Annotated in this window: 53 protein-coding genes and 1 tRNA gene; 37 read left to right on the top strand and 17 right to left on the bottom strand. The window is 44.6% G+C overall.

Annotated features, from left to right (window positions below):
- The coding region (gene rpoD / locus OM95_RS14705; RefSeq protein WP_041875377.1) for an RNA polymerase sigma factor RpoD at positions 1 to 1,384 on the top strand (1,384 nt) is incomplete at its 5' end.
- A 270-nt stretch (positions 1,385 to 1,654) separates the two neighbouring features.
- Positions 1,655 to 2,392 (top strand): complement resistance protein TraT, encoded by a 738-nt coding sequence (locus tag OM95_RS14700; RefSeq protein WP_041875375.1) that lies wholly within the window; start codon positions 1,655 to 1,657, stop codon positions 2,390 to 2,392.
- A gap of 55 nt (positions 2,393 to 2,447) precedes the next feature.
- On the opposite strand, the gene OM95_RS14695 is transcribed toward OM95_RS14700, so the two are convergent.
- Positions 2,448 to 3,254: an SDR family NAD(P)-dependent oxidoreductase gene (locus tag OM95_RS14695; RefSeq protein ID WP_041875373.1), complete on the bottom strand. Its 807-nt coding sequence runs from the start codon at positions 3,252 to 3,254 to the stop codon at positions 2,448 to 2,450.
- A gap of 198 nt (positions 3,255 to 3,452) precedes the next feature.
- On the opposite strand from OM95_RS14695, the gene OM95_RS14690 reads away from it, so the two are divergent.
- The 6 genes from OM95_RS14690 (at position 3,453) to OM95_RS14665 (ending at position 9,163) form a co-directional block, all read left to right on the top strand.
- Positions 3,453 to 3,529, top strand: a tRNA-Met gene (locus OM95_RS14690).
- 615 nt (positions 3,530 to 4,144) lie between these two features.
- Positions 4,145 to 5,176, top strand: coding sequence for a DNA cytosine methyltransferase (locus tag OM95_RS14685; RefSeq protein WP_041875371.1), 1,032 nt, complete (start codon positions 4,145 to 4,147; stop codon positions 5,174 to 5,176).
- A gap of 1 nt (position 5,177) precedes the next feature.
- On the top strand, positions 5,178 to 7,130 hold the full coding sequence (locus OM95_RS14680; protein WP_041875369.1) for an ATP-binding protein: 1,953 nt from the start codon (positions 5,178 to 5,180) through the stop codon (positions 7,128 to 7,130).
- Between the two features lie 342 nt (positions 7,131 to 7,472).
- Positions 7,473 to 7,829: a helix-turn-helix transcriptional regulator gene (locus OM95_RS14675; protein ID WP_041875367.1), complete on the top strand. Its 357-nt coding sequence runs from the start codon at positions 7,473 to 7,475 to the stop codon at positions 7,827 to 7,829.
- On the top strand, positions 7,826 to 8,494 hold the full coding sequence (locus OM95_RS14670; protein ID WP_041875365.1) for a hypothetical protein: 669 nt from the start codon (positions 7,826 to 7,828) through the stop codon (positions 8,492 to 8,494). The genes OM95_RS14675 and OM95_RS14670 overlap by 4 nt, the downstream gene beginning before the upstream one ends.
- 198 nt (positions 8,495 to 8,692) lie before the next feature.
- Positions 8,693 to 9,163 carry a hypothetical protein gene (locus tag OM95_RS14665; RefSeq protein WP_041875363.1) on the top strand — a complete coding sequence of 157 codons (471 nt, stop codon included), beginning with the start codon at positions 8,693 to 8,695 and terminating at the stop codon, positions 9,161 to 9,163.
- Positions 9,164 to 9,424: 261 nt separating this feature from the next.
- Here OM95_RS14665 and OM95_RS14660 read toward each other — a convergent pair whose 3' ends face one another.
- On the bottom strand, positions 9,425 to 10,180 hold the full coding sequence (locus OM95_RS14660) for a hypothetical protein (protein ID WP_041875361.1): 756 nt from the start codon (positions 10,178 to 10,180) through the stop codon (positions 9,425 to 9,427).
- 115 nt (positions 10,181 to 10,295) lie between these two features.
- On the opposite strand from OM95_RS14660, the gene OM95_RS14655 reads away from it, so the two are divergent.
- The 10 genes from OM95_RS14655 (at position 10,296) to OM95_RS14605 (ending at position 17,818) form a co-directional block, all read left to right on the top strand.
- Positions 10,296 to 11,021 carry a hypothetical protein gene (locus OM95_RS14655; RefSeq protein ID WP_041875357.1) on the top strand — a complete coding sequence of 242 codons (726 nt, stop codon included), beginning with the start codon at positions 10,296 to 10,298 and terminating at the stop codon, positions 11,019 to 11,021.
- Positions 11,012 to 11,275 carry a helix-turn-helix domain-containing protein gene (locus tag OM95_RS17540; RefSeq protein ID WP_041875356.1) on the top strand — a complete coding sequence of 88 codons (264 nt, stop codon included), beginning with the start codon at positions 11,012 to 11,014 and terminating at the stop codon, positions 11,273 to 11,275. Before OM95_RS14655 ends, OM95_RS17540 begins: the two co-directional genes overlap by 10 nt.
- A complete protein-coding gene (locus OM95_RS14645; protein WP_041875353.1) occupies positions 11,265 to 12,365 on the top strand; it encodes a tyrosine-type recombinase/integrase in 1,101 nt (366 codons plus the stop codon). Before OM95_RS17540 ends, OM95_RS14645 begins: the two co-directional genes overlap by 11 nt.
- A gap of 402 nt (positions 12,366 to 12,767) precedes the next feature.
- Positions 12,768 to 13,073, top strand: a complete 306-nt coding sequence (locus OM95_RS14640) for a helix-turn-helix transcriptional regulator (RefSeq protein ID WP_041875350.1) — start codon at positions 12,768 to 12,770, stop codon at positions 13,071 to 13,073.
- A gap of 130 nt (positions 13,074 to 13,203) precedes the next feature.
- Positions 13,204 to 14,106: a hypothetical protein gene (locus OM95_RS14635; RefSeq protein ID WP_041875347.1), complete on the top strand. Its 903-nt coding sequence runs from the start codon at positions 13,204 to 13,206 to the stop codon at positions 14,104 to 14,106.
- A 27-nt stretch (positions 14,107 to 14,133) separates the two neighbouring features.
- Positions 14,134 to 14,556, top strand: a complete 423-nt coding sequence (locus OM95_RS14630) for a hypothetical protein (protein WP_041875345.1) — start codon at positions 14,134 to 14,136, stop codon at positions 14,554 to 14,556.
- An 804-nt stretch (positions 14,557 to 15,360) separates the two neighbouring features.
- The gene (locus tag OM95_RS14620) at positions 15,361 to 16,059 is read left to right on the top strand and encodes a TetR/AcrR family transcriptional regulator (RefSeq protein ID WP_041875342.1); all 699 of its coding nucleotides are present in this window, start codon (positions 15,361 to 15,363) and stop codon (positions 16,057 to 16,059) included.
- The gene (locus tag OM95_RS14615) at positions 16,046 to 16,540 is read left to right on the top strand and encodes a hypothetical protein (protein WP_041875339.1); all 495 of its coding nucleotides are present in this window, start codon (positions 16,046 to 16,048) and stop codon (positions 16,538 to 16,540) included. Before OM95_RS14620 ends, OM95_RS14615 begins: the two co-directional genes overlap by 14 nt.
- 184 nt (positions 16,541 to 16,724) lie before the next feature.
- Entirely contained in the window at positions 16,725 to 17,264 is a 540-nt protein-coding gene (locus tag OM95_RS14610) for a DUF1697 domain-containing protein (RefSeq protein ID WP_041875337.1), read from the top strand.
- A gap of 38 nt (positions 17,265 to 17,302) precedes the next feature.
- Entirely contained in the window at positions 17,303 to 17,818 is a 516-nt protein-coding gene (locus OM95_RS14605; RefSeq protein ID WP_291516527.1) for a GNAT family N-acetyltransferase, read from the top strand.
- Between the two features lie 51 nt (positions 17,819 to 17,869).
- Here OM95_RS14605 and OM95_RS14600 read toward each other — a convergent pair whose 3' ends face one another.
- Positions 17,870 to 18,109, bottom strand: a complete 240-nt coding sequence (locus OM95_RS14600; protein WP_041875335.1) for a hypothetical protein — start codon at positions 18,107 to 18,109, stop codon at positions 17,870 to 17,872.
- Positions 18,110 to 18,214: 105 nt separating this feature from the next.
- The gene (locus OM95_RS14595; protein WP_291516525.1) at positions 18,215 to 19,321 is read right to left on the bottom strand and encodes an ATP-binding protein; all 1,107 of its coding nucleotides are present in this window, start codon (positions 19,319 to 19,321) and stop codon (positions 18,215 to 18,217) included.
- A 288-nt stretch (positions 19,322 to 19,609) separates the two neighbouring features.
- On the opposite strand from OM95_RS14595, the gene OM95_RS14590 reads away from it, so the two are divergent.
- Together OM95_RS14590 and infA are read left to right on the top strand one after the other, a co-directional pair.
- A complete protein-coding gene (locus tag OM95_RS14590; RefSeq protein WP_041875332.1) occupies positions 19,610 to 19,915 on the top strand; it encodes an RNA-binding protein in 306 nt (101 codons plus the stop codon).
- A 70-nt stretch (positions 19,916 to 19,985) separates the two neighbouring features.
- On the top strand, positions 19,986 to 20,207 hold the full coding sequence (gene infA, locus OM95_RS14585) for a translation initiation factor IF-1 (RefSeq protein ID WP_041875330.1): 222 nt from the start codon (positions 19,986 to 19,988) through the stop codon (positions 20,205 to 20,207).
- A gap of 9 nt (positions 20,208 to 20,216) precedes the next feature.
- Here the strand turns inward: infA and OM95_RS17405 are convergent, their stop codons facing one another.
- Entirely contained in the window at positions 20,217 to 20,348 is a 132-nt protein-coding gene (locus OM95_RS17405; RefSeq protein WP_291516523.1) for a hypothetical protein, read from the bottom strand.
- 371 nt (positions 20,349 to 20,719) lie between these two features.
- Here OM95_RS17405 and OM95_RS14580 point away from each other — a divergent pair, with 371 nt between their 5' ends.
- Positions 20,720 to 22,390 carry a PQQ-dependent sugar dehydrogenase gene (locus OM95_RS14580; RefSeq protein ID WP_041875329.1) on the top strand — a complete coding sequence of 557 codons (1,671 nt, stop codon included), beginning with the start codon at positions 20,720 to 20,722 and terminating at the stop codon, positions 22,388 to 22,390.
- Positions 22,391 to 22,397: 7 nt separating this feature from the next.
- Here the strand turns inward: OM95_RS14580 and OM95_RS14575 are convergent, their stop codons facing one another.
- Positions 22,398 to 23,246 (bottom strand): PilZ domain-containing protein, encoded by an 849-nt coding sequence (locus tag OM95_RS14575; RefSeq protein WP_041875327.1) that lies wholly within the window; start codon positions 23,244 to 23,246, stop codon positions 22,398 to 22,400.
- A gap of 156 nt (positions 23,247 to 23,402) precedes the next feature.
- On the bottom strand, positions 23,403 to 24,017 hold the full coding sequence (locus tag OM95_RS14570; protein ID WP_041875324.1) for an ATP-dependent Clp protease proteolytic subunit: 615 nt from the start codon (positions 24,015 to 24,017) through the stop codon (positions 23,403 to 23,405).
- A gap of 208 nt (positions 24,018 to 24,225) precedes the next feature.
- On the opposite strand from OM95_RS14570, the gene OM95_RS14565 reads away from it, so the two are divergent.
- Positions 24,226 to 24,498, top strand: a complete 273-nt coding sequence (locus OM95_RS14565; protein ID WP_041875322.1) for a peptidylprolyl isomerase — start codon at positions 24,226 to 24,228, stop codon at positions 24,496 to 24,498.
- 102 nt (positions 24,499 to 24,600) lie between these two features.
- A complete protein-coding gene (locus OM95_RS14560) occupies positions 24,601 to 25,404 on the top strand; it encodes a transporter (RefSeq protein ID WP_041875319.1) in 804 nt (267 codons plus the stop codon).
- Here the strand turns inward: OM95_RS14560 and OM95_RS14555 are convergent.
- Positions 25,378 to 26,292 (bottom strand): EamA family transporter, encoded by a 915-nt coding sequence (locus tag OM95_RS14555; RefSeq protein WP_041875316.1) that lies wholly within the window; start codon positions 26,290 to 26,292, stop codon positions 25,378 to 25,380. The two genes, OM95_RS14560 and OM95_RS14555, sit on opposite strands and share 27 nt — an antisense overlap.
- A gap of 137 nt (positions 26,293 to 26,429) precedes the next feature.
- Here OM95_RS14555 and OM95_RS14550 point away from each other — a divergent pair, with 137 nt between their 5' ends.
- Positions 26,430 to 26,606 carry a DUF1328 family protein gene (locus OM95_RS14550; RefSeq protein WP_041875314.1) on the top strand — a complete coding sequence of 59 codons (177 nt, stop codon included), beginning with the start codon at positions 26,430 to 26,432 and terminating at the stop codon, positions 26,604 to 26,606.
- A gap of 59 nt (positions 26,607 to 26,665) precedes the next feature.
- On the opposite strand, the gene OM95_RS14545 is transcribed toward OM95_RS14550, so the two are convergent.
- The 3 genes from OM95_RS14545 to OM95_RS14535 form a co-directional block, all read right to left on the bottom strand.
- Complete coding sequence (locus OM95_RS14545) at positions 26,666 to 27,070, bottom strand: glycine cleavage system protein H (RefSeq protein ID WP_041875311.1); 405 nt, start codon at positions 27,068 to 27,070, stop codon at positions 26,666 to 26,668.
- Between the two features lie 96 nt (positions 27,071 to 27,166).
- Positions 27,167 to 28,582 (bottom strand): type I glutamate--ammonia ligase, encoded by a 1,416-nt coding sequence (gene glnA, locus OM95_RS14540; protein WP_041875395.1) that lies wholly within the window; start codon positions 28,580 to 28,582, stop codon positions 27,167 to 27,169.
- Between the two features lie 39 nt (positions 28,583 to 28,621).
- Entirely contained in the window at positions 28,622 to 28,960 is a 339-nt protein-coding gene (locus OM95_RS14535; RefSeq protein WP_041875308.1) for a P-II family nitrogen regulator, read from the bottom strand.
- A 233-nt stretch (positions 28,961 to 29,193) separates the two neighbouring features.
- Here OM95_RS14535 and OM95_RS14530 point away from each other — a divergent pair, with 233 nt between their 5' ends.
- From OM95_RS14530 to bamE, 8 genes are all read left to right on the top strand, one after another.
- Positions 29,194 to 29,796, top strand: coding sequence for a gamma-glutamylcyclotransferase family protein (locus OM95_RS14530; RefSeq protein WP_291516519.1), 603 nt, complete (start codon positions 29,194 to 29,196; stop codon positions 29,794 to 29,796).
- Complete coding sequence (locus OM95_RS14525) at positions 29,789 to 30,274, top strand: tRNA (cytidine(34)-2'-O)-methyltransferase (protein WP_291516517.1); 486 nt, start codon at positions 29,789 to 29,791, stop codon at positions 30,272 to 30,274. The genes OM95_RS14530 and OM95_RS14525 overlap by 8 nt, the downstream gene beginning before the upstream one ends.
- A gap of 149 nt (positions 30,275 to 30,423) precedes the next feature.
- The gene (gene secA, locus OM95_RS14520) at positions 30,424 to 33,099 is read left to right on the top strand and encodes a preprotein translocase subunit SecA (protein ID WP_041875305.1); all 2,676 of its coding nucleotides are present in this window, start codon (positions 30,424 to 30,426) and stop codon (positions 33,097 to 33,099) included.
- Positions 33,100 to 33,960, top strand: a complete 861-nt coding sequence (locus OM95_RS14515; RefSeq protein ID WP_041875302.1) for a zf-TFIIB domain-containing protein — start codon at positions 33,100 to 33,102, stop codon at positions 33,958 to 33,960.
- Positions 33,941 to 34,522 (top strand): hypothetical protein, encoded by a 582-nt coding sequence (locus tag OM95_RS14510; RefSeq protein WP_041875299.1) that lies wholly within the window; start codon positions 33,941 to 33,943, stop codon positions 34,520 to 34,522. Before OM95_RS14515 ends, OM95_RS14510 begins: the two co-directional genes overlap by 20 nt.
- A 68-nt stretch (positions 34,523 to 34,590) precedes the next feature.
- Entirely contained in the window at positions 34,591 to 35,556 is a 966-nt protein-coding gene (locus tag OM95_RS14505) for a hypothetical protein (protein WP_041875297.1), read from the top strand.
- Between the two features lie 212 nt (positions 35,557 to 35,768).
- Positions 35,769 to 36,857 (top strand): ribosome small subunit-dependent GTPase A, encoded by a 1,089-nt coding sequence (gene rsgA, locus OM95_RS14500; RefSeq protein WP_041875294.1) that lies wholly within the window; start codon positions 35,769 to 35,771, stop codon positions 36,855 to 36,857.
- A gap of 106 nt (positions 36,858 to 36,963) precedes the next feature.
- Positions 36,964 to 37,407, top strand: a complete 444-nt coding sequence (bamE, locus tag OM95_RS14495; protein ID WP_291516515.1) for an outer membrane protein assembly factor BamE — start codon at positions 36,964 to 36,966, stop codon at positions 37,405 to 37,407.
- Here bamE and OM95_RS14490 read toward each other — a convergent pair.
- The 6 genes from OM95_RS14490 to OM95_RS14465 form a co-directional block, all read right to left on the bottom strand.
- A complete protein-coding gene (locus OM95_RS14490) occupies positions 37,397 to 38,089 on the bottom strand; it encodes a hypothetical protein (RefSeq protein ID WP_041875291.1) in 693 nt (230 codons plus the stop codon). The genes bamE and OM95_RS14490 overlap by 11 nt on opposite strands.
- A gap of 1 nt (position 38,090) precedes the next feature.
- A complete protein-coding gene (locus OM95_RS14485; RefSeq protein WP_041875289.1) occupies positions 38,091 to 38,729 on the bottom strand; it encodes a matrixin family metalloprotease in 639 nt (212 codons plus the stop codon).
- A gap of 92 nt (positions 38,730 to 38,821) precedes the next feature.
- Positions 38,822 to 41,032 carry a phosphatidylserine/phosphatidylglycerophosphate/cardiolipin synthase family protein gene (locus OM95_RS14480; RefSeq protein ID WP_291516513.1) on the bottom strand — a complete coding sequence of 737 codons (2,211 nt, stop codon included), beginning with the start codon at positions 41,030 to 41,032 and terminating at the stop codon, positions 38,822 to 38,824.
- Between the two features lie 140 nt (positions 41,033 to 41,172).
- Positions 41,173 to 41,694, bottom strand: coding sequence for a hypothetical protein (locus OM95_RS14475; RefSeq protein ID WP_291516511.1), 522 nt, complete (start codon positions 41,692 to 41,694; stop codon positions 41,173 to 41,175).
- A gap of 83 nt (positions 41,695 to 41,777) precedes the next feature.
- Positions 41,778 to 43,277: a long-chain fatty acid--CoA ligase gene (locus OM95_RS14470; protein ID WP_291516509.1), complete on the bottom strand. Its 1,500-nt coding sequence runs from the start codon at positions 43,275 to 43,277 to the stop codon at positions 41,778 to 41,780.
- On the bottom strand, positions 43,277 to 44,281 hold the full coding sequence (locus OM95_RS14465; protein WP_041875285.1) for a ketoacyl-ACP synthase III: 1,005 nt from the start codon (positions 44,279 to 44,281) through the stop codon (positions 43,277 to 43,279). Before OM95_RS14465 ends, OM95_RS14470 begins: the two co-directional genes overlap by 1 nt.
- A gap of 146 nt (positions 44,282 to 44,427) precedes the next feature.
- Here OM95_RS14465 and fabG point away from each other — a divergent pair, with 146 nt between their 5' ends.
- The 5 genes from fabG to OM95_RS14440 all read left to right on the top strand — a co-directional run bounded on the left by fabG (position 44,428) and on the right by OM95_RS14440 (position 48,571).
- Positions 44,428 to 45,177: a 3-oxoacyl-ACP reductase FabG gene (gene fabG / locus OM95_RS14460; RefSeq protein WP_041875282.1), complete on the top strand. Its 750-nt coding sequence runs from the start codon at positions 44,428 to 44,430 to the stop codon at positions 45,175 to 45,177.
- A 46-nt stretch (positions 45,178 to 45,223) separates the two neighbouring features.
- The gene (locus OM95_RS14455; protein ID WP_041875280.1) at positions 45,224 to 46,225 is read left to right on the top strand and encodes an alpha/beta hydrolase; all 1,002 of its coding nucleotides are present in this window, start codon (positions 45,224 to 45,226) and stop codon (positions 46,223 to 46,225) included.
- Positions 46,222 to 46,998, top strand: a complete 777-nt coding sequence (locus OM95_RS14450) for an alpha/beta hydrolase (RefSeq protein ID WP_041875278.1) — start codon at positions 46,222 to 46,224, stop codon at positions 46,996 to 46,998. The genes OM95_RS14455 and OM95_RS14450 overlap by 4 nt, the downstream gene beginning before the upstream one ends.
- 146 nt (positions 46,999 to 47,144) lie before the next feature.
- Positions 47,145 to 47,681 (top strand): cytochrome c, encoded by a 537-nt coding sequence (locus OM95_RS14445; protein WP_291516507.1) that lies wholly within the window; start codon positions 47,145 to 47,147, stop codon positions 47,679 to 47,681.
- A gap of 14 nt (positions 47,682 to 47,695) precedes the next feature.
- Complete coding sequence (locus OM95_RS14440; protein WP_291516505.1) at positions 47,696 to 48,571, top strand: SCO family protein; 876 nt, start codon at positions 47,696 to 47,698, stop codon at positions 48,569 to 48,571.
- The last annotated feature ends 137 nt before the right edge of the window (positions 48,572 to 48,708 follow it).

Here is a 48,708-nt window from a genome sequence, read left to right as displayed (position 1 = left end):
GCGTGAAATCGTTCGTGCGATCCTTTTGTCACCTTTAGGTACCTACGAGATCATTCAACTTGGTAAACGTCTTGATGAAGGCCGTATCAAAGTTAAATCGATCTTCCGTGGTCTTGAGGACGAAGACACTCAATACGATGAAAAGGAATACATCGATAAGATTCACGAACTTATCGGTAAAGTGACTGAGTACCAAAAAGGTGCTGAGAAGCTTTTCATGGTTCTTCGTAAAGAAGAAACGAACACTCCAGCTCGTCAAGCCGCTATGAAAGAACTTGTTGTGATGAACGACAAGTTGATGGCGAACTTCGAGTCCGTGAACTTCAATCGTAAGACGATCAATCGCGTTGTAATCAAGTTCAAAAACTTGGTGAACCGTATCGGAACTCTTCGTCGTCGTATCAAAGATGGTGTAGAGCGTACGTTCTCTAAAGACGTTGCGGCTATGGCTGAGCGTATGAAGTTGATCGACGCGAACGAAAAAGAATTAACAAGAATGACTCGCGACACGGGTTTGAACTATCAAAAGTTCAAGTCTTACGTGTTACAGGCTCAAGAAGCTGAAAAACGTATCAAGCGTTTGGACTCTGAGACTGAGATGAACCACAACTGGGTTAAGGAAACCTACACAGCGATCTGGAAAGGTGAGCGTGAGGCCGATGCAGCGAAATCTGAATTGGTTGAAGCAAACTTGCGTCTGGTGGTTTCTATCGCGAAGAAGTACACAAACCGCGGTCTTCAATTCTTGGATTTGATCCAGGAAGGTAACATCGGCTTGATGAAAGCCGTTGATAAATTCGAATACCGTCGTGGTTACAAGTTCTCGACTTACGCGACCTGGTGGATTCGTCAGGCGATCACTCGCGCGATTGCCGACCAAGCTCGTACAATCCGTATCCCAGTGCATATGATCGAGACAATCAACAAGCTGGTTCGTACATCCCGTTATCTTATCCAGGAACTAGGCCGTGAGCCGACCCCTGAAGAGATCGCAGATAAAATGGATATGCCAGTTGATAAGGTTCGTAAAGTTTTGAAAATTGCTAAAGAACCAATCTCTTTGGAAACTCCGGTGGGTGAAGAAGAAGATTCACACTTGGGTGACTTTATCGAAGACAAGAAGGTGATCAATCCTGCAGAAGCGATTGTGAACCTGAACCTGGCGGAACAAACTCGCCGTGTTCTTTCGACATTGACTCCAAGAGAAGAAAAAGTTCTTCGTATGCGTTTCGGTATCGGTGAAGAATCTGACCATACTCTTGAAGAGGTGGGTCAAGACTTCAACGTTACTCGTGAACGTATCCGTCAGATCGAAGCGAAAGCTCTTCGCAAGCTTCGTCATCCTTCTCGCTCGAACAAGCTAAAAGCGTTTGTTGATAGCTAGACACGGATCCTCTTAAGGGGAAAACAAAAGGGTCAGCTAAGGCCCCTTCGCTGTGACAAGCCCTTTCAGGGCTTAAACAAAGTCACCTTGAAGGACTCTTAGCTGGCCCTTTTGTTTTTTAAATGTTTGAACTTAATCGGTGGTTCAGTCCTGGATTTCGTTCTTAATTTAAAGACGTTTTTTCATTAGATCGAATTTAAACGGCTTTGAATCTTCAATTTGTTGGTTTCGAATTTGGATTAACAGGGCTTCAACTAACGGAGGCCTTTTATGAAACCGAATCTTTTTAAAACAACCGCTTTTATTTCCATACTGTCCCTGCTGTCGGGGTGTGCGGCGACTCAGGTTGCTGTTTCTAAGCGTAACTTAGACGTGCAAACCAAGATGAGTGCGACACTTTTCATTGATCCCATTGAGGATGAGGCCCTTAAGACAGTGTATCTTCAAGTGAAGAACACATCTGACAAGGATTTTTCTTTAGAATCGGAACTAAGAAACTCATTGGCCGCAAAGGGCTTTAAAATCGCATCGAAGATGAATCAGGCGAATTTCGTAATTCAGGTCAATGTGCTGCAAGTGGGTAAGATGGACCCCAACGCGGCAGAGGCCGCCATGTATAAGGGTTATGGCATGGATGGCGCAATCATCGCAGCCGGTACGACCTCTATTTTAGGCGGCAGTGACAAGGCGGTCATGGGCGCGGGGATTTTAGGAGGTCTGGCAGCGGTGGTGGCGGATTCGATGGTGAAGGACGTGCACTTCAGTGTGATCACAGATCTACAGATTCGTGAGCGTCTTTTGGGGAAAGGGAAAATGGAGCAAACATTCCTGCATAATAATCAGTCCGGAACTAGTGGAGCCTCGATTTCAAAATACTCAGAGAAAAGTGATTGGAAGATTTCTCAAACTCGAGTTCTGAGTTCGGCGAATAAAGTAAATCTGGCCTTTGAAGAGGCCAAGCCTGAGCTGCAAAGATCGTTAGCTCAAAGTATTGCGGGCATTTTTTAACAAGATACTAAAGTAAAGGGAAGCGATAAGCTTCCCTTTACTTTTTTGGCCAAGCTCATCGGTCTTTGGGGTTGTTTGGTTTTGTCATACTCTCGTGAGTTTTGGCTGCGACTTTTTGAGGAAGGATCTTGGCGATGTTCGCTTGAATTCTATTTTTCAAAGAGCCAGCAATAATGCTATCTCTGCCGGCCATTAAAGCTTCGAAACCATCCTCTGCCACATCAGCGGCACGGTCTTTTTCTTGGTCGCCCACCTTCGTGTCATCCATGCCTGAGCGATGGAAGAAGTTTGTTTCGGTGGGGCCTGGTTGAAGTGCGGTGATAGAAATTCCTTTGTCTTTAGCCTCTGCGCGAATACCTTCAGCAAAGGATTGTACGAAGGCTTTTGATGCTGAATAAACGGCTTCATACGGTCCCGGCATGAATGCCGCGACGGAAGATGTGAAAAGAATGCGGCCATGGCCAGCCTCAATCATATCCTTTAATACTAGTTTTGTTAGATGAACCACCGAAACGACGTTTAAATGAATCAGGTCGATTTCGGTTTTCAGATCTGTTTTGTCAAACGAAGCTCCTCCCACGCCGACTCCGGCATTAATGGCAATAGCGTCCAAGGCCCGGCCTTCTTGAAGAATGCGTGAATGAAGTCGTTCCACTTCCTCCGCTTTTCTTAGGTCGACCTGAATGTAGTCCACTTTTGTGCCGTATTGAGAGAACGAGTGTGCGGCTTCGACGATCCCTGCGTCCTCTGCGGCGACAAGAATATCGAAACCATGTAAAGCGAACTGTTTGGCGAGTTCGTAGCCGATTCCGCTGGATGCCCCCGTGATGACGGCCCACAGTCCTTCATAGTGTTTATCCATGGCAGTCTCCTCCCTTGTTGCATTAAATTGCTTGAGCCTCCATTTTACTCCCTCGGTCTTGGCTCTAGGGTTGTCCAGTCTTGAAGATGGTCCATTCGTAATCGGCGAAAACATGAGAACAAAGCTATTGCGGAGTGGAGCGTCGTATCCCGCCTTTGCGCGATGTAAGCTCTTTTGCTACTTTAGAAGCTCTAAAGTGGGGGGCTAGCTTAGTTGGTTAAAGCACGGTGCTCATAACACTGGGATCGGGGGTTCAAGTCCCTCGCCCCCTACCATCCCAAACAATGAATTTTGAAAAAGCCACGAATCAAAAGCGTGGCTTTTTTGTTTTTAAAAATCATATCTAAAATTAGATATTTACAGTCTGCCATCAGAGATTGTTTCAATAGGTCAGATTTTCTTCATATCACCCGAGATCATCCGAAATAACCCCATTTGCAGTGTTTTTGTAGCGCGTGGACGCTACAGATTTTTGAAACGCTACAAAATCGACGCTACAGAGAATTTTCCCAGAACATTGGGCTTCTTTCATAGCAGACAAGCAAGGTGGAAACACTGGTAGTAGAATGTTATCAGACGAGAGTTTCTCTGCCGTAAAGAGGCTTACTAAAAATACCAATCTCACCTTGAAAAAGGAGATATTGAAGGAAACAGAAGTTGTGTTGCATCTGTTTTGATCAGTTTCTTGCTATTTGGGTTTTTCATTTATTAATCTCCAATTTTAAAATCTGATTTTCGGCTGTCTGGTTTCAGTTTGCCTAAACCAAAGTCTAGAGGGTAATATTTCCCGCGCGTGTGCGACCATCAGGATGATGGTCTAATTAATAAAAAGATGTTTACAGCAATTTTGATAGGTTTGAAAATAAGTTCACATCTTGGAGAGACATTTAGTGAAAAACAAAAAATTAAAGGCAATCGATCTGTTTTCTGGTTGTGGTGGCCTCAGTTTGGGGCTCAAAAAATCAGGCTTCGATGTAATTGCTGCCGTAGAAATCGATAGTTTGGCGGCTGAGACTTATGCGCAAAACCATAAAAATACAAAATTAATTGAGCAAGATATTAGAAAAATAAATCCGACGAAGTTAATGAAAGAACTAGGTTTAAAAAAAGGTGACCTAGACCTTATCGCAGGCTGTCCTCCTTGTCAGGGATTCTCCACTTTAAGAACGAATAGGAAAACAGTTGCAGTTCAGGATTACAGAAATAATTTGATGTTCAACTTTCTGGATTTTGTAAGGGCATTTCTTCCTAAGGCAATTATGATGGAGAATGTTCCAGGATTGGCCAAGGGACGCAGGATAGCGAAATTTGTCTCAGAATTAAAATCCATGGGATATGAAGTGAAATTCGATGTGCTAAACGTGGCTCATTATGGAGTAGCACAGAGAAGAAAAAGATTCATTTTAGTTGCGGGTCATAAACGACCAATCGAGTTTGCGAAACCTGCTAAAAAAATGATTACAGTTGGAGATGCTTTGAAGGGACTTGAAAGTCCATTGAAAAGTTTCGATCCGGCTCATAATCACGGTGAGAAAAGAAATGAAAAAATTCGTGAGATGATCTCTTACATTCCTCTCGACGGAGGTAGTAGAACATCTCTTCCGAAGCGCCTGCAGATGAAATGTCATCAAAAGACTAAGGGCTTTCTAGATGTCTTCGGTCGTATAAAGTGGAATGATGTAGGGCCTACAATAACTGGCGGGTGCATTAATCCCACTAAAGGTCGTTTTCTTCATCCATTTGAGAACCGCACAATTACCGTGCGTGAGGCAGCACTCATCCAAAGCTTTCCGAAGTCATATTACTTCTCTATGAGAAAAGGAAAGCACGGGGCCGCCCTGATGGTCGGGAATGCGTTGCCACCAGAATTTATACGACGACATGCTAAAGTAATAAAGGATTCAATATTAGGAGAGAAATGAGATGAGCAAGAAGCCCACTCTCGAGCTATCATTCCATGGACGGATTATAGATCACCTCGGCATTCAAATGTATCAAAGTGCTGTGGCTGCCATTGCTGAAATGGTATCTAACGCTTGGGATGCCGATGCTGAGCAAGTCAAAATTATTTTTCCTGAAAAAATTGATGAGAATAGCGAAATCGCAATTGTAGATGACGGTCATGGGATGACCTTTGACGACTGCCAAACGAAGTTCCTCAAAGTAGGTCTTAACCGGCGAGGCGATAAGAGCGAAGGTAAGTCTCTTGAAAAATCTCGTCCTGTGCTAGGACGTAAGGGAATAGGAAAGTTGGCAGGTTTTGGAATCGCGAGAAAAATAGAAATTCTGACTGTTAGTAAATCTGACGGTGAAAGGACGAAATTCTGTTTAGATTTAGATGAGCTTCGAGGAACCGACTACATCGGTCAAAATCCCAAATTGATTACAGTTTTAGAATACTCTCCTCCAGATAAGTCTAAAATTAAAGATCACGGTACAACGATAACTTTGAAAAATTTGGTAATTAAAAAGCAGCCAGATAAGTTTTCGTCTAAGATGGCAAGAAGATTTTTATTGCCGCAAACATCGGCTGACTTCAAAGTTTTTGTTAACGGCGAACCGCTTCCGCAAGAGGCCACTGATAAAGAAGTGGAATTTATCTTTCCAAGAGACCTTCCTGAGGATACCGATAGAGAGTGTGAGGTCGAGAAAGATGGTTGGGCTACCGAAATTTTACCTTCGGGAGATGTGGTAAAGTGGCGGGTAAATTTTTTCGCAAAGCCAATTAGTGAAGACGAGCTTCGCGGTATTTCTATTTTTGCAAATGGAAAAATTGCACAAACACCTTTCAATTTCAATTTAACTGGCGGACTTGTAAGTCAACATGGACTTGAGTATATGAGCGGCCAAGTCCAAGCGGATTTCATTGATAAATTTGCTGAAGATATTATTGCTCCTGAGCGACAAAGAATTAATTGGGAAAACTCAGAGGCAGAGCCGCTGTTGCTCTGGGGGCAGAAATTGGTTAAAGATTTGCTTTCTTTATGGAAGAAGGCTCGAGCTGAGAAAAAAGAAAAAATTTTAGATGACAAGGTTGGCGGTAATTTTAGTGAGCGATTAGAAAATCTTGAGCCGACTGAGAGAAGTACGGTAAAGCAAGCGCTTAGCAAGTTGGCATCAATTGAGTCAATTGATGACGATCAGTTTGCCCTACTTGGAGAGTCACTTTTGACAGCTTGGGAGGATGGTAGGCTTAAAGCTTTAATTAGCAAAGTATCAGAAATTGATGAGATGCAGGAATCAGATTTGCTTGCAATCCTTGTTGAGGCCAAAGTTTTAAATGCCTTGCATACGGCAGAAGCTGTAAAAACGAAACTATCGGTAATTGCAGGTCTTCAGGAGCGCATCGAAAGAAAAGATCTTGAAAATTCAGTCAGAGATTATATTGCGAAGAATGCTTGGCTGATTGGTCCGCGATGGGAAACATTTGCCGTTGAAACGTCTTTGAAAAAGACTTTGGAGAAATGGGCCGCCGAGGTGGAGAAAGATCTGGGCAAAGATAAGAATAAACGAATTGATCTTGCACTTAGCAGCGGAGATCATCTTTTGGTTGTTGAATTTATGCAGCCGGGCTTACCCCTCGATAGAGATCATATTCAACGCTTTGAGACTTATATTCACACCATTGAAGCATCTCTTAACGCAAATACAGGTGGCAGATTTAATCGAGTGTCTGGTTACATTATCGCTGATAAAATTGATAAAAAACCTGCTAATAATATTAAAATTAAGGCAATGGCTAAAAATGAAATGTATGCCATGGACTGGAATACTTTATTGAATGAAGCTTTTGCAAATTGGCATGACTTTTTGGGTGTTCTATCTGAACGTGTTCCTGACGATGTTCGTATGAAACGACTATTGGAAAAGATTTAATCTGCCAATAGGTAGAAATGAATATGGAAAAGCCACGGATTAAATGCGTGGCTTTTTGCTTTTAAAAATCACATCTAAAATTTTACAGTTTATAGCCGGATATTAGTTCAATCGGTCGAGATTTTTTCATTTTATTTAAAAATAGCCACGCTATAGAGCGTGGACGCATTAGGCTTTTGAAGAGCTGCAAAATCGACAATATAAATAATTTTCTCAAAGCATCGAGTCTCTTTACTAGCAGACAAGCTAGAATCTGTCCGGTAATCCGGTCGTGTACGTTTCATCGGATTTCCCTACAACCAGAGTGAGGAATCGCCGAACAAGAACCAGGGGACACGCTGTATGAAAAAAACTCGAAAGCGATCGGGCACAACGCCTTTCGCAAAGATCCTTCGATCTCTAATGACTGAAAGAAAAATGACTATAAGGCAAGCGGCCGCGATCGCAGGTGTTGCGCCATCAACGATTGATGACTGGAGAGGCGGCGCATTACCTGAGGACTATTCTGCCGTTAAAAGACTCGCTACGGAGTTTAGCGTAAGCCTGTCATTTATTCTTACCGGAGAAGAAGATTTAAAAGAACCAAACCAACTGCCCTCTGTGGCTGAAGTATTTGACGATGGGGGAGCTATTTTTGATGGCTACGCTAAAATCACCATCCAGCGACTGCTCCCAAGAAAAAAGGAGACAGTAAAATGATTAGAAACACCATCGCGGTAATCCTTTTTACTTCGTCAGTTCTTGGTTTCTTATCTGGTTGTGCGATTATATCAGCAACATCGAATGTCGGCGTTGCCAAAAAGTGGCGCGATCTAAAAAATAGCAACGAGTTTCAAGGTGAAAAGAAAACCTTAACATCTCGCTTAGGTGGAAAAATCTTTTGCCCTAAGCTAGGCGTTTCAGAACTCATTGCTAGCTCGAAGGAAACTCCGTCAGAAAATTGTCTTTACACTGCCGCAGCCCTTATTGTGACTGAGCCTGATTTATTTGAGTCACGCAAGCTCAAGGCACAAAGCAGTACCTTGCGAGTCATCCAAGTATTGCCTGACGGATTCATCGTGGATGCTCCTGATTGGGAACACGGTGGTAGAACGTCCAAAGTGGCCTTTATTCAAAAAACAAATGAGGGGGCGCTAGTAGACAATGGTTTCGTCGATAATGCCTTTAATTGGGATTTATACGCATTTACAGGCTTGTATCGATACATGAATGCCTTGGGCAGCACAAAGACCGTTTATTCATTTAAGAAGGTTACAAGTGAAGTAGCCGAACAGAAGAAAGATTTAAAGACCTACGGAATATTCAAAGAGTTTTTCATCGACAACTCTCTTTGGGACTTCTTAGAAGCAGCAGCACCCAAATAGCATCTTTTAAAAGTTCCCCCATGGACTGCAATTACGACTATAGATGATTTTGTTTGATGGCAAGGTGCCATGCACGGTTGACTTTGGGTCCCTCAATGCCTTAGTTTGGCAGCAATCGGCGGAAGCTGATTACAAACGCGTCTCGGAAGAGGCGCAAAAATTAAACCGGGCGGTAGCCCAAATATAGGAGGAATTCCCATGGCCCCATTGTCAGATCTTTCTGCTTTATCTAAGCAGCTCAACGAAGCAACCGACGAAGCTAATCAGACTCTAAAAAATTTTGAATCTCAACTAATGACGCTCAACCTAGGCATCACAGCCGAAGCAGTTATTCAGCGAACCGAAATCCCTTTTTCAAATGCCAAAAGTTTATGGCCAGACCGCGTTTTAACGTCGGCCCCTTGCTATGAATTGATGTCATTAGGTTGGGTAAAGGTTGGTGGCAAGTGGGGATTAAAACTTTTGAGTGAGATTTATCAAAAATCAGAAACTGCAAATGCATCCGACGAGGTTATTTTTAGAGAGGCGCAAGCTATCAGCAATTTATCTCGTCAAAATCGATTTCTTGCGATTAATAATCTGGAGAAGTTGGTTGCCGCACTTAAAGAGGCTGGTGACAAACTTCTCACCGATGTTGAAAGAGCAAAGAAGTACACCGCCACTTTATAAGCCTGTGAAAATGTATTTATAAAACTCAAGTGGAGGTGAGCCTCCACTAGCCTAAAAGCGGTATCGAAATACTAAAAAATCAAATGCCCCTTTTTAGGTATGCAATAATGCCGTACTTTCGGATCAACCTGCGCCAGATAACTTAATATTTTCAATATTTTACAAGCATATAGTCTGAAATAATGGCACTGCAATTATGAATATCAAAACTGCAGTTTCGCCAAATATGATTTTGTTTTACAGAAAGATCGCAGAAGACATCTACTCTTCAATAAATTCAATGGCCTTGCCACCACTTTGAACTCTGAAAAAGTTTGAATGCCTTTGAGAAAAACCACCATCATTAGCCATCTGCTCAAAGAGTTCATCACTGTAAGGGCCGAAGTGTTCCTTCATGTAGGGCTCACGCCAAAGATTTTTAAAATACTCTTTTGCCCGTGCTTTTAACTTAAACTTATATGATTCGTGCCAAGGTTTTACTTGAGAAATATGTACGCTTGGAAAATTAAAAAGCTCATAAGCATCTATTCCGGGAAACGCATCTCTTAAGAGAGTGTGTAGCTCACCGCCAGCCTTTATGACTCTACCAACTTCATTGATCAAATTCTTGTCGCCTTTCGCACCCTCTAAAGCCGAATAGATGAGATAGGAAATTTCACCGAGTCTTGGTGGCCTGCCGGTTTTCCTTTGCTTCATAGGCTGTAAATCACTCGCTGCAGATTGAGCACCTTTTACCTTTGAAATTCTAAATTGCGATCTGATTCGTTTTCTTTGAGGTGGCGAAAGAGGCTCAAGCAGCCGGTCAAATTCATCCGTCATCGCGATACACTTTTTTATGCACTCTTGCTCTAATTTTTGTCGATACAGATAGCCCTTGATGTGCCTTTTGCAGGAGTCCCAAAGAGAATATTTAAAATGTTCTAAGAATAAAGTTTTTCGTTCATCGCTTAAATTCACCTTTTTTGCAGGGCGACCACGACGTTTAAGGTAATTTTTCTTAACACTTTTATTTGCCATAACTCCAGCTCGGTTCTGAGGAGCACGTGCCTCGGATCGAACTTATACAAAGTCACAAATTGAATGAAAACAAATATTTAAAGCCCTTGTGATTTCTTGGGTTTGGGGGAGCACTATGTCCAAAATGGAAAGAGAGATAGCGAAAGAGCTTTGTCGTAATCGCTCAGCAAAGAAAAAAGATGCCTTCCGGCTTTCTGTCTTACGGTCATTATATCCACGATTATTTAATGATAGCACTACTATTGGGGTTTTGCGGATAAACCTAAAATCCTATGTTCATCCCAAGCATGATGAAATCTGCATCAAATACGAGGCACTCAATGCGCAATTAAATGAGTCTTTCACTGAGCAAAGCACGCCAACCTCATCAGAGCGCATTCTGCGTAATAAGTTACATGCGGTAAGTAAATGCGAATTTCTGCCTTCGATTTGGATCGGACGAAAAAATGTTGATCTCTTTGCTCCTACACTCTCTGGCTTTAATCGCCAATTGGAAAGCTTTTGTGGAGTAGCTATCGAAGTGGATGGCCCTATCCATGATCTATGGCCTAAAGCTTTGAAGGACAATCATAAAGAAGAGCTTTTGCATTGGATGAATATTCTCACGCTAAGGGTTAAGAATGCAGATATTGCTGCAGATCGATTGAAGTTCCTAAATACACGGTATTATTTTCGCCCTACCGATACCAGGGCCAAGAGACGAATATGGTTGAAAATCTACTTGGTAACAATTTTCTTGAATGCTTCCGATCAGGACATTGAGTCGCTCTTTCAATGCAATCTGTCTAGCTTAGCGAAAGAATTTCGTCATGTTTCTACGGAGAAAAAGCCATGCCTTTGATTTCCTCAATGTCGATTGGTCAATTGTCCGATATAAGGCCGCATGAGACTGAAGATTGTTCTTTGAAAATTGAAGAATGGATGACAACAGAAGAGGCTGCGGCTTATCTCAAGATACCGAAGAAATCTCTTTTGAATTTATCTAGTAACGGCAAGGTGCCTTACTACAAATTTCAAAGACGAAATAGATATTTAAAATCTGACCTGTTGAAGCTTCTCACGTCGAGCAGACAAGGAGGTTTCAATGGGAATTAAATTCGATGATGCAACAAAAACATGGTCTGCATATTTCAGTAAGCGCCATCCGGTTACTAAGATGCCGAAGACCTATAAGAAGACAGGTCTGAAATCTAAAGCGGAGGCAGTAAAAGCTGAACGTGAAATGGTTATTCGGATGAGCGATCACTTTCATCAAAAAATTGTTCCTTTGTGGAGTAAGTTATTAACTGATTATTTTATCAGTATCGATGAAAAGAACGAGCTTATGAAAAGCACGGTCTACAACAGAGAAAAGGTTTTGCGTTTTCATACGCTGCCTGCTTGGGATGCAAAGAGGGTTGATCAAATTACGACTCCCGATATTCATAAGTTGCTGAATGAGCGATTAGGACAAAATGCAGAAGCGCATAAGAAATTTTTTATCAAATGTCTTAAAGGTGTATTTCAGTACGCAGTTGAAGAAGGCATTTTGCTAAGAAATCCGACGCCGCTGATTAAGTTCAAGGTTAACGATAAAATCAAAGCAGTTTTGAATGAGGAGCAGATCATTACTCTTCTTAGAAGATCGCAGGAGCTGGATTGGCATTGGTATCCCCATTATGCGGTGGCGCTTTACACGGGCATGAGAAATGGGGAGCTTTATGCGCTGACTTGGGACAAGGTTAACTTGGAACAAAGGCAGATTTTGGTGAATTGCTCTTGGAGCAGCAAGGATGGCTACAAATCAACGAAGTCTGGTGACGATCGATTGGTGGAGATTCCCAAGCCACTGCTGCCAGTGCTGAATGAGTTGAAGCTTCAGTCAGCGGGAAATAACTTTGTGCTGCCTCGTCTAAGCAAATGGGATAAGGGAGATCAGGCCCGAGAGCTTCGATTCATCTTAAAATCTCTAGGCCTGCCGGAGATTAGATTCCATGACCTTAGAGCGAGCTGGGCGACTTTATTGCTTGGCAAAGGCGTGGCCCCGAGCAAAGTTATGTCTATGGGCGGTTGGCGCGATATGGACACGATGATGATTTATATGCGCAAGGCGGGTATTAACATTAAAGATGCGACCGCCTGCCTTGATGATATGCAGACTCATGGTGTAAATTCAGCGCAAATTATTAACTTTTCGAAGTTGTAGCAATTTGTATTTAGCGAGGAAAAAGAGGCTTGAAATTATTAAGCAATTTCAGCCTCCGCACTCCCTACCATTTCCCGCAGTGATTCTTCAAAGTCAGATAAAAATAAGAAACAGATAATAAAAACAATAATTTAAAACGCAAATCAGGGATTTAGTTCATCTAGTCTCGATAACGGGAAATTATCCGAAATAACCGCTCTGGTAATTCTCGTCATAGAGAATTTGTTGGCGCACTACAGACTGTCTAACTAACTCTATTCAAAACATCTATCGCCAAACGCCTCGGCTGGATGGGGCAGGCGAACTTTTGTGCTGTTGCCGACATCTCGAATAAATATTCGAGATGTAACATTGTTATCCGAGATGTCGGTTCTGGTCTTTTTTGTTTAGTGGAGTTCGACGATGGTTGAATCTGTGGAATTAAAAATTGGAAAAACACTCGAAAAATTGATGAAAAATGAGAGGCACACTTTAGCCTCAATTTCTAAAGCAACTGGTGTGCCGAAGTCCACTCTTTCTGAGTGGCTTAACAATAGGGCGCCGAACCCTTCCCAGGCGGTAAAGGTTGCCACGCATTTAAGTGTGAGCCTTCATTTTCTACTATTTGGTAAGGACGACTCGCAAGAGCCGATACAAAAGATCCTTAAGGAAGACTTTTTTAAGGGGACTTTTGAGATCACTATTAAGCGGGTAAAAGTTGAAGATTAAGAAAGACTTTATGAAAACGAAAAAAGGGGGGGCGGCAAAAACTCTTCCTGCATCGTGAAGCTGAAATGATCGTCGAAAATGTTTTGGGATTTTTCTAGATAATAAAATAGTTCGTAATGGAGGAGTTTGGATGCGACGTTTGTCGTTGTTGTTTTCTGTTTTTCTTTTGGCTGGCAACTCTGTTGCTGCAACTATCATCGATGTTGACGGTACAAATGTTGATTTTGCTCTTGATGCCGGTGAAAAAATATCGGTGGGAGATGTACTTTCTTTGCCTGAAAACTGCTTTGCCAAAGTAACCACCGTATCAGGGCGGAGAGTTTCTGCCCTATTGGGGACTTGTGCAGATCCATCTAAAATCATCCCTGGAATTGTTGCCAACACTGTTGATGTGGAGGAAGTAGAAAAAAATGTTAAGATAGACGAATCTAAGATTGAGCCGTTAGCTTCAACAAAAGAAAGCTATTTTAGTATCGGACTGGGGCTTGTTTTTAGTCCAAAAGCAAAAATGGATTTCAAATATTATTCTGGTGCCACCCAACTTAGCGGAAATGCCGAGTTTGATTTCGGTAGCGCGATTTCTTTAAATGGAGAGTGGAGTCAGTTTAAGAAATACTCGTGGAATAACGGGGTATTGCTATCTTATGTAAATATGAAGTTGGATAAGGGTACTGTTGCTCTTGCGGGACAATCTTCCTCTGGTACTATTGCTGATAGTGATCTTAGTATTTTAACTGCCGCCTATGCTGGAAAATATCGCTGGCACACTTTCTATCTTCCAGTTTATGCGGGCCTTTCCAATGGAATTTTAAATAGTAAAGATCAATTTTTGAAATCCGTTACCACGCGAGTATTTGTGGCTTTGGGTGCGGGTTATGTCATCAATGATATACTCAATCTTGAGACTATGCTTAATGTTCATACGACTTATAGTGCTGGCGGAACTTATACAAGTTCTAGCGGTACCTATACATTGGTTCCAGAGGTGGGATCTCTGACCTACTTGCAGATCGTTATCAAGGCGATATTCTGATCTATTTTCTGTGCTTGGGTGGTATAAATGAAAATCACTATTTTTGCGTTATTTGTTTCAATCTTCATTCTTGGAGGTTGCGCATCGTCGGCGTTTTTAGAAAGACTCGAACGCGGGTTTAGTCCTACAGAACGGCAGCCCGAAGAGACGGTCAGTTTTTATAAAGATAACTTAGATCAATGCGCGAATGAATACATTTTGTGCATGGAAGTGGAGTCAGATTCTTTAGTTTCTTCAAAATCTAATGCTTATGAAATCGCGGACGCTTCGCAGGCGAGGTGTTTAAATAGGTTTGACAAATATGGTGCCGCCTTTAGGAAGTATTTGGTTGTTTCGAACGAAAATCACTATAGTCCGCACGTAGAAAATTTAGTTCAGACACATCTGGTGAGTCTCGAAAAAGATGCAAAATCAAAAATTATCTATAAAGTAGTCAACTCAAGAAGATAGTTTTTAAGAAACACTATTTATTTGCGAAAGACCTCAGAACACTCAGTTAAGGGCCCAAAGTGCAATTTTTTAGTCGTTCCATCCACTAGAGTATGAGTTACTTTCTGTGTTGTAAGATGACCCACTGTCGTAGTTGCTGCCCGACGAGTAAGAGTTTCTATATCCCTTTTGCCCAGTATATGGATTTGAATTTCCTTTTGAGGACCAATTGTCTGAGGTGCTTCCATTTGAATCAGAGCGGTAATGGGGTTGAACATACGTACCGTTTTTTCGATAATAACCACTTACGTATGTATCCGCATTTGCAAACGATGAGCCCAAGAGCACAACAGATAAAAATAATGCTAGGTATTTCAAAACTTCTCCTTTGTTTAGGTGATATAAAGGCTATTAGCAATTGTGATGCCTAGGCAGAACAAACAAGTGCTGCTTAAAAATAAAAAAGTGTTTAATAAGTTATCATTTGCATATAAAAATATGCATTCTTCGTTTGATAGCAATTACGAATCTCATTTTGGAATTGAGTCGAAACGTTTCATACTTTGCTAAAAATGTCTCAGCCATTTCGTTAACTTCAGTTTGATCGAAATAGGAAGCAATTTGAAATCTATAAAAGGTCCTGTGAAACTCCGGTATTCATAACTTTTATTATGATCGGACGGATTTATGTATTCAGTGACGGATTGAGATTAATGCTGAATTTTTGAGGTCATTTTGCGGAGATTAAGAGAATTAAAAGTGGGAAGTTAATCAAGTCTGCATTTCTCCTAGCAATATCATATCCACATTCGCCGCCAGGATTAGATGTTGAGATTAAAAGATGAGTTTCATAACGCCGCGCCATTAATATTGACCGATCGGTCAATATTAATGGACTATGTCCTTATGAGTACAAGCAAGGATCTGAGAAAAGAAAGAGGCATTCAAACTCGTCGGCGCATTGTCGATGCCGCATTTGCCATTATGATTGACGAGGGGCCTAAAAGTTTAACCGCAGGGATCATCACGAAAAAGGCTGAAGTCAGTAAAGCAGTCTTGTTTCACCACTTCAAAGATGTCGACGAAGTTACAATCGCAGTTTTTGAGCATCTATTCGAGAAGTTTTCCGACTTGGCAACAGTACATAAATATCCCACTGTGGCTGATTTCGTAATGCAAATGGGACTAGCTACTATCGATGCGCCGTTTTCACACCGAAAATTATCAGCAGCGCTTCTTTATTTTTATGAACGCGCGGCCCATGAAGAAGTTTTTCGAAAATTGCAGGTTAAAGTCGTTGAGTCGCTATTGGTGCATGTTCGTAAAAGCCTTGAATCAATTCTCGCTCGTCCTCTAAATGAGGATGAACTCATCGTGGCCCCGCTTCTGATAACTATGTGTCTTGAAGGTCTGGGAAAGTTCTGCATTATTTTTAAGGATAGAAGCGATCTTGAGATTGCTTGGCGAAAGTTTTCAGAAGGGATTGGCCAAATGTTTGAAAGGAAAAGTGATGGAAAGAATTAGTCTAGATTATCAAAAACAGGATTCGACTCTTACGCTAAGGCAGGCGCTAGACGACTATTACAAAGCTAACCCGGAACTTTTAGATGTGAATATGTTTAAAAACGAAACTGGAGAGTTCTTTCGCCGCCATGATCGCATTCACGTCGTGTTCGGCTGTGATACTAGCTTTGTTGGCGAAGCTAAAGCAGATTTCTGGACGGTGATGGGCGCCGATATTGGCTTTATGAATTACCTAAGATTAGCGGCTAGCCCTGTCGTCCGAGACCTTCATCAGGATCTTAAGACTAAAATGACGGCAGATGCAAAAGCAAGGCTACGCAAGGAGATTCGCCGAGACTTCGTGCGCGCATTGTTTGCACCAATCTGGGTTTACTTAAAGGTTCGTCGTATGCATAGAAAATGGCCTTGGGAAGATAGTGACCAGTACTTGGATCGATCTCTTAAAGATATTCGCCGGGAATTCGGCATCGAAATTAAATGAAGATCATCCATCCCTTCGTTTTGACATTTAAGCATTTTAAACGGGGCTGAGCAAAGAGGGGCTCTGTTCGTTCCGCCAACTTTATTTCTTCTTGCGCTCGCCTGAGCTGATATTAGGCACGTTTTACGCTTAAGCTATTTCGTGCTGGTTGTATTGGCTCCGCAAACTAAGATAAACTGCCCTCATGAACTACTTTATCGTATTTTTGCGCGCAGTGACGCCGACGGGGACGAACAGGGTTCCGATGGCGGAGTTGAGAGTTTTGCTTCAGAAGAATGGTTTTTTTGAAGTTCGAACTTATATTCAAAGTGGAAATGTTCTTTTAAGGACTTCTTTAGGCGCTCGTGAGGTTGAAAAGAAAGTCAGATCTTTGATTAAGAAAAATTTTGGCGGAGATTTGGATACATTTGCTCTGACACCTCAAGAGTTGGATCGCATTCTTTTCGAGAGTCCTTTTAAAAAATTCGATGGCAAAAGGCATTACTACACATTGCTTTCTGAAGCGCCCGGCGCAGCGGCGAGAAAGGCGTTTGCTGAAATTGATTTTCATCCTGATAAGTTCGAACTTAAAGGGACGGTGATTTATGCGGAGTACAAAACTTTGATCAGTGAATCCAAGTACAACAATAACTTTTTTGAAAAGAGGTTGTCGTTGCGGGCAACAACAAGGAATCACAATACAATGTTCAAGCTACTGGAAATTGCGCGACAAAAAGATGTATAATGGGCGTCCCACCTTAGTAAGATGAAAGACTTCGTGATATGAAAGCATCCACGCTTTTTTCGACAGAAAATTTAATCGTGCGGCATTGGATTTCTGAGGATCTGCCAGCGATTCTTAAGGTTTATGGAGACCCCGACGCGATGAAATGGGTCGGGGATGGTTCTGTCTTAACCCAAACTCAGGCAGAAAAGTGGTTGGCGGTTACGGCGCGTAATTATGAAAAACGCGGTTATGGAATGTTCACAATTCTGGAAAAGAAATCAGAGCAGATCATTGGCTTTGGCGGCTTGGTGCATCCTGGTGAACAAGTCGAGGTAGAAGTCAAATACGCCTACCTACGGGATTTTTGGGGGCGTGGATTTGCATCTGAGTTTATTCAGGCGCTTCTAAAATATGCAAAGTCGAAGCTAAGCATCACGAACATTATCGCAACCACACATCCGGAAAATGAGGCTTCTAAAAAAGTTCTTACCAAGAGCGGTTTCGTTCTGGAAAAAGAGGTCTTGAACGATGACGGGACATTCACCAGTCTATTTCGATGGACTTCTGAATAAAAAAAGGCCGCCATCGGCAGCCTTTTTTTAGTCTTAAGAGCAATTGCTTTACTATTTGCAATCGCTGTTGATAGCTTTTTCTGCGTTTTGGTATTTAGCGTAAAGCTCTTCGTACTGATCCATGTAAAGCTCAAGAGCGTCTGAATTTCTGGAAGCTCTCATTTTTTCTCTCAACCAGTTCATTTCTTTTACAAGATTGTTTTTGTAATCAACAAGTTGGCCGCAAGAAAGGCCATAAGCATGAGAAGTTGATACTGCAAAAACCAAAGATAAAGCGATAAGTGCTTTCATGGAATCTCCTTTGTGTTTAGAATGGGGCGACCTTACCGAGCACTTCCTTTAGGCGCAACTTCTTTCCTGCGATAATAAAAATTACACCGGGCCCCAATGGATAGACTATTTGGGTTTTACAGGAAGCGTAAAAAAGATCGAAGTTCCCTGTCCCGGTTTAGACTCGGCCCAAATACGTCCGCCATGCAATTCGACAACTTTTTTGCACGTTGCAAGGCCAATTCCAGATCCTGAATACCGCTTCCCCGAATGCAGAGTTTTATAGAGTTCAAAAATGTTCTCTTTGTGTTTGGGATCAAAACCAATTCCTTGGTCCTTAAAGCGAAAAACATAAAAGTCTTCATGAGGTTCTTTGTTGCTGGAGATTCGGATTTCCGAAGGCCCGTCGCCCCGAAACTTCATGGAATTCGAAAAAATATTTTGGAATAGCTGAGAAAGAAGCTCAAAGTCGCCGTGTACCGTGGGCAAGGGATCAGAAATAATTTGAGTTCGAGTTTCCTGGATGGCGCTGTGAAGACTTTGAATGGTAGTTTTTAAAACATCATTTAAATCAACCTCTTCAAAGGGAATTCCCTTGCCACCCAAACGCGCATAACCCAGCAGTCGATCGATCAGCTTTCGCATTCTTTCGGCAGCACCTTCTATGATCGGTATGTATTCATTTCCGGGAAGGGCCTGGCCTAATTCATCTTCCAATAAACTGAGGTAGCCAGAAATTGTGGCTAGCGGTGATTTGAGATCATGGGCGGCAACTCCAGCGAACTGTTCTAAGCTTCTATTACTAATTTCTGCCTCATTAAGTGCATTTTCAGTTTTTCTACCTTTGATTGCCACAAACTCGGTAACAGCAAGGGAAATCGCGGTATCAATCGCTTCGTCGACTTTGTTTCTTGATTGGTAGTTGAGCTTCCTTTGTCGGTGAAGTTCTGCATTTACAACTTTTCTGAGCAAACTAAATTCCTGCAACAATTCAGGCAGTGGGTAGCTTGCTAGAGCCGCCTGGGCTCTGCCGTAGGGGGCGGAAACTTCGTCAGATTTTCGGCGAGAAAAAGAAGTTTTGTCCTCTGAGTTTATAGAGTCTAAAAGATCGTCTAAAAACGGTGATAGGAAGTTTGCTAAAGCGGGTTTAATACCGGTTTCGGATTCTTTCGCTGCCAACTCCGTAAGCTGCAATTTGATGTTGCTTTTGATCTCTTCAAAATTGTTTGCCACTGATATCTCCGGTGTCTTTTGGTATAGCACCCTCGGAGAACAGGGAATAGAGAGGTTGCAAAAATACTGCGACCAAAATCGTGGTGTGTTTCAGCATAAATGCCGCAGTTCTGTATATTTTGCTCCTCAAATACACCGTCTTCGATCTGACATCGACTTAAATGTTTCTATTTTGCTTGTATCTAATATTTCGTCTTTGTGTTCTAGTATAAATACAAGTCGTTCACATCGTTCATTAGATTCCCTTTTGTCTTTTGCGAATGGCCCCTAGCTTTTTAAGGAGGCACAATGGGAAGAAAATTATACGTCGGCAACCTGTCATTTACGGTTGATTCCGAACAACTTAGTTCAATGTTTGCAGAGATTGGATCTGTTTCATCGGTCAACGTTTTGACTGACAGGGAAACAGGCCGGAGTAAAGGGTTTGCATTTGTAGAGATGTCGTCCGAAGATGATGCTCAACAAGCAATTCAGAAACTCAATGGTATCGCATTGTCAGGCCGTGCGATGAGCGTTGCTGAGGCTAGACCTCAAGAAAATCGCACTATGGCAAGTCGTCGTAGCGGCGGTTTCAGTTCGCGCCGTTCTTTTTAATTTTTTTAGTTGGATCGTAAAATGGCAAGTTGGCGTTTCGCCAACCTGCCTTTTTTTTTAGAGGTACTAAATGGCAAAAGATGATTTGGTTAACGTAGAAGGAAAAGTCGTCGATCTTTCAGGGGGCGGAGTTTATTCGGTCACTCTTGAAAATGGCATCACAGTAAAAGCTCGCCTTTGCGGCAAGATGAAAAGATTTAACATCAAAGTCGTCGTGGGCGATCGGGTCAGCTTAGGCGTATCACCCTATGATCCTAGCCACGGACTTATTCTTCATCGTCACAAGTTTTAATTTTTTAAATTACTGAGTGATAATGCCCATAGACGCCGGAGAACGCGATTCTTCGGTGCGTGCGCAATTAGAATAGAAGAAGCAAAGAATAAGATAAATCACCGACAGTGCCAGAAAGCTTCTTATCTTATTATTTTTCATTCAAGAACTCCCGGCGAACGCGCAGATCTTTTTTTTATTTTTGCAAAGAAACGGACATTTCACTCGCAAAAAATGCGACAAGCCTCATCTTGAGTCGAGGTTTCCGGATCTTTTTTTCTTAGAATTGCTAATAACTTAGATGCTATCAAACGCAGGACCCCAAAGAGGGCTTCTGTTCCGCCGGGGTCTGAGACTCCTAGCCTCACTTTTTTGCAGTCGTCTTATCGTCGTGCCCAAGGTTGGGCGTCGGCAAAGTTTGTCGCTCTGACAGGGCTATCCCGCATTGAGGCATTTATAGAGATTATGATTAAGATAAGGAGGCGTGCCTTTTGCTTCATTCTTTTGTGAAAAGATTTTCGGAAGGATGAGCTATGAGTATCAAAACTTTTGTCTCGAAATGGGTCATTCTTGTGATGGCGTTCTGTGGTGCGCAGGCGCAGGCAGAGGTTTTTGAAAATTCGGGTTACAAATTGGACTCGGCCACTCTTTGTGACGGCTTTCCTCAGATCAGCGTGGGGACTCTTGAAGGTCTGTGTGTTGGAATAGTGGCAGGAAAAAAAGAGGGATTCAAGATGCCTCGCTATGCCGTGCAATCCAAAGAGGGTGTTCTTTACGTCACAGAGATGGGCGGCTGGGCATACGGGCGCGGTACAGTGTACGCCATCTACCGCGGCAAAGGATCTGGCGGTGAAGAAAAGACCGTGGTCATAAATCTGTTTCCAACCAAAAAATTAACGACGCCAAATGGAATTGTGATGGACCCTGAGGGCCGTCTTTACGTCGGAACACCAACCGCAGTGATTCGATTTCAGCCGCGCCATCCACAAACGGGTCAGTTCAATATTGATTCTGAGGTCGAAGTTGTTGTGGATGATTTCGCAAAGTCTATTTTCCGCAAAGACGAATATGCGAGTGCGGGAAGTTATAATTCCATGGCTTCGAAAAATAAAAACAAACATCCTCTTATTCAAATGGCAACAAATCGTGATTTCACCGAAATGTACATCAACGTAGGAGCGCCCTCAGATGACTGCGGTTCGGGTCTAAAAACTGTGGATGGCAATGGGAAATGCATCCAGGCGGAAAGCCCTTTGGCCAGTGCCGCGGTTTGGAAAGTGACTCTGAGTAACGACACCCAAAGAAAGGCCGTTAAAATCGCTCCTTTTGCGCGCGGACTTAGAAATTCTATGGCATTGGCGGTGCATCCCGTGTCAGGACTTGTGATTCAGGGTGAAAACGGACTTGATCTGGCGAATGAAGAACGCCCTTACGAAGAACTTAATATTTTGGAAGAGGGCAAGCATTACGGCTGGCCTTACTGTCATTCTCGAGGCGAGGTGGCACCCAATTTTACAAAATCGGTTTCATCAGAAATGTGCGCGAAGAACTACGCTTTGCCAAAGGTGTTCATGCCCGCGCACACGGCTCCTTTGGGACTTCTGTACTACAGGTCCGAATTGTTGCCACAGCTTAAAAACAAACTTCTGGTGGGCTGGCACGGATATCAGAAATACGGTCAGCGCATTGTCGCTTATCCAACGGATGAGTTGGGTGTGCCGACCTCTACCGAATATCAAGAGGTGGTCTTTAATTGGAAAGCCCAAGAAGGCCTGCGCCCACGAGGTGCCCCGACCGGACTGACGATAATGAACGACGGATCTATTATTGTTCTTGATGATAAAAACGGGGCGGTTCTAAGAATCTCTTCCGGAAAGAAAGCCCAGATGGACCCCACCCAACCGTCTGTCGAGACCGTTTCAGAAAAGACTTTGCAAGCCTTTGCGCCTCTTCTGCCATTTTTGAAAAAGAACTGCGCCATGTGCCACTCACAGTTTCAGAAATCTAACAGCAAAGAGATGATTCTTGAAATGAAAGGTGGAATGTTAACTTCTGAAAATCCTTTTGAAAGCACTTTTTGGACGAAACTGAAGACCAAGCAGATGCCTCCAGAGGTGATTCGTCCCAGCTTGAATTTTCATGAAAGTGAAATTGATCAGATTTTGCCGCAGGTCGAAGCGTTTGTCAGAACCCTGCAACCGTAGTTTCACTTTAGGCTTTCGTCACACTCAAAATATATTTTTTGCCAGCTTCTGAAAGGGCAGTGAACCGAACGCCATAGCGAATGTAGACACTGTCTGCCCCCGGAAGCTTCACCTTGCGGATCGAGACGACAGTTCCTTTGGCATCGAATTTACTGTCCTGCAAGGTGTCGTCGAATTTAATCATCAGTTCTTCATTCAGATCGCACTTGGCAGCGCGAACCAAAAAACCAAGTCCCGTTTTAGATATGTCAGCGCAGAAAACTTGAAAGCCGGTGCCCTTTCTTGAAAGGGCGACAAAGACTTTTCCGCAATTGAAGCGTTGAGCTTTTCGACGGATATGAACATCTGGCAAACTTTCATTCGAGGCCCGCTTGTAGTCGTCTAAGGACTTCGGTGAAAATTCGTCCCAGCTAATGACGGGTTGCCAGGGCCCATGGGGATTTTTTGAGATCAGACTTTGTTCAGACAGTTTTTGCGAGTGAATCAGCTCTAAAACATCCAAATACTTCAAACGGTGATTGGCTTTGTCTTTTTCATACCAGTAGACGGGGGTCAAAATCGGAAAGTTATCAGGAGTGATGAAGTCCGGCAGATCCAATTTTTCGTCGGACTCCTGATCAGAGATAAGGCCGACGGCCAAATGGTTGCCGTACTCGGAGGTGCCACTGCTTTCGTTAGATTCGTCCAGATCAGAAAAGTCCGGATGTTGTGCTAACATCATCCATTCACCGGTTTGGTTATTTAGAATCATGTCAAAAAGGCTGATCTTTCCGCTACGAACACCGTCGATGATGTTCTTCTCGGTCAAAGGACCCAGCTTCTGTTTGCCGGTAGTTAAATAATAAACGGCACTCAAGCGCCCCCCTCCTCGGTTCCTAAAATTCTAATTAAGTGGAGTCTTCGCACTTATAGTGTGAGGCCGTACTCCCGGCTTAACAAGACCTTTTAAGAGCGTAGAGTGTGGGCAGGTCCAAAGTTTGTAGGGAGGGGAATTGGCACTTCCCCTAACCGCCTAACCGGTGGCCTTAAAGTGGTTTTTCCTGGCCGGAATTACCTGATCGATTACACCGAAGTTTTTGGCGTCTTCTGCGCTCAGATAGTAGTCGCGCTCCATAACTTTAGCCAAAAACTCGGTCTTTTTTCCCGTGTGATGAGAGTAAATTTGGGTCATCTTCTTCTTTGTGCGGACCAGTTCTTTCGCATGAATTTCGATGTCGGTGACTTGACCACCCAAGCCTCCGTCACCCAAGTGGGGCTGATGTAAAAGAATGCGGCTGTTAGGCATTGCGTAGCGCTTCCCCGGGGTGCCAGCGGTGAGCAGAAGAGATCCCATACTCGCGGCCATACCCAGGCAATAGGTGGCGATATCGCACTTCACGAACTGCATGATATCATAGAGAGCCATTCCCGCCGAAACCGAGCCACCCGGTGAGTTAATATAAAGATGGATGTCTTTATCGGGATCATTGACCTCCAGAAACAAAATCTGCGCAATAAGCAACGTTGCCACCTCGTCAGTGACAGCCGACCCCAGAATGATGATCCGGTCTTTAAGTAGGCGAGAGTAAATGTCATAACTGCGCTCGCCGGAAGATGTTTGTTCGATCACGTACGGATTGATAGCCATAATATTTTTCCCTTCTTTTTATGAATGACCTTGCAAGATTGACGACCCACTTTTTCAAAAAGGAAGACCGTTTCAGGCTGAAACGATGAGGCTCTCAGATGAAAAATATAAAACCGCGAGCTGACGGCCAAAGATTTTCTTATGGATTGAATAAGGCGAAAAAACGCTTTTCGGTGACATTTTTGTAGACTCTTAGTAAAATGGCGACATGAAAATTCGCGCCAGTCACGTTCTAGTGAAGCATCAATATGAAGCCGAAGATGTCTTGCGAGCCTTGAACTTGGGAAAAAGTTTTGAGGAATTGGCCAAACGTTATTCAACCTGCCCTTCCGGGGCGCAGGGGGGAGATTTGGGAGTTTTTGGACCAGGCCGTATGGATCAAGATTTCGAGGAAGCGGCTTTTGCTTTAAAGGTCGATGAAACAGTGGCTAAGCCGGTGCGAACTCGTTTTGGATATCATATAATTAAGCGAACAAAGTAAGAAAACCCCTCCTAAAGTTTTGTTCTTTGCGGTGATGTTAGTACCACGTAGATTTTCCCGCAACTTCAAGAAAAGATATTCGAAACACTCTCAGGAGAAACCATGCGCAATTTCGCCGTTTTGAATATTTTTGCATTGATGATGACATCTTTGGCTCAGGCTCAGGTTAAGGACAATTCGTTCTTGATCGAGGAAGCCTATAATCAGGAGCCCGGTGTTGTTCAGTTCATTCAGACCTACCAACATATGAACCCAACGAACGACTGGACTTACAATTTTACGAGTGAAATCCCTATTACAGATGAAACTCACCAGTTTTCCTTTGTTGTTCCGGTCATGAAGCAAACGGGCGATGCGGGACAAAATGATGAAACGCAGATTGGCGATATTCTTTTAAATTATAGGTATCAGCTCTTGAATACGGAAATGCTGGCGATGGCCCCAAGACTTTCTTTGATTTTGCCTACCGGCGATTTCAAGAAAGGTTTTGGTTCGGGCGCTGTAGGTGTGCAATTTAACCAGGCCGTTTCTATCGCGATTAACGATCGTTGGACGAATCATTGGAATGCAGGTTTCACTTACACTCCCAACGCGCAAGATTCTAACGAAGATACGGCAAATGTTTTCGGATTCAACTTTGGTTCGAGTGTGATCTACAATTACACACCTAAGACAAATTTTCTTTGTGAATTTGTATTCAACAGCAATGAATCCGTTATCGGACCTGACATGAAAACCGCGGCTTCCACATATTATGTGGTACCGGGAATTCGCTCGGCCTTTCAGGCTGGCCAAGAAACGGAAATCGTTCCAGGTATTGGCGCCCTTTTGGGTATAGGCCCCTCTGCCGAAGATCACGAAACAGGTGTGATCGTTTATTTATCGATTGAATCGAAGCTTTGGTAATTCGATCCGCTTCGTTAAAGTAAGTATATTTCCTAAAAGACATAGCGCGACGCCGGTAATAATATACGGCGTCCATATGAAGTTTTCAAAAAAGCTCGAGAGTGTGATGGCTATAATAGGAGAAATCACACTCGTATAAGCCGCTTTTTCCGCGCCAATTTTACCAGCCAGGGAAAGATAGGCACCGAAGGCAATCACTGATCCGAAAAGAGCCAGATAAAGAAGAGCACTTAAGAAGCGTGCGTTGAGCGGAATTTCCAGACTATCCCCATTTATAAAAACGACCAGCAATGTGAAAAGGCTTCCGTAAAGCATGCCCCAAGTATTTGTGATCAAAACCGGGATGCGCAATTGATAGCTTTTTTGTGCCACCATATTGCCCGTCGAAGCTGACATGGATGCCAGGAACCCGATGAGTAAGCCCATGATGGTTTTCGAGTTTGAATCAAAGTGCAGTATTTCGTTTAGAAAAATAAAGATGATGCCCAGGCCACCCAATAAAGAACCAAGAATCACGTTGCGGGTGATCGGCTTTTTGAAGAAGACCCGCATCCCAAACATATTATAATAGATGAGAGACGTGAATGTCAGCGCTGCCAGTCCCGAGCTGATCATCGTTTCGGCGATATAAGTCAGCATATAATTTACCGAAAACATAAAAATGCCTTGAAGGGCAAACAGGACATGCTCTTGTCGGTGATAGCGAAGATTCTGTTTTTTAAAAATACAAAATCCGAAAAGCAAAGCCGCAGCCAGAAGAAAGCGCCAAAACACGGATGTGATTGGTGATGCCGCATCGACTTGAAAGGTGATGACCAAATATGTTGATCCCCAGATCAATGTGCAGATGGCATAGAGGATTAAGTTTTCAAATCGGGCTGTTTTCATGAACTAGGTGTAACAAAAACTGACTTCGGGGTCACTTCTGATTTGTATGTGAACACACGAGTTCAATGAGTCTTTAACAGGTCGTTCTATCAAGCCATAATAAGAGTGTACGTGAGCTTTACTCAAAGGAGGTCCTAATGCTTAGAGCTGCGATTATCTTCTTTATTATCGCAATCGTCGCGTTCATCTTCGGAGCTTCAGGAATCGCAGGGATGTCGATGGAAATCGGACGTCTTTTATTGATGGTGTTCCTGGCTTTGGCAGTGATCAGCTTCCTTATCAACCTTATCGGAGGGAAGAGGGGACACAGGTGACGTTGTTGTTCTTAAAATTAAAAAGCCCCATTTCTGGGGCTTTTTTTATTTAACGACGCTTAGTCTTCGTCATCTTCGTAATCGTCTTCATCCTCATCATCATCGTCGTCATCATCTTCTTCGTCTTCATCCTCGTCGTCGTAGTCTTCATCAGCCTCAACGCGAATCAGCCAACCTTCTTCGTAAGGGTCTTCCACAATAAGAGACGGATCTTCAATAACCTGAGTGTTGACCTCGATAACCGTCCCAGAAACAGGAGAGTAGATGTCCAATGGACCATCGTCGGTTTCTAAGGTGCCAATAACAACGTCTGCATCGATCTTTTCTTGTTCCGCCGGAAGCTCTACAGATGAGATTTCTTCAAAATCTTCCAAACCGTCCTCGTTAATACCGATAGTGATGACGCCATCTTCCTGGCGAATCCACAGATAGCCCATAAAATTTCTTACGTCGTCTGATGCCATGTCTTTTCCTAAGTTGTTTTTCTAAGATTATTCACCAATTGTGTGGTGATGTAAAGTGGGGCGAGTGGCCTCGCCCCGTCCTTACGCTAAGGTGCATTAGCAGTCATAGTACAAATGGAATTCATAAGGGACAGGTCTTTGTTGGACCGGTCGCACTTCTTTATCAATTTTGTACTGAATCCAGTTTTCAATCAGGTCGTCAGTGAAAACATCGCCTTTTTTCAAGAAACTGCAGTTTGCCTGAAGATTCATCAAACTTTCTTCCAAAGTTCCCGGAACAGAAGGAATGGCTGCGGCTTCCTGAGGTGGAAGACCGTAAATGTCTTTGTCTAAAGGATCACCGGGGTGAATTTTATTGATGATACCGTCAAGACCCGCCATCAAGATGGCGGCTTCCGCCAGATAGATGTTCGCTGTTGGATCTGGTGTGCGGAACTCAATACGACGGGCTTTTGGATTCGGTCCAGAGTTCGGGATGCGCATCGCCGCTGAACGGTTTTTAAAGCTATAAGCTAATTTTGTTGGAGCTTCGAAGCCCGGCACCAAACGTTTATAAGAGTTTGTCGTCGGATTGATGATACCACAAAGTGCTGGAGCATGTTTCAAAACGCCGCCGATATAATAAAGAGCCATCTCGGAAAGGCCCGCATATTTATTGCCCGCAAAAAGATTTTTGCCATCTTTCCACAACGACATGTGAATGTGCATTCCAGATCCGTTATCGCCAAAAACAGGTTTCGGCATGAACGTCGCTGTTTTGCCGTAGCGTTTTGCCACGTTCTTAACGATGTATTTGAACCACATCATTTTGTCGCCCATATTCAGTGCGGTATCAAAGCGGAAGTTGATTTCGCCCTGACCTGCGGAAGCGACTTCGTGGTGGTGGCGCTCAACCTGCATTCCGCATCTTTCAAGCTCCAGACAGATCTCGGTGCGCAGGTCTTGTTGCGTATCAGTTGGCAGAGCAGGGAAGTAGCCCTCTTTGCTACGGACTTTATAACCCAAGTTACGACCGCCTTCGTCGCGACCGGTGTTCCAAGCGGCTTCATCACTGTCGATCATGTAAAACGCAGAATTGCTTGTTTGTTCGTAGCGAACATCATCAAAGATGAAAAATTCCGCTTCAGGTCCGAAGTAAGCCGTGTCCGCGATACCCGTGGACTGCATATAAGCGATCGCTTTTTTTACGACCTGACGGGGATCGCGATTATAAGGTTGAAGTGTTTCAGGTAAACATACATCACAGATAATAGATAAAGTGGGAACCTGCATGAAGGGGTCCATCATGGCCGTTGTGGGATCTGGCATGATGATCATGTCAGATTCTTCGATTCCTCTCCAACCACGAATAGAACTTCCGTCAAAGCCGAAGCCATTTTCGAAAGTTTCATCAGTCAGCTGATGAAGGGGGACGGTTAAGTGTTGCCAAGTTCCGATCATATCACAGAACTTGAGATCTACCATTTTTGCGCCTTTTTCATTGGCGAACTTCAGAACGTCTTTACCTGTCATTTGGGTCATAGGGGCCTCCGAGCCATTTGAAAAACCAATCTAAAGCGCCTGTTCATCCCTTTCGCCGGTGCGGATGCGAAGGGCTGTCTCGACAGGAATTACAAATATTTTACCGTCACCAATTTTTCCTGTATGAGCCGTTTTACGAATGGCCTCCACCGCGTTGTCCACAAGGACATCCGGCAGAACCACTTCAATTTTAATTTTTGGTAGAAAATCGACGACGTATTCTGCGCCTTTGTAGACTTCAGTACGTCCTTTTTGTCTTCCGAACCCGCGAACTTCTGAGACAGTGATCCCTTCTACGCCGACTTCTGATAGTGCGTCGACGACATCATCGAGCTTGAAGGGTTTTATGATCGCCTCAATTTTTTTCATTGAACCTTTTGTTCGGAAAAACGTTGTGAAGAGGATAGCAAGTTTGTGCAAGAATGCAAAAACAGTTAAAGTCATTTAATTTTTTTAATTGCTAATAACGCAAAACATAAACTGTCACTTCTTGGAAAAAAAGAACAAGTGCCTAGAAACCGACTTGCGAGCCCCTGTGGTTTTTGGTACACACGGGACCTCTTTTAGGAAAAGCCTTATTGTTGTCGTACTCGGGGGGGATAATGACTACAACACGTTTTTTCGTCTACGGATCTTTTTGTGAAGGCATGGTTCACTTTAATAAGATCAAAAATTTCTTGGAATCTTCAGTACTTGCGCGCGTTAAAGCGACAGCCTACCGTTTAAAAGTAGGCTTTCCGGCTATCGTTAAGGCCGGCGGTGACCTGGTGCCAGGACAGCTTGTGGAACTTAAAAGCTCGGAGTTGCTTTTGAGCCTCATGGATGAGTTCCACGGTTTTAATCGTCATAACCCTGACCAGAGTCTTTATTCTAGAGAAGAAGTTGAAGTGTATCCAGAGGGGGCGTCTTCGTCAGTCCGCGCTTGGATTTATTTCTTAAATCCATTAAAACTCCCAGTGAATGCCGCTGTGATTCCCGGGGGAGACTGGAAACGTTCTATCCAAGAACAGCCCACTCTGACATCCAAGCTTTCTGAAAAGCAGGTCACATACATTCAAAGACTGGGAAAATCGACTGGCCGAGAGATTGTCCCAATTGACCTGACTTTGTATCGCGAACTGATGAATCTAGAACTGATCGTTGATAAAGGTCGCCGTCTGGCTTTATCTAAACTTGGCCAAGAGGTTTATAGACATCTTGCCTAGTTCTGCTTCATCAAAACTCTTCCGCATTGTTCTTATCGAGCCCGAAATTCCCCAAAATACGGGGAACATCGGGCGAACCTGTGTCGCTACCAACTGCGAGCTGCATATTGTCGGAAAGATGGGCTTTGAGATCAACGATACCAATCTTAAGCGTGCCGGTCTCGACTACTGGCCGCACCTAACCTATCACCGTCACGAAACCTTCGCAGACTGGTGGAGCAAGGTCGAAGATACGTCTCGCCTGTGGCTCTTTACCACTAAAACCAAACGTACTTATTTCGAACCTAAATTCCAACCGGGTGATTGGTTCGTCTTTGGCAAAGAAACCAAGGGGCTGGATCCGGAGCTATTATTGAAATATCCAGCCCAAACAGTCACAATTCCTATGATTGGTGAGGGCGCCCGCAGCCTTAACCTTGCCACGAGCGTTGCCATCGCTGCTTATGAAGGTCTTCGTCAGATTAATTATTCGAAATAGAGAGTGCGCTAATTTTCTCGCTCGTTCAGTGTCTTTTTTGAAGCCAACCTTTCGTCGAGGAAAGAGGTGTTTTCCAAGTGAATGACGCGGGACTAGAATTGCCCTGTTGCCTTGCCGCCCCTAAGGATTTGGGTCTATTCTCTAAGACTATGATTACACAAGTACTTACAAAAATTTTCGGTACCAAACACGATCGTGAAATGAAGAAGATCCAACCCACTGTGGATCGTATTAATGCCCTAGAGCCCAAGATGGCGGCTCTCACGGACGAACAACTTAAAGCCAAGACTCCAGAATTCCAAGAACGTCTTCGTAAAGGCGAAACTGTTGACGATATATTGCCTGAGGCATTTGCGGTTTGTCGTGAGGCTTCTAAGCGCGTTTTGGGCATGCGCCATTATGACGTTCAGTTGATCGGTGGTATCGTTCTTAATCGCGGAAATATCGCCGAGATGAGAACGGGTGAAGGTAAAACGCTTGTGGCGACTTTGCCGGTTTACTTGAATGCGCTGACTGGTAAAGGCGTGCACCTTGTGACGGTGAATGACTATCTAGTGCGTCGTGATGCTGAATGGATGGGACGTCTTTATGGTTGGTTGGGTCTTACGACGGGCATTATCGTTCACGGTTTGAACGACCAGCAACGTAAGCAGATGTACGCTTGTGATATCACTTACTGTACAAATAATGAATTGGGCTTCGATTACCTACGTGACAATATGAAGTTTGATTTGAACGACTATGTTCAGCGCGGTCATAACTTCGCTATCGTGGATGAGTGTGACTCTATCTTGGTCGACGAAGCACGTACGCCACTGATCATTTCTGGTCCCGCAGAGGCTTCTACTGACAAGTATTACGCCGTCAATGCGATCATCCCGCAACTGAAGCGCGATGTGCACTTCACGATGGAGGAAAAAACCAAAACCGCTTCTTTGACCGACGAAGGAAATGCAAAGGTTGAAGAGCTAATGGGTCTTTCTAATCTTTACGACCCTCAAAATATTGAGATTCTTCACCACGTTTACCAGGGCTTGAAAGCTTACTATCTTTACCGTCGTGATGTGGAATACATGATCAAAGACGGCGAGATCGTCATCGTTGACGAATTCACGGGTCGTTTGATGCCGGGTCGTCGTTGGAGTGATGGCCTTCACCAAGCCATCGAAGCTAAAGAAGGCGTGGAAGTTAAATCTGAAAACCAAACTTTGGCGACAATCACTTTCCAAAACTATTTCCGTATGTACACGAAACTTTCAGGTATGACGGGAACAGCGGATACTGAGGCGGTCGAGTTCAAAAAGATCTACAATCTTGATGTGAACGTGATTCCAACGAACAGACCTATCCAACGTAAAGATCAGGAAGACGTTGTTTATAAGTCTGAAAAAGCAAAATACAAAGCGATCACTGCGGATATCAAGGAACGTATCGCCAAAGGTCAGCCAATTCTGGTTGGTACTGAGTCGATTGAAAAGTCGGAATCCCTAAGCGCGTATCTTCGTAAAGAAGGTATCAAGCACGAAGTTCTTAACGCCAAACAACACGAACGCGAAGCCGAAATCGTGGCACAAGCGGGTCGTAAAGGTGCTGTGACCATCGCAACAAACATGGCCGGTCGTGGTACTGACATCATGTTGGGTGGTAACGCCGAAATGTTGGCGAAGGCAGCGGTAGGCAATGATGAGTCTCCAGAATTCCAGGAAGCCTTGGCCAAAGTTAAACCGCAAGTTGAAAAAGAGCGCGCCGAAGTTCGTGAGTTGGGCGGCCTTTATATCATCGGTACCGAAAGACATGAATCTCGTCGTATCGACAATCAGCTTCGTGGTCGTGCCGGTCGTCAAGGGGATCCGGGCGAATCCCGTTTCTATCTTTCTTTGGAAGATAAGCTGATGAGAATTTTCAACGGTGAGCGTATTCAAAAAATCATGGAAATGCTCAACATTCCTGAAGATGAACCGATCACGGCAAAAATGGTGACGAACGCAATTGAAGGCGCACAACGCAAGGTCGAAGGACACAACTTCGATATTCGTAAGAATTTGATGGAGTATGACTCTGTCATGAATGCGCAAAGAAATGCGATCTATGGAATGCGCCGTAAAGTTCTTGAAGGTCAAGAGATCGAAAGAACAACCTTGGATTGGTTGGGAGACGTCGTCTCGAATCTTCTGGACACTTATGCTCCAGAGGGTGGCAAGAAGGAAGAGTGGAGCATGGAAGGGTTGAACAACTCTCTTGTGCAAAGCTTCGGTTTCAAGATTGATTTTGCTAACATGCCGATCAATTCAGACACGGTGACGGAAGCAGTGAAAAAAGGTGTGAAAGAAGTTTTTGAAAAACAAAAAACTTCTATGGGACCTTTCTTTGAGCAGGTTCAGAAAATGATCCTTTTACAAAGCATCGATCATCACTGGAAAAATCATCTTTACGTGATCGACAAGCTTAAAGAGGGCATTGGTCTTCGCGGTTACGCGCAGAAAGATCCTTTGATTGAGTATAAAAAAGAGGCCTTTAAAGCCTTCGAAAGCCTGAACAATACCATTAAAAGCGATGCGATCGAAAAGATCATGCGTGTGCAACTTGTGGCTCAGCAATCGCAAGAAGAGGTTTTGGACAGTCTGCGCCCGGAAGAAGCGGACCTTGACGAGTTGGATTACTCGTCTCCGTCAGAAACGGACATCGGTCACAGTCTTCCTGAAGTGGAAACCAGTGAAGCAGCACCCACACGTAAGATGACCTTTCAAAGTGGACCGCGTGATGATCGTCCGATGAATCGCGAGGAACGTCGTCGCCTTGAAAAACAAGGTAAAGGAAAAAGATAGTTGATCCCTTGTCCGAGTTGCCAACAGCCGGTAGAGATTCTAGATAAGCACCTGGGGACTTTGTTCACATGTCCCCATTGCAATGCGGTTTACTTTATCGATTGGAATGGGCAGCCGGAAATGGCCGAGCACGAATCTGAGCCGGCTCAAGAACCCGAAATTCAATCTGGAACTGACTTCGAAGGCGGGGCTGATTTTCAGGCAGGCACGTCCTTCGAAAACCCGACTCCGCAAGACTTCAATGCTTACGGTGAAGCTCCCGTAGAAGTGCCTCAAGACTATTCAGCCACGTCCGAGCCAACGGTTTATCAGGGGCAAATCCCCCAAGAAGTTCCCGAGGAAAATGCGCCTCAAGAAGACCCTTATTTAACTCCAGCGGATGAAATTCCTCCGGGAACAGAAATCGAAGTTCCAGGGGAAGGTTATCAAAGCTCAGAGCAGTCCTATGCCGCCGCGGCAGAAGTTGGGCAAGAAGCGTTCGCGGCTCCTGTTGAGGAAGCCCCTTACGACTTCTCACAAACACTGGACCGTACGCCACAGCCGATAACGAACGTGGCGACTCCGGATACACCTGATTTTTCCGATGTGACTGAGTTCGGGAATGCCGACACACTGGCTGGTCCAATGACCTATGCCGTGATTATCGACGGTATAGAGTCCAGCCATCTTGTAATGCAGTTAAAAGAGGCGATGACAGATTCCCGCTTTGGTTGGGATGTGAATGAGCTTCTTAATCAGATTGGGCAAGGGCGGTTGGTCCTAAAAGGTCTTTCGCCCGCTAAAGCCAGCGTCTTAATCAACCGAATTAAATATCTGCCTTTTAAAATTTCTTGGAGGCAAGATGTACTCTCTGGTTCTTAAAATTTCGTTTACTTTTTTGACATTGACGACAATGGCATTTGCCAATGAAGAGGCTCCCGCTGAGCATGGTGCCGCCCCCGCAGCTCCGGCAAAAGAAATCAAATCCAGCGAAGACTCTTATGCTGTTGTACAGGCGCGGGTTCAGGCCTTAGAGGCAAAAGTTCGCTCTGCAGAAACGGAAATTCAAAAGCTGATCACTGAGAAGCAACAAACCAAAGATTCTTCCCGGGTCGCCGAAATCATCAACCAAATGAAGTCATTGCACAAAGATTTGAATGCAAACGTCAAAGAATACGATCAACAGCGCGCTCTTCTGAAGTACCGCTATCCAGAAAAGGGTTTGACGGAAAAACGCGAATACGAACGTATCGAAGTGAAGTCCATTGAAGAAATGGAAACGCAAATGAGTCTGGGAAACACCGTTAAAAAGACATTGCAAAAAGTGCGCATGCAATATGAAAAGCCGGAAAAAAATGAACTGGGAACGGCACTGGTCGAAGAAAAGAAAAAGTCCCCAGAGTCCGCGCCCCGCATCGTGGACCCGATCATCCTAAAGAAGTAATAGTTCCATTATTGACTCTTATTTTGGACGTTATTTAATACTCTTCAGAAGCCTACTGAGGGGTTTGCATGAAACAAATATATTTCCTATATATCGCGGTGTTTGCAATCACGGCTTGTTCTGGTGCGGGCGGGGATAGCGCTGAAGAAACCCCCGTAGACATCTTTAGGCCCTACGAAAAACCCGTCAATGCCATGTCCTCAAGTGACGTGAAATATTACGCGGAACTTAACATGGCTTTTGGTAAACTCATCCCTTCTCCACACGCGATCTTTACGGCGGTTGTGTCTGGGGGATCTGCGAAAACAGTCGAAGTTGAAGAAAGACAAAAAGCGATAGAGAAACTTTCTCCAGAAGGCTTGGCAGTTTTAAAAAAAATAAAAAAAGACTGCGAGATTTTTCCGGCCTTTGGCGCCCAGTGGGGCGACACCCAGGCGCGGGAAGGTGCGGTCTCTGGCGAGCGTGCTCAGATGTCGATTGCGGCAAAGGGCTGCCCCTTAAATTATCTAGAAGAGGGCGAGGTTATTACTCAGATCAACCGGGTGCGCGTGAATCAAGCGGAACAACCCGCTCAAACTTTAAGCCAGGTGAAACTCAAACAAAAAATTTATGGTCATCTGCAGGACGAAAAGTTGCGCCAAGCCACGAACATCATCGAATCTCTTCTTGAGTTGAACTCAGTGACGGATGCGGACGTCACTGTTGCCAAGCAGGCAATGGTAATGCTGATGAAGACCACTGGATCGGGTCGTGTCCTGATCCGACTTGCCGATGGTGACACTGTCAGCGGACCGATTCAGTTTCAGATGAGTATGGACAGTGCCACCGGCGCGATGCAAACGCGCTCTCTGCTGGATTTGCAAACGGTGCGAGGCGCACTTCGAATTGTCAGTATTTCAACTGAATCACAATCCGAGCTTTATATTAATGGTGAAAAAGCCGATCCGGCGGATTTTGGTGGAGTCCTGAATCCGCAGTGGGGTCTGGGGAAAACACCCAAGATTTTTCGCCAGTTTTACGCTCTATTGAAATAATTTTGCCAAAGAATGGGGCAGCCGCTTGACGAAAACAAGGCCTTCCGGGAAGATAAAGACAGCCATGAACAAGGAGGGCTTATGATTGTAAAATTCTTTAAATCAAATCACAGCTCTCTGGATCTATTCATTTAGTCGCACAAATTCTGACAGTTTAAATCCACGAGAGCTTCCGCTTTTTATTTTAACGAAAATATCTATGGGAGTTTCGCGTGAATTCATATTCTAACCTCCAGTCGTGGGGATGGGATTTATTTTTTGAGCTACAAGTTACAAACAAAGACGAGGGTCTTAAAGTCGCCCGAGTCATAAACCAAGAGCGAGATCTTTATCGCCTCAGTTGGGGAGATGATAGGACCTCTTTTGCCCAGGTTTCAGGGCGTTTTCGTCATGACTTCGAAAGTTCCCCGGGGGCGTTCCCTTCCGTGGGCGACTGGGTTCTTTGTCAAATGGACGGCGATCAAGACAAAGCTGTGATCCACAGAGTTTTAGATCGCCGGACTTGCTTTTATCGTAGGGACCCGGGGCACGGTGTTCAGGTCATCGCATCCAACGTTGATGTGATATTTGTTGTCACCTCATTAAATAGAGATCTCAACGCCAAGAGGCTGGATCGCTATTTAAGCTTGGCTTGGGATAGCGGGGCCTCACCCGTTATTGTGCTTAGCAAATCCGATCTGGTGGAAGATCCTGAAGCCATCACGCAGGACCTTGAAAACACCTATATCGGGGTGCCTATTCACGCTGTCAGCGTCTTAGAGCCACAAACTTGCGATATTCTGCGACAGTATTTGCGGCCCGGTAAAACGGTCGCTTTGATGGGCTCTTCCGGAGTTGGAAAATCAACCCTGACGAATTTCTTTCTGGGCGAAGAAACTTTGCAAACGCAAAGTGCCCGCGCTGACGACGACCGCGGCAGACATACGACCACGTCACGGTCGCTGTTTCGGTTGCACGACGGTGCGGTCCTTATGGATACGCCGGGAATGCGGCAATTGGGCTTAGTCGATCAGGAAGAAGGGGTGCAGGAATTGTTTTCGGACATCGTTGCTCTGGCCGAGGCCTGCCGATTTCGTGACTGTGCTCATGATCAGGAACCAGGTTGTGCGATTCAAAAAGCTTTGAGTCACGGTGACTTGGACCCGGATCGTTGGGACAGCTATTTGAAATTGCAAAAGGAAGTCTCTTATCAAGAACGTCGTTCTGATCCCGCCAAAATGGCTGAAGAGAGAAAACGATGGAAGAAAATACATCTTAACGCCAAAGCGCATATGGCGCGAAAAGGCCGGGGAGAAATTTAAACCCTGGCCTGGGGCCGCCCTATTTTTTGTTCCAAAATGAGACAAAAGAAAGTGGCGGCTTTCCAAGCTTCTTAGTAAACTAGTAGCATAGAAGGATGGGGGAACTATGCTCCGTTATTTGGCTATTCCTGTCGTTTTACTTGGTTTGCTGACGACAGCCTGTCAGACATCAATGCTGAAGCAATTTGGCGAAGTAAGACCTGGAATGGAAAAAGATGACGTTCTTGATTTAATGGGAAGCCCCTCTCGAACACAACGCTTTCAGGGTAAAGATCGTTGGACTTATGTTTTCTATGACGACCGCATTCGCTTTGAAAAGGAAGTACAGTTTTTCAATGGCAATGCCATTTATGTCGGCGACATTGCGCAACCTGAAGCAACGAAAACAGCTTCCGCCATAGATGCCATCAATGACCAAAAGAATAAAGAGATTGACGAGCAGATTGCCAAAGAGGTCGAACAGCATCGTCGTGAATACAGCGATTATGAAGCCAAGGCGCGCGGAGAAGACAAAGTCCGCTATGTTCCCGAATTCGAGTCTATTCGGTAGCTTTAATGACTAAAGGCTCTCCCAGAACAGAGATCACTTCATAGCCGTTAATTTGTAAAGTATCGCCAGGGTCTTCCGCATAAAATTTTACGCCGGTCCACGTCCATTCTGTGGGCCAGAACTCCACGACGTGACGAAAATATACCTTACCCTGCTCGCGTGAATTTTCCGCCTGAGTGGTGAACTCATATTGAGTGACGGGACTTTTAAGAATCTTCGAAAAGGGGATTGGCAAAGTGTCGATATGGCGTTGATCTGTGGCCACAGTACAGGGGACACGCAAAATCATTTGTGGAATTTCTCCGGAAAAGGCGATGCCCTCGGCGGCAAAAAGCAGATCGATGGTGGGATATTGTTCGCAGGCGAACACCTTACCTCCGGCGGCATTCTTCATCAGGAAAAGACCTAGTCGCATGGCTGGTCCCTGAGGGGTTTTTAAGACGGAGGCTTCTTTTAACACCTGATATTTGAAAGCCTTTTTAAATTCGTGCGCAGAAGCTTCAGACAAGTCGTAGTCAAAAGTGGTGACATTGACGGAAGGCCCGTCCTCGCTGGAAGCGACGAGGCGAAGCTGCGACACTTTTTTATTTAGCAGCAAGACACCAAAAGGCAAAGCCGCCAGGATCAGCATCAGACTAATCATTCGCGACATTTTTTGCAGATTCGTTTTTTCTTTTTTCATCTTAGTACTCGCATTTGATCGTCTCGCGATCGGCGGCGGTTAAAGAATCCCGTTTGACGGCACCATTCAATGTCGACCACATCACGCTAGGAACGGTGCGGTGTTTTAAACCCAAAACGTGTCCCAATTCGTGAATGAGCAGGCTTTCTAAGTGCACATCATATGGCGTCGTGGATTCTTCGATGAAGAAATTAAAGTACTTATTGTCAATCGCAATGTCGGACTCATAGATTTGAGCACCACGCCAGTAAAGGTTGGTAATCGCCTGAAGTGTTTTCTGATTTTCAGCCCAAGTCTTCATCCAATGAATCGTATTAACAGCATTACGCGAAACCTCGCCGCCCAAGCTCGCATTGGTTCGTTCGAAACGAAAAAGTGTCAAGCCTGCAGCATCGTTCCAGTGTTTGGCAGCTCTTTTGATGACTTCTTCATATTCGGCGGGGTAATCCGTGTGAAGTTGCAGGACAACCGGAATATTCATTTTCCAGGAAACTCTTTGCCCATAGCTGTTTTGTATAAAACCACAGTCGGTTTCCGCAGCGCTGGCTAAATGATCATCATCTCCGGGGCCCAAAGCGGGTCCTTGCTGGCAAGACACAAAAGTGACGGCAGCGAAGATGAGGAAAAGCAATTTATACATATTCCTCAGTTTACACGAAGTCGTTGCTTCTTAACTGGGAATAGAAGGCCGATATTTAAAGCTCGACTTAAGTCTTAGGACTAGTGTCGTGTTTAGAAATAGGAATCCGCCCAATCAATCAGGGTGCTATTGATCCAAGAAATTTTTTCTTTCGCGGTGATGCGCCGCCCGCCTTTCAGGAAATCTAAAACTTCTCGACGCATTTCTGTGGCAGTTGGTTCATGCAGAATCAAGGCGCCACTTTCCGTGTCGTGAATAAAGCTGCGACGATTCAGATTCACACTGCTGACAAAACTGAGCTTCTTATCAATAACCAAAATTTTCGCGTGCATGATCGAATGAGAATCCGTCCATTCGTAAATGTCCACGTTCTTTAAATGACGATTGATGCCCTCTTTGTTGACGTCCTCTGCGATCTGCGGAGTTCCATCACCGGCCAGATGAATGCGTGTCAAAATCTTCACTTTTACGCCTCTTTGTACTGCGCGATCGAGGGCGGCGCTAATAGCGACTGAAGGTCGAAAGTAGGGCGTGGTTAACAGAAGCTCTGACTGAGCTGAATCAATCATGTTGATGTAGAACTTTTCTAGCTGAAAGCCATCAAAGAAAGGCAAAGACATCACATGACGGACCAGCGGGTAAAGTTGGGGCAGAGCCGACAAGCGTGCGACCTGGCTTGCTGTGGCGACTTGCGGGATATTGACGTTAGTAGAACGAAAACGATTCGATTCGGGATCACGCATCCAGAACGAAAGCATTTGTGCCATCACGGACTGAATAAAAGGGTGACCGCGCATTTCAACTTCGAAATCATTGTAATAGATGTAAGCCTCTTCACCTTCGCCATAGTTTTTCAGATATTTATAAGCCTTATAAAAAGGTGTATCGCTAAATATATAAGAGTCGCGAATATTTCTTCCGCCGGTAATCAAGAAGCTGTCCTTCCAGTTTTTGGAAGAATAGCCCATCACGATTTTTGTGTGATTCACGCGGTGGAATTTATCAAGCCAAGAACCGTCGTTGGCCTCAGAAAGACGATACTTATAGTATTGTACTTTCACATTGGGCATGCCCCAAGCCAGCCATTCCAGAATTTGTTTGTCTTTTTTGGTCATGGTCACTTCAGGAACCAAGATGCGAATCTGAGTGCCACGGCCCGCGTGATAGCGAAGGGCCCGTGCCAGCACCATCCCGTAAAAATCCGCCGAAAAGTTCAAAGAAGAAACCCAAATAACGTCAAACTGAGGCGCTTTGTCGAAATTCAAAATAGCCATGGGGTTTTTATTGTTAAAGTCTTGGCGACTTAAGGTAGAACCAGTCAACGAAAGAACCCGGCGATTCATGGACTGATAGGGGTCTCGTAAATTCAAAAGCTTATCATAGGTTTGCGGGCAGGTCGTAAACAGATAGTCCTGCTGCCAGAAGAAGCTCGTGACATTGTTTCCGCCAAAATCACCGACGGGACGGGCGCACACATCGATTTGGTTTGTCAGCTTAATCCATTCTGGAGTGGTTATGGCGACGTCCTTCATTTTTATGGTATGAGTCCATGTTTTTGCCTTCTCCGGATCGTAGTATCGCAACTGACAGTTACGAACTATTGGTGCAAAACGAACGGAAATTTTTTGTCCATTATGCTTGTTGTAATACCAATTGAATTCATAAACCGGGCTGCGGGTTTCTTTCTGGAAAAATAAAAAGCCTGATTGATAGATAATATCGCCGTCACAGTCCAGTCGGGCTTTTAGATACTTCTGTCCTCGTTCATCATTTTCAGTCGCAAAGGGAGAGTTTTCCACGGGAAGATTATTCATCAGCCGCAACGAATAGGAAGAATAGAAGTTGTGTTCTAAAGGGAAGGGATTGTTGATTTGAATATCTTCATTCAAATACTCTTTTGGATTTGTGATCTCAACAATTTCTTCCTTGTTGAACAGGGGCGAACGGAAGGAAGCGGAAAACCAAGGGCCTAAGCCGTCCCATTCACGCAAAGAAAGTTTGGAGGAAAGAACATCGACCTCATGTTGACGGGCGCGCCAAAGACGGTCGATTTGATCGCGCACTTGCGGGTCTTGGTACAGTCGTCCGTCGAAAGCTTGTGGCGCGTTCAGGCCCTCTTTGGATTGGAAAAACTGTTGATTTCCTTTCCAGTCATTATTCCAAAATTTCGAAAGCTCCAGATCAATCTCTTGAATGCGATTGACGCGTTGATCGTCATAAACAACTGAACTCGGGGTGCGTTTCGCACTCGTGCATGCAGATACAAGAAAAAACAATGCGAATAAAACGGATCGACGTTTCATTCAGTGTTGTTCGGCTATCTATAGCAAAAGTTTAGATTTATCTGGATAATTTCTAAAATTGAGACAAGAAATTTTATTAAATCTTAAGAAAGATCTGAGAACAAAAAAGGAGGCTTTTCAGCCTCCTGCAAAGGTCGAGTTTAATCGAAAAATTCCGCCATGGCGTTATCATCACGGAAATATGTTTTGAAATCCGTATTAACGAAGGAACGTTCTGAAATGCGCCCTTCTGTGCAGCCCGCAAACTTATCTTCGCTTTCGTCTTCATAATCATAATCACAGCTGCCGATATCCCAGGCGCGCTCAGAGTAAGTGATCTTATAGCCCACAAGTTTTGCTGACTTGAAAATAGCCACAACTTCATCCAAACGAGTATTGCCTTCTGCGTGATAATCACCTTCAAGGATCGTATCTGCCCAGATGTTGGACTGTTGAATCATGATTTTTTTCAAAGCGGTTAAATCGTTGTTGGTCAACAGCGCAGATGTTTGTCCGTCACGGTAAACGACTGTGTGATAGAAAGGCTTTTTGCAAATATCGGTGCAAACTTGGTTGTACTGCTCCATCAGGTCATAGAAGTCGCGACCACCAACAAAAAATTGATCCGCTTGAGCCGATAGGGATAGCGTTGCCATAAACAGGAAGCCAAAAAACTTCTTCATAGGAATCCTCCGAGATGGCCGATATAAACGCCATTGCGCCCAAAAGTGCAATGCATATTTGGAATGATATTATCGACCGAACGTCAGTTGGGGGCCAATTCAACCAACTTGCGCTTTAGAATCTTGCCGCTATCACCCTTGGGTAGAGCAGGTAAAAACACAAAATGTTTAGGGATTTTGAATTTCGCAAGATTTCTAATACAATGTTGATGCAGATCTTCGGCGGTCAGGTCACTTTGTTTGGACACAACGAAAGCTTTACCTACCTCGCCCCACTTTTCATCGGGAACACCGATAACGGCGGCTTCTAATACAGCCGGATGCGCGCGAAGAATCTGTTCAATTTCAGGAGGATATACGTTTTCTCCACCAGAAATGAACATGTCTTTTTTACGTCCAACGACATAGTAGTAACCTTCGGAATCGCGGCGGACTAGGTCACCTGAATAAAGCCAACCCTCTTTGATTGTTTCCTGCGTCGCTTTTTCGTTATGCCAGTAGCCTTGCATGCACATCGGGCCACGCAAGATCAACTCGCCGACTTCGTTGTCTTTAAGTTCTTTGCCTTCCATGTCGACGACTTTGGCTTCAATGTAGAAATTTGGGAAACCAATAGAGCCGATTTTTCTAAGCGCATCTTCTTCGTTCAATGAAAAAACATTCGGGCCGAACTCGGTTAAGCCATAGCCTTGCCGTACAGGAATGCCTTTTTTGTCCCAGATACGAATCAATTCGATTGGCATCGGTTCGCCACCCACAATGGCGTAACGAATATTTGATAAATCCACTTGGTCGAATAAAGGAGAGCGCGCCATCATGTCCATTGTTGTCGGAACGCCGAAAAGCAAAGTCGCTTTTTCTTGGGCACTCAAGCTGAGGATCTGATCAGCGTCGAACTTTTTCAGAAATACGACCTTGGCCCCGCGATGAATGAAAGGAGTCGTTAAGACATTCCAGCCGCCGGTGTGGAAGAACGGTAAAAAGATCACCGTACAGTCGTTCTGGGAAATGTTCAGTCGTAAAGTGGTATTAATCGAGTTCCAGAAAAGCATCTTGTAAGTCAGGATCGCCCCTTTGGGAGCGCCCGTCGTTCCGGATGTGTACATGATCATCACAGGATCATTTTCCTGAGATGTGAAAGAGTAATCTTCGACGGCTGAGCTGGATTCAAGAAAGCTGGCAAAACTATTGTCGCCTTGCAGTTTCAGGAGTTCCGGTTTCAAGGAGGTAGGAAGATTTTCGACGATGCTGCGATACGCTTCTTGGAATAGTACCAACTTTGGCGAAGAATCGCTGATAATGTGATCTACTTCCCGTTGGGTCAGTCGGAAATTTACGGGCACCATAATGGCGCCTAAGCGTTGCAAAGCGAAGAATAGAAAAACGTATTCCAATTCGTTCATGGCCAGGACCGCAACGCGGTCCCCTTTGCGAATGCCAAATTGGTTGTGCAGATAGTGGGCTCCGCGATTGGCCAAATCAAAAAGTTTAGCGTAAGAAAATTCACGCCCGGTATCGCCATCTTTGATAGCGATATTATGAGGCGAATAAAGCTTCCATCGTTTTAGCCAATCCAGTTCCATTATGTGTCGTATCCCCATTCAAGAGCCAAGGCCGCCATGCTCATACCACCGCCAGAACCCAACATAAAGACCATATCACCTTTTTTCATTTTCTTTTGGCGAGCGGCATCCGCAATCGCCATTCCGATCGAAGCTGATCCCGTATAGCCGAAACGGTCCATAACGTAATGCGCGCGTTCGCGAGGCAAGTTCAGTTTATCCAGAGTTTCATAAATGCTTTGAACGTTAAACTGCGTAATAAAGAAGTGATTGATGTCATCAGGCTTCATGTGCAAACGATCCAGAAGCATGTTCGTCAAACGTGGCCAGTGAATGCCATTTGTTTCAGGCGGAATACGCTTAGGGAAAGCCAATAGATGACCTTTATTTTCGATCACCTCATGAGTCACAGGCTGGGCCGTTCCGCCAGCGTAAATTCCCATGTAGTCGTGATATTGACCGTCGGTGTACATTTGGCTGTCAATAAAGCCACGAGTATCTTTCGCCGGTTGAATCACCACAGCTCCAGCGCCGTCAGCAAATAGGGAAGCAATTTTGTAATCGTCGAAGTTCAGATATTTACTCATGCCATAAGCGCCGACGACGAGAATGTTTTTGTACTTTTCGTCTGCGGCAATGTATTTGGAGGCGATATCACAGCCAACCACGAAACCCGCGCAGGCCGTGTTAATGTCGTAAGTGCCGGCATTCACAGCGCCCATGCGATAGGCGACGACCGATGCCGTGGATGGAGAAAGATAATCAGGAGTGTCGGTGGACACGATGATAAGATCCAAATCTTTGGCCGTGATGCCGGCATTCTTCATCGCCTCTTCCGCAGCAGGCAGGATAAGATCTGAAGTGCGTTGATCTTTGTCCATCCAACGTCGCTCGCGAATGTTGCGGCTCTCACTTAAAAAAGTGCCGATGTCCTTCTTATAGAGATCGTTAAAATACTGATTGGAAATCACGCGTTCTGGCGCGTACATCCCGGTCCCTACGATTGTCGCGGTTCTTTTGCTCATCGTTTTATCCTTTGCAAATGGGCTCATCTACAAACCATTTTGTCGATTTGGCAAGAAAAGAAATTTAGTGCAAATACTCTATTCACAGAGCGAAAAAGTGCGATTTCCTTTGACGGGGTAGGGGCTCACTGGGGTAAGCCCATTTAATGACAAATATTACTTTTAATTTCAAAAATAAAAATGCGATCGTTACCGGCGGTGCCGCAGGTATCGGTTTTCAAATCACCCAAAAATTTCTAGAGGCCGGCGGAAACGTTTCTATCTGGGATTATTCTGAGCAGGCTTTGCAGACAGCAAAAACAGAATTTGCTAAGTACGGTGCGCAGGTGCACACGACGCAAGTGGATGTTACGAATCGCGACTCCGTTACGAAAGCGGCGGCCTCTTTGCCATGGGCTGTGGATATCCTTGTGAATAACGCCGGAATCACTCGTGACAAATCTTTTGCAAAAATGGGCGCAGAGGATTGGGATGCGGTCATCAGCACGAATCTGACGGGCCTATTCAACGTTACAAAAACATTATTGGAAAAATTCAACGCAAGTTCTAACCACAAACGAATCATCAATATCTCCTCCGTGGTTGGACTTTATGGAAACTTCGGTCAAACAAATTACGCGGCTGCGAAATCAGGCGTGATCGGAATGACGAAGACTTGGGGCAAAGAATTGGGTCGCAAAGGTTTTACATCGAACGCGATCGCTCCCGGCTTCATTATGACGGCTATGACGAAAGCGATGCCCAAAGAAGTTTTAGAAGGTATGGCTGCCAAAGTTCCAGTGACTCGCCTTGGTGAAACTGAAGATATTGCAAACGCATGTTTGTTCTTGGCAAGTGAGCAAGCCAGCTATATTAACGGCACCGTACTGAGTGTCGACGGTGGTATCGTTTTATAAGCGATCCATTAGATTGACGATCTGGCTAGAACTGAACGGGGGAATTATGAAATCAGTTTTGTTAGCGGTATTTGTGGTGATCTCTGCTTTATTTGTTTCGATAGAGTCGGTAGCTGAAGAAGAAGCTTTCAAAGGCTTTGTGGCTCTTTCGGCGCAAAAGGAACTTTTCGTTGATTATGTTCCTGCTCAGGGCAAGCAACCCACTGTCGTTCTCATTAATGGTCTTACCTACAGCACTCGTCAGTGGAACGGCTTCACAGAGGCTCTTCTTGCAAAGGGTGTCGGTGTTCTTCGCTACGATCCCATCGGGCAAGGTCAGACACTTTTGAAGTATGCTCCTGTCATGGCGCCTATTCCGTATCAGGATCAGATCGTCGATCTTAAAAGTCTTTTAGAAAAAATGAATATTAAAGGCCCTTATAATTTAGTTGGGCTGTCTTATGGTGGCGGCATTGCCGCAGGCTTTGCCGCTGCTTATCCAACACTTGTTAAGAATCTAGTGTTGATGGCTCCTTTCACACGTCCTTTGGATGGAACGGACAATTGGATTAAGGCGCAGATCTGGGCCACTCGCCAAATTTTCCCTTTCAACAAAATGTCTGATGATGATCTGTATGACTATTATCTCCACCAGATCGTTTATGCCACATATCCCCAGGCCGAGCCGATTGTGTTGGAGAACCCATTCAAGCTTGAGGCGACGTATCGCCTGGTGCAAGGCATTCGCAAAGCCCGCCCTATCGACTTGACTCATTTAATTCCTGCTCGTTCACTGCACTTGATGATCGCACGCCAGGATCAATACATTTCTACCAGCGTTTTGGACGAATATTGGGATGCAGTTCCAGAAGAGGCGCGCGCTAGCCGTCTTTATGTCAACGGGTCTGAGCATAAAATGGTCGAAGCTGTTCCAAACTTCACGGCGGCTTGGGTTTACGAGATCGTCAAAGGCAATAAGCGTCTTTACAAAGGCGACGACTTTGAAGGCTATCCATATCGTGGCGAAGTTCGTTCGGGGCAGGAAAATATCAAGGTGGGTCGTGAATGATTCACCACGAGATTAAACCCGGACTGGTTCCTCAAGACGTCTTTTTCATTCACGGCAATCTCGCTTCCAATCGTTGGTGGTTGCCTTCCGAAGAAATTTGGAAAAAAGCCGCAGCCGGAAAGAACTATCAAGGTTCTTTGATTTATGCCGAGTTTCGAGGGTGCGGAGGCAGCACTCCGCCGAACGGCGCTGATGAAGTGAATATGCATCTTTTTGCCGAGGACTTCATCGCCTTGATTCGCAGCCTGAATAAAGGGCCCGTGCATCTAGTTGGGCATTCCACAGGCGGTTTGATCGCGTCTTTGATGATGGCAAAAGCGCCTGAATTGTTTGGCAAGGCAGTTCTTTTGGATCCTGTTGGTGCCAAAGGTGTGACCTTTGACAATTCAATGATCGCTGCTTTTGAGCAAATGAAGCAGGATAAGAATCTGACTGGCGTGGTGTTGGGATCTACGATTCATAATAATAATCCTGAAAATAAATTCTTTAAGGATGTTCTGGTCGAGGATGCGTTTCACGCAGTTAAGACCGTAGGGCACTGGGTTTTAAAGGCTTTGGACGGGCTGGATGTTCGCGATGAATTAAAGAAAGTCCCGAATGAAGTTCTGGTTTTGCACGGTGAGCACGATAAGCTTTTGCCAGTGGAAGACTCAAAGGCCATGGCAGCCCTGTTTTCACGAGGACAATTTCAGGTTATTGATGGCTGGGGCCACTGTCCTAATATTGAATCTCCTGAAAAGTTCGTGGAAATTACCCGTAAATTCTTATTCTAATTCTTGTGATGCTTAGTGTCGCTCCTGAGGAACCTCGACCTGGGTTGGCTTAATTAGTTGCCGACCCATGTGTTTTAAGATAGTTAGATCAATACATTACAATATTGTGACAAAACTATTTTGCGTCTCCTAGGGAGTGCCCACCTATGTCTGAAAATAGAGATGAGTATAATCGTGCCGGTTTGCTTGCGTTCGCCTTTTCAATGGCGTTTTGCTTTGCTTTCTTCTTTTACCTAGTTGCTATCAACAAAGGTGTAGATTTGGCTGAGAACGTAATCGATCCTAATGCTCCAGTAGCGGAAGGCGCGGCTCCAGTCTTTGATATCACGAAAGTTACCGAACCTTGGGTTTCTTCTCCCGAGATGGTGGCTTACGGACAGAAAGTCTTTATGACGAACTGTGCGATGTGCCACGGTAACGAAGGAAAAGGCGACGGTGCTGCGGGTGCTGGATTGAATCCAAAACCTCGTAACCTTATTGAAGGTAAGTGGACTCAAGGTGAAGGCGCTATTGCTCACTTCAAAGTTCTAACTGTCGGTATTAAAGGAACTTCCATGGCTGCTTACGCTCATTTCAAGCCGGCTGACCGTTGGGCTCTAGTTCATTACATCGAATCTATCACTCAAAATAAATCTAAAGACGATCCTGCTAAAGTTGCTGAGTTTGCAAAAACAGCACAATAATTAAGGATTTATTAATGTTAAAAAACGCGTGTGTTTTTAAAATGAAAACAATGGGAATGCTGCTTTCTGCAAGCATTCTTGTCTTGTTTTCAGGAGCGCACGCCTACGACGGCAAACCGGCTCCCATGGTCGCAAGTGAAGCGCCCAAAGAGCTTGAAGGTGTCGGTATTGATGAAAAACTGGGTGGCAAAATTGATCTGTCTTTAAAAGTGAAAGACGACAATGGCCAGGAAGTGACCTTGGGGTCTTTTTTTGATGGTAAGCACCCCGTGATTATTTCTCCCGTTTATTTTTCCTGCCCCGGCCTTTGTAACTTCCATTTGAACGGTCTTACTGACGCTTTGAAGTTAATGGATAAGGATTGGACGGTCGGTAAGAAGTATAAATTGTTATCTATGAGTTTTGACTCAAAAGAGACACCCGACTTGGCGGCGAAGAAGAAAGAGACTTACATAAAGCTTTATGAACGTCCTGAAGCCGCAGCTGGTTGGCATTTTCTGACGGCAGATGAGCCCACTGTTCAGGCGATCACACAGTCATTGGGTTTTAAATTTAAGTGGGACGAGGCTGCGAAAGAATGGGCACATGCTTCGGCGGCAGTGATTATCACTCCTGACGGAACAATCTCTCGCTACCTACCTGGGATTATGTTTAATCCGCAGGATATCAAGTTGGCCTTAAACGAAGCGACCGAAGGAAAAATCGGCAGCATCGTCGACAACTTAGTGCTCTATTGTTTTAAGTATGACCCACATCAGAGCAAGTACACTCTGGCGGCTTTCAATCTTATGAAGGTCGGCGGAGCGGTGATGGTTCTGGTGATGGTATTATGGTTATTGCCGTTTTATATTCGCTCTCGCAGATCGAAGAACAACACGGCGGGGAGATAAAGGTACATGATGTGGTTTAATATTGCGAAGGCCCAATCCTTCATGCCAACGCAGGGGACCGAGATTGCAAAGCAGGTGGACAATCTGTACGGTTTCTTGCTGATTACAAGTTTCATCGCCTGCGTTCTTGTTATCGG

Source organism: Bdellovibrio sp. ArHS (assembly GCF_000786105.1).
Taxonomy (GTDB): Bacteria; Bdellovibrionota; Bdellovibrionia; order Bdellovibrionales; family Bdellovibrionaceae; genus Bdellovibrio.
The sequence above is the reverse complement of the archived record's forward strand: the minus strand, read 5'-3'. Positions and strand labels throughout refer to the sequence as shown.

Bases quoted from the DNA above. Each gene is read 5' to 3' on its own strand.
- OM95_RS14480 (WP_291516513.1), bottom strand. From the start codon at position 41,032: ATGAAACGTCGATCCGTTTTATTCGCATTGTTTTTTCTTGTATCTGCA.
- OM95_RS14470 (WP_291516509.1), bottom strand. From the start codon at position 43,277: ATGGAACTGGATTGGCTAAAACGATGGAAGCTTTATTCGCCTCATAAT.
- fabG (WP_041875282.1), top strand. From the start codon at position 44,428: ATGACAAATATTACTTTTAATTTCAAAAATAAAAATGCGATCGTTACC.
- glnA (WP_041875395.1), bottom strand. From the start codon at position 28,582: ATGACAGGTAAAGACGTTCTGAAGTTCGCCAATGAAAAAGGCGCAAAA.
- OM95_RS14555 (WP_041875316.1), bottom strand. From the start codon at position 26,292: ATGAAAACAGCCCGATTTGAAAACTTAATCCTCTATGCCATCTGCACA.
- secA (WP_041875305.1), top strand. From the start codon at position 30,424: ATGATTACACAAGTACTTACAAAAATTTTCGGTACCAAACACGATCGT.
- OM95_RS14640 (WP_041875350.1), top strand. From the start codon at position 12,768: ATGGTTGAATCTGTGGAATTAAAAATTGGAAAAACACTCGAAAAATTG.
- OM95_RS14700 (WP_041875375.1), top strand. From the start codon at position 1,655: ATGAAACCGAATCTTTTTAAAACAACCGCTTTTATTTCCATACTGTCC.
- OM95_RS14615 (WP_041875339.1), top strand. From the start codon at position 16,046: ATGGAAAGAATTAGTCTAGATTATCAAAAACAGGATTCGACTCTTACG.
- OM95_RS14505 (WP_041875297.1), top strand. From the start codon at position 34,591: ATGAAACAAATATATTTCCTATATATCGCGGTGTTTGCAATCACGGCT.
- OM95_RS14445 (WP_291516507.1), top strand. From the start codon at position 47,145: ATGTCTGAAAATAGAGATGAGTATAATCGTGCCGGTTTGCTTGCGTTC.
- OM95_RS14655 (WP_041875357.1), top strand. From the start codon at position 10,296: ATGTCCAAAATGGAAAGAGAGATAGCGAAAGAGCTTTGTCGTAATCGC.
- OM95_RS14455 (WP_041875280.1), top strand. From the start codon at position 45,224: ATGAAATCAGTTTTGTTAGCGGTATTTGTGGTGATCTCTGCTTTATTT.
- infA (WP_041875330.1), top strand. From the start codon at position 19,986: ATGGCAAAAGATGATTTGGTTAACGTAGAAGGAAAAGTCGTCGATCTT.
- OM95_RS14545 (WP_041875311.1), bottom strand. From the start codon at position 27,070: ATGGCATCAGACGACGTAAGAAATTTTATGGGCTATCTGTGGATTCGC.
- OM95_RS14510 (WP_041875299.1), top strand. From the start codon at position 33,941: ATGTACTCTCTGGTTCTTAAAATTTCGTTTACTTTTTTGACATTGACG.
- OM95_RS14530 (WP_291516519.1), top strand. From the start codon at position 29,194: ATGACTACAACACGTTTTTTCGTCTACGGATCTTTTTGTGAAGGCATG.
- OM95_RS14570 (WP_041875324.1), bottom strand. From the start codon at position 24,017: ATGGCTATCAATCCGTACGTGATCGAACAAACATCTTCCGGCGAGCGC.
- OM95_RS14645 (WP_041875353.1), top strand. From the start codon at position 11,265: ATGGGAATTAAATTCGATGATGCAACAAAAACATGGTCTGCATATTTC.
- OM95_RS14600 (WP_041875335.1), bottom strand. From the start codon at position 18,109: ATGAAAGCACTTATCGCTTTATCTTTGGTTTTTGCAGTATCAACTTCT.
- OM95_RS14560 (WP_041875319.1), top strand. From the start codon at position 24,601: ATGCGCAATTTCGCCGTTTTGAATATTTTTGCATTGATGATGACATCT.
- OM95_RS14440 (WP_291516505.1), top strand. From the start codon at position 47,696: ATGTTAAAAAACGCGTGTGTTTTTAAAATGAAAACAATGGGAATGCTG.
- OM95_RS14680 (WP_041875369.1), top strand. From the start codon at position 5,178: ATGAGCAAGAAGCCCACTCTCGAGCTATCATTCCATGGACGGATTATA.
- OM95_RS14580 (WP_041875329.1), top strand. From the start codon at position 20,720: ATGAGTATCAAAACTTTTGTCTCGAAATGGGTCATTCTTGTGATGGCG.
- OM95_RS14490 (WP_041875291.1), bottom strand. From the start codon at position 38,089: ATGAAAAAAGAAAAAACGAATCTGCAAAAAATGTCGCGAATGATTAGT.
- OM95_RS17540 (WP_041875356.1), top strand. From the start codon at position 11,012: ATGCCTTTGATTTCCTCAATGTCGATTGGTCAATTGTCCGATATAAGG.
- OM95_RS14695 (WP_041875373.1), bottom strand. From the start codon at position 3,254: ATGGATAAACACTATGAAGGACTGTGGGCCGTCATCACGGGGGCATCC.
- OM95_RS14465 (WP_041875285.1), bottom strand. From the start codon at position 44,281: ATGAGCAAAAGAACCGCGACAATCGTAGGGACCGGGATGTACGCGCCA.
- OM95_RS14535 (WP_041875308.1), bottom strand. From the start codon at position 28,960: ATGAAAAAAATTGAGGCGATCATAAAACCCTTCAAGCTCGATGATGTC.
- OM95_RS14590 (WP_041875332.1), top strand. From the start codon at position 19,610: ATGGGAAGAAAATTATACGTCGGCAACCTGTCATTTACGGTTGATTCC.
- OM95_RS14660 (WP_041875361.1), bottom strand. From the start codon at position 10,180: ATGGCAAATAAAAGTGTTAAGAAAAATTACCTTAAACGTCGTGGTCGC.
- OM95_RS14565 (WP_041875322.1), top strand. From the start codon at position 24,226: ATGAAAATTCGCGCCAGTCACGTTCTAGTGAAGCATCAATATGAAGCC.
- OM95_RS14675 (WP_041875367.1), top strand. From the start codon at position 7,473: ATGAAAAAAACTCGAAAGCGATCGGGCACAACGCCTTTCGCAAAGATC.
- OM95_RS14550 (WP_041875314.1), top strand. From the start codon at position 26,430: ATGCTTAGAGCTGCGATTATCTTCTTTATTATCGCAATCGTCGCGTTC.
- OM95_RS14620 (WP_041875342.1), top strand. From the start codon at position 15,361: ATGTTGAGATTAAAAGATGAGTTTCATAACGCCGCGCCATTAATATTG.
- bamE (WP_291516515.1), top strand. From the start codon at position 36,964: ATGCTCCGTTATTTGGCTATTCCTGTCGTTTTACTTGGTTTGCTGACG.
- OM95_RS14475 (WP_291516511.1), bottom strand. From the start codon at position 41,694: ATGAAGAAGTTTTTTGGCTTCCTGTTTATGGCAACGCTATCCCTATCG.
- OM95_RS14450 (WP_041875278.1), top strand. From the start codon at position 46,222: ATGATTCACCACGAGATTAAACCCGGACTGGTTCCTCAAGACGTCTTT.
- OM95_RS14485 (WP_041875289.1), bottom strand. From the start codon at position 38,729: ATGTATAAATTGCTTTTCCTCATCTTCGCTGCCGTCACTTTTGTGTCT.
- OM95_RS14670 (WP_041875365.1), top strand. From the start codon at position 7,826: ATGATTAGAAACACCATCGCGGTAATCCTTTTTACTTCGTCAGTTCTT.
- OM95_RS14605 (WP_291516527.1), top strand. From the start codon at position 17,303: ATGAAAGCATCCACGCTTTTTTCGACAGAAAATTTAATCGTGCGGCAT.
- OM95_RS14610 (WP_041875337.1), top strand. From the start codon at position 16,725: ATGAACTACTTTATCGTATTTTTGCGCGCAGTGACGCCGACGGGGACG.
- OM95_RS14665 (WP_041875363.1), top strand. From the start codon at position 8,693: ATGGCCCCATTGTCAGATCTTTCTGCTTTATCTAAGCAGCTCAACGAA.
- OM95_RS14630 (WP_041875345.1), top strand. From the start codon at position 14,134: ATGAAAATCACTATTTTTGCGTTATTTGTTTCAATCTTCATTCTTGGA.
- OM95_RS17405 (WP_291516523.1), bottom strand. From the start codon at position 20,348: ATGAAAAATAATAAGATAAGAAGCTTTCTGGCACTGTCGGTGATTTAT.
- OM95_RS14635 (WP_041875347.1), top strand. From the start codon at position 13,204: ATGCGACGTTTGTCGTTGTTGTTTTCTGTTTTTCTTTTGGCTGGCAAC.